Source organism: Rhodococcus sp. P4_F3_2 (genome assembly GCF_056401335.1).
Window position 1 is genome coordinate 57,473 of record NZ_JBFUJN010000002.1, and the last position, 56,693, is coordinate 114,165.

Here is a 56,693-nt window from a genome sequence, read left to right on the forward strand (position 1 = left end):
TTCACGCCGCTCGGGAGTCATCAGTTGTGCGAAGTAGGCACGCAACTCCTCCTGGAGCTGTTGCTGCTCAGGGGTGTAGGTGATGTGCATGGTTACCTCTCCATAGAGATACGAATCAAAGCGCCAACCATTCGATTGACACAGGTTCTATCGATGCGTACATCGGCGACAAGGGACGCTCTCGCCGTCTCCGGCGGATCGTTCGACGTCCGTTCTCGGTACTTTTTCGAATCATTGCACACGACTGAAACAGGTTCTAGTGTTATCGCCAGGAACGGTGTGCGGCACAGCCCTGCGGCACTCGTTTCGTATCCGTGTTCGCGCCAGTAGTAGTGAGTAGAGAAGAGGAATCGCCATGGAGGTCAGGGTTGATCTGGACCGTTGCGAGGCAAACGGTGTGTGTGTAGGGATCGCACCCGATATTTTCGACCTCGACGACAACGAGGAGCTCGTGATCAGTTCCGTGCGTCCGCCGGAGGATCGCTGGGAAGATGTCCGTTCCGCGATCGCTCAATGCCCGCGTGCGGCGCTGACCGAACATCCCTGACGATGGTTGCCCAAAACAAGAACACGTTCTAAAGTTGCGAACTCGTGGGTCACGGCAATCGAGCCGGGTAACTCGACACACGACCGCAGAGAACCGGGAGAGCGCTTCGATGAATGCTGTGAACAGCCCAGAAACCAGTCTCGAGGGCAAGGTCGCCATCGTGACCGGTGCCGGATCGGGGCTCGGAAAGTTCGAGGCCATTGGTCTGGCGAAGGCCGGTGCGTCGTTGGTCGTCAACGATCTGGCCCCGAACGAGGCCGTCGAAGCAACGCTCGAGGAGATCCGCGGTCTCGGCGCCAAAGTCGAATTCGTGGCAGGCAACGTCGGTGAGCGTTCTACCGCCGACGCACTGATGGAAGCAGCGCAGGGGCAGTTCGGCAGTGTCGACATTGTCGTCAACAATGCCGGCGTCGTGCGCGACCGGATGCTGTTCAACATGTCCGACGAAGACTGGGATCTGGTCCTCGAAGTTCATCTTCGCGGCCATTTCCTCCTGTGCCGCAACGCCGCTGCCTACTGGCGAGCGAAATCCAAGGAAGCCGGGGCGCCGGTGTACGGGCGCATCGTCAACACTTCTTCGGAGGCGGGCCTTCTCGGACCGGAAGGGCAGCCCAACTACGGCGCTGCAAAAGCCGGAATCACGGCGCTGACGTTGTCGGCCGCACGTGGGCTCTCGCGCTATGGCGTTCGGGCCAACGCGATCTGCCCGCGGGCACGGACGTCGATGACCGAAGGTGTGTTCGGTGACGCGCCGGCCGACGGCATCGATCCGCTCTCGCCCGAGCATGTGGCATCGCTCGTCTCGTACCTGGCGTCACCGGCGGCCGACGCCGTCAACGGTCAGGTATTCGTGGTGTACGGACCGATGGTTGCGCTGATGGCGGCGCCCGTCGTCGAGCAGCGGTTCGACGCCGAGGGAGATTCCTGGTCGCCGGAAACGCTGTCCGCGGTGATGGGTGACTACTTCGCTGACCGTGACCCGGCAAAGATGTTCTCGGCATCGGCGGCCCTGCGCGCGTTGGGCTGATCGACGGGTCTGATTCTCAGGTGCGCGACACGTAGAACCGTTGTTCACACTTAGACGGTCTACGCGTCCACTTCCTGGTAGAAATAGCGTGTTCACGAGTCGGTGGGCGCGGCACTCTGCCTGCGTTCTGCAACGAGACCAACGGTCTCGAAAAAACTAGACTGTGTTCCAATTTTGCATTCCTGTGAACGATGCGATATTCGATCGACGTGCCCGGTCAAGGCTGGCGCGGTAGCAGGGTCTCGATCCGGCGCCGAGAAGCGCTGATCATTCAAAAGTATTAATTTCCAGGATATTTCGGCGAAATTCGCACCGAAAAGGGATGCTTCCCATGGCCCGAACCTTCGGGTTTCGGATCGTCGCCGTGAGGCTAATTCTTAGAGTTGGACACTTGTTTTTGACAGGTGAACACGTTCTAGTTAATATGACCTGAGTCACAAGCTGTCGGGGGCTGGACTATGAGAACAGACAGTACTGCGGCAACCAAGGACGAGGAGGGCGAATGGTAGACCTCGTCGAGGTGCCATTACGAGCGGTCGGTGGCTTCTTTCAGATGTCCGCCCAAACCTTGAGGGCAGTCTTCTCCCGCCCCTTCCAGCGTCAAGAGTTCATCGATCAGGCCTGGTTCGTGGCGCGAGTCTCGATGGTGCCGACGGTGCTGGTCGCAATCCCGTTCACGGTGCTGGTCAGCTTCACCATCAACATTCTCTTGCGCGAGATCGGTGCAGCCGACCTCAGCGGTGCCGGAGCTGCGCTCGGTACCGTCACACAGGTCGGCCCCATCGTCACCGTGCTGATCGTCGCCGGCGCCGGCGCAACCGCCATCTGCGCGGACCTCTCGGCCAGAACCATTCGCGAAGAGATCGACGCCATGAAGGTGCTCGGTATCAATCCGATCCACCGGTTGGTCGTTCCCCGGGTGCTCGCGTCGACGGGAGTGGCGCTGCTCCTCAACGGACTGGTCTGCACCATCGGCATCCTCGGCGGTTTCGTCTTCTCCGTGTTCATCCAGGACGTGAATCCCGGCGCCTTCGTCAACGGCATCACACTGCTCACCGGATTCGGTGAGCTCATGCTCTCCATGGTCAAAGCAGGACTGTTCGGCATGATCGCCGGCCTGGTTGCGGCCTACCTCGGACTCAACGTCAAGGGCGGCGCCAAGAGCGTCGGTGACGCGGTCAACCAGACCGTCGTGTTCGCGTTCATGGCGCTCTTCGTCGTCAACGTGCTCATCACGACCATCGGTATCAAGTTGACGGCCGGATGAGGCACACGGCAGTCGGAGAGATCGAAGTGGACAGAACGACGAACGACGGACGGGAGGAGATCTGATGGCGTTGGCCGCAGCGGGGCGCTTCCCGCGCACACGTCGACAGATCGGCTCGATCTCTCGCAGTATCGACAGCATCGGTGATCAAGCGCTGTTCTTCGCGAAGGCTCTCGGTCACGCTCCCAAGGCGCTGATGCGTTATCCGCGTGAAACTCTGCGACTGATCGCCGAGATCAGCATGGGCACCGGTGCGCTCGCCGTCATCGGTGGCACCGTCGTGATCGTCGGATTCCTGACGCTGTTCACCGGTGGCACCATCGCCGTTCAGGGCTACAGCTCGCTGGGCAACATCGGTGTCGAAGCACTGACGGGCTTCTTCGCCGCCTTCATCAACGTTCGCATCGCAGCGCCGGTCATCGCCGGAATCGGCCTCGCCGCGACCATCGGCGCCGGCTCCACCGCGCAGCTCGGTGCGATGCGCGTCTCCGAAGAGATCGACGCCCTGGAGACGATGGCGATCCCGTCGATTCCGTATCTGGTCAGCACCCGCGTCATGGCCGGCATGATCGCGATCATCCCGCTGTACTCCCTGGCGGTGATCGCGTCGTTCGTCGCCAGCCGCTTTGCGACGGTGTTCCTCTACAACCAGTCCGGCGGCGTGTACGACCACTACTTCACGACCTTCCTGATACCCACGGACATACTGTGGTCGTTCGCCCAGGCGATAGTCATGGCGCTGGCCGTCATGCTCATCCACACCTACTACGGCTTCAACGCAACCGGTGGCCCGGTCGGCGTCGGTGTCGCGGTGGGTAACGCAGTGCGCGCCTCGTTGATCGCGGTCGTCACGGTCACCCTGCTCATCTCACTCGCCATCTACGGCGGGTCCGGCAACTTCAACCTGTCGGGATAGGCGGGCAAGCGATGACCGTACCCAGATGGCACAAGAAGTTGGCCGCAGCCGGCCTGGTCCTCGGACTCGTGGCGATCGTCGCCGTTGCTCTCACCATGTTCTCGGGTGGGTTCACCAAGAGCACGCCCATCACCGTGACGTCCACGCGTGCCGGCCTGGTCATGGAACCGAATGCCAAGGTGAAGCTGCGCGGAGTGCAGGTCGGCCGCGTCGAATCGATCTCCCTCGTCGGCGACCAGGCAAACCTGAAGTTGGCGATGGATCCGGGCCAGATGTCGAAGATTCCGTCGAACGCCCGGGTGGAAATCAAGACCACCACGGTGTTCGGTGCGAAGTACGTCAACATCGTGATTCCCGACGATCCGTCGACCCAGCCGATCCAGGAGGGTGCTGTCATCGCCTCGGACAGCGTCACCGTCGAGTTCAACAGTGTCTTCGAACATCTTTCGGACGTACTCGCGAAGATCGAACCGGAAAAGCTCAACGCCACACTCGGCGCGATCTCCACTGCACTCAACGGGCGCGGCGAGTCGCTGGGTGAGGTTCTCGAGCTCGGTGACACCTATCTGAAGAAGATGAATCCGGTTCTGCCGCAGCTCCAGGAAGACTTGGTCGGCGCCGCCGATGTCACCAACCTGTACGCCGACGTGGCACCGGATCTGATGCGCATCCTCGACAACGCCACCGCGACAAGCGGATCGATCGTGGCGGAGCAGGCAAACCTCGACCTGCTGTTGCTGAACGTCACCGGCCTCGCGGACACCGGCAACGCGTTGTTGACCGACAACGAGCAGAACCTGACCACCGCCCTCGACACTCTGACCGCGACGACGACCCTGCTCGACAAGTACTCGTCGGGTCTGACGTGCTTCATCGTCGGGTTGAACGACGGCCGGATCAAGTTCGAGCCACTGGCAGGCACCGGGGACAAGGCTGCACTGATGCTGAGTGCGAGCTTCATGTACGGCGCCGAGGCGTACCAGAACCCGCAATCTCTCCCCAAGGTCGCGGCCTCCGGTGGACCCAATTGTTATGGTCTGCCCGAATTCGATCCGAAGGTCGACGGGCATGCCCCGTTCGCAGTCACCAACACCGGCAACGTGCCTTTCGTTCCCAACACCGAACTGCGCGTCACCGTGCCGACCATTTTCCAGTATCTCTTCGGTGACTCCTACGAGCAGGAAGACGGGAAGTGATGAGACCGACCACGGTCAAGCTGCTGATTTTCACCGTCGTCATGGCGGTCATCTTCGCCGGACTGGCGATCGTCTTCAGTCAGGTGCGCTTCAGCAGCAGCAACGGATTTCACGCCACGTTCTCGGACGTCTCGGGACTCAAGTCCGGCGACAAGGTACGTATCGCCGGTGTTCCGGTCGGGTCGGTCACCGGAGTGTCCATCGGTGACTCCAACCAGGCCGAGGTCGAGTTCGACGTCGATACCAAGTACTCACTGATGAAGAGCACCAAAGCGACTGTGCGCTACGAGAACCTGGTGGGCGACCGCTACATGGAACTGCTCGAGGGCGCTGGTTCCACCGAGACGCTTTCGTCAGGTGGATCGATTCCAGTCGACCAGACGTCGCCCGCGCTCGATCTGGATCTGCTGCTCGGCGGATTCAAGCCGCTGCTTCGCTCTCTCGACCCCCAGCAGGTCAACGACCTCTCCGGGGCCCTGCTCCAGGTACTCCAAGGTCAGGGTGGAACATTGGTTTCGCTTCTGGGAAACACCAGTTCGTTCACCAGCACGTTGGCGGACCGAGATCAGCTGATCGGGGACGTCATCACCAACCTCAACGACGTACTCGGCACGATCAACGACAAGGGTGATCAGTTCTCCACCACGATCGATCAGCTCCAGCAGTTGGTCAGTGGATTGGCGAAGGACAGTGGCCCGATCGGTAATTCGATCACCGAGATCGCCGGCGCGACCGGAGATCTCGCATCGCTGCTGCAGGCGACACGTCCGGACATCCAGACCCTGATCGGGGAGACCAACCGAACGATGACGCAGCTGGACCTGGGCAAGGACGACATCAATACCGCGCTCGGTCGTCTGCCGTCCGACTACCGGAAGCTGATCCGAGTGGGCACGTACGGAGCGTTCTTCCAGTTCTATCTGTGCGCCAACACTTTCAAGTTCTCCGGACCTGACGGAACGACGATCATCTTGCCCACTGCAGTGCAGGACACGGGAAGGTGCGCAAAAGTCTCATGACCCCTACCCGTGAACGCAATCCGGTACAGATCGGTGTCATCGGTCTCGTCCTGGCGGTGGCAACAGTGGGTGCCGCGCTTCAATACGATCAACTCCAGTTCATCAACGGCGGCATTCGCTACTCGGCGTACTTCCAGGATGCCGGCGGCCTGGTCACCGGCGACGACGTCACCATGGCCGGCGTGAAGGTCGGCAAGGTCAGCGACGTCGAACTCGACGACCAGAAGGTGCTGGTCACCTTCACCGTTCAGGACGGCGTCGCCCTGGGCGAGCAGACCGCGGCCGACATCAAGACCAACACGGTTCTCGGCCGAAAGTCGTTGGCGGTGCGGCCGGAAGGATCCGGACTGCTGCGCACGGACACGCCGATTCCGGTGGAACGCACCAACTCCCCGTACTCGCTCAACGACGCTCTGGGTGACCTCGGGACAACGGTGTCCGAACTCGACACGGAACAGATCAACGATTCGCTCAACGCGATCTCGGACACCCTGGCCGATACTCCGCCAGAACTTCGCACCGCATTGGACGGAATGACGCGGCTTTCGCAGAGCATCAACTCACGCGACGAGAGCCTGCTCCAATTGCTCTCGCGGGCCGAAGATGTCACCAAGATCCTCTCCGACAGAAGCGGTCAGATCGATTCGTTACTGGTTGACGGAAACAAGCTGTTTGCCGAACTCAGCTTGCGGCGTGACGCGATCAGCGAACTGATCGTCAACACCGGCGCAGTCTCACGTCAACTGTCAGCGCTGGTGCAGGAGAACGAGGCTCAGATGGGGCCGACCCTCGAGAAGCTGAATTCGGTCGCCGAGGTTCTTCAGCAGAACAAGGACAACATCGCCGGGGCGCTCGACGGCCTCGGACCGTACATCACCGCGCTCGGCGAGACCGTGGCCAGCGGCCCGTTCTTCGATGCCTTCATCATCAACATTCTGCCGAGTAACTGGTGGAAGACCTTGGTGGACACCAGCGTCGCACCCGAGCAGGTTCCGGGCGACCTGGAAGACTTCTTCCCCGGCATTCCACCGACGATCAGGGGGCCGGGAGAATGACCGAGACCATGACTTCACAGGATTCACAGGGCTCCACCAACCCACGCAAGAAGTGGGTGCTGATCGGAGCGGGTGTGCTGGTCGCGCTGCTCGTGGCGGGTGCGGCCTACCTCTTCATCCCTGGCCTGGGCAAGACCAAGATCTCCGCGCACTTCGTCTCGACGACAGGTCTCTACGAGGGCGACGTCGTGCGAGTGCTCGGTGTCAACGTCGGCAAGGTGACGAAGATCGAACCGCGTGATCGGGACACGTACGTCGAGATGAAGATCGACTCGAGCGTCGACGTTCCGGCAGATGCCAAGGCGCTCATCGTTGCTCAAAGCCTCGTGTCCGCACGCTTCGTGCAGTTGACTCCGGTGTATTCCGGCGGGGAACAGATGCCCAATGGCGGCGAGATCCCGATCGAGCGCACCGCCGTTCCGGTGGAGTGGGACGAGATCAAGACCGAACTGACCAAACTGTCGGACGCACTCGGACCGGAGGGTCTGGACGATCAGGGTTCCCTCGGCCGATTCATCGACACCGTGGGAACGAACCTCGACGGTAACGGTGAGTCCATTCGGTCGACGTTGCGCGAACTCTCGGCCACGATGCACACGCTGTCCGAAGGCCGGACCGATTTGTTCTCCACCATTCGGAACCTGCAGGCGTTTGTCACTGCGTTGTCCTCGAGCAACGAGCAGATCGTGCAGTTCAGCGGTCACCTCGCTTCGGTGACAAGCGTTCTCGCAAGCAGCTCCGACGAGTTGGGCACCGCCCTCAGCGATCTCGACCTGGCGGTGGGCGACGTTCAGCGGTTCGTCAAGGACAACAGCGAGGGACTGAGCGAATCGGTCGCGCGTCTGGCCGATGCCACCCAGGTACTGACGGACAAGCGCCCGGAGATCGAGCAGGTTCTGCACTCCGGACCGACGTCGCTTGCCAACTTCTATCAGATCTACAAACCGGCTCAGGGCAGCATGACCGGCGCAATTGCACTGAGTAACTTCAAGAATCCAATCCAGTGGATCTGTGGTTCCATCGAAGGCATCGACAGTGGTAACTCCCAGAACAGTGCCGACCTGTGTAAGCAGTACCTCGGGCCGGTGCTCAGCACGATGATCGGCAACTACCCCGGATTCCTGTTCAACCCGGTCGCGGGCGTGCAGGCTTTCCCGGATCAGATCGTCTACACCGAACCGGGATTGGTAGCGGCAAGTCAGAATCAGCCGGAAACCGTCGCAGGACCGATGTCAGGTGCTCCCATGACGAGTGTTCCCAAGGATCTCGCCGAACTCTTCAACATGGGCGGAGGGAACTGATGCGGGTAGCTCGCAAGACCACGGTTGCCGTGTTGGCCACGGCAGTGGCACTCGGCGCCAGCGGTTGTGAATGGAACGGTCTCAACTCTGTGCCGATGCCAGGAACTCAGGGCCGGGGCGAAGGCGCATACGAGGTCCAGATCGAGATGCCGAACGTGACTACCCTGTCGCAGAATTCGCCCGTCCGGGTGGATGACGTTGCAGTGGGAAGCGTTTCGAACATCGAGGTTCAGGGCTGGCACGCTCTGGTGACGGTGTCGCTGAATCCCGAGGTTCAGTTGCCTGCCAACGCGACGGCGAAAATCGGCCAGACCAGCTTGCTCGGCTCTCAGCACATCGAGTTGGCACCGCCGGTTGGAGAAGAGCCCGAGGGCCGACTCGAAGCCGGTGACTTGATTCCCATCGAGCGGGCGGGCGCTTACCCGACGACGGAACAGACGCTGTCGTCTCTGTCGGTTGTTCTCAACGGCGGCGGTCTCGCTCAGGTTCAGGACATCACGAAGGAACTCAACGCCGCTCTCGGTGGGCGTGAAGATTCCGTTCGAGACCTCCTGCCTCAGCTCGATCAGCTGGTCGGAAGTCTGGACAAGCAACGAGGCGACATCGTTTCGGCGATGGAAGGACTCGATCGACTGTCCTCGACCGTCCAGGCACAGCACGACACCTTGAACAAAGCGCTCGAAGGTATTCCGCCGGCACTCGAGGTTCTTGTCGCTCAGCGTCAGGACATCACCAACGCGTTGACCTCCCTCGGTGGTCTCAGCGAGGTGGCGAGCCGTGTCATCCAGGAGAGCGGCGACGATTTCGCGACCAACGTTCGGGCTCTTTCGCCGACTCTGAAGGCCTTGGCGGATTCGGGTAACGCTCTCACTCAAGTTCTCGGAGTCCTCTTGACGTTCCCGTTCCCACAGAACGGAATCGACAACGTCATCCGCGGTGACTACGCCAACCTGGCGATGACCATCGACATCTCGCTGCCCCGACTCGACGCGAACTTCCTCACCGGAACTCCGTTGGCAGGAACACTCTCCGGCCCGGAAGGTGTGTTGGGTAAGCAGGCCGGGCTCGCCGGACAGACAGGCAACCCGTTGAGCGATCCGCTCAAGCCTGCCGCACCACCGGCCCAAGCTCCCGCCGGACAGGCTCCCGCTGCGCAGGCCCCGGCAGCGGATCCGAATACCATTCAGATTCCGGGACTTCCGCCGATCAACATTCCAGGACTTCCTCAGGGGGCACCGGCACCATGATGCTCACAAAGTTCGTCCGTATCCAGCTCACCATCTTCGCCGTCTTGACGGTCGTCGGTTTGATCGTGATGGCCACTCAGTACGTGCGTGTTCCGGCGATGGTCGGTATCGGCCGTTACGACGTCACTGTCGAATTGCCCGCCACCGGTGGGCTGTACAAGAACTCGAACGTCACCTACCGCGGTCAGACCATCGGTGTCGTGAACGCGGTGGAGCTCTCGGAGACGGGTGTGAATGCGCGACTGTCTCTCGAGAGTGGCGTCAAGGTTCCGTCGGACGTCGATGCTGCGGTCAAGAGTGTGTCGGCGATCGGCGAGCAGTTCGTCGATCTGATCCCGCACACCGACAGCTCCGGAGCGATCGTCGTCGACGGGCATCTGGAAAACGGATCGGTGATTCCCGAAGACAGAACCAGCATTCCGCAGGATGTCGGCGCGATGCTCGATCAGGCAGATCTGTTGCTGCAGAGCATTTCCGACACCAAGCTCAAGACCGTCATCGACGAATCCTTCAAGGCGTTCAATGGTGCCGGCCCGGATCTGCAGAAGCTGATCGACTCGGCTCGGCTGTTCGTCGAGGAGGCGAACAACAACTCCGACGCGACCAAGACGCTGATCGAGCAGGCCGGTCCACTCCTGGACACTCAGGTGGTCAGCAGCGACGCCATCCGTTCCTGGACAAGCAATCTGGTGACGTTCACCGACCAGCTCCGAGCCAGCGACCCTGATCTGCGTGCCGTCATCCAGAAGGGTCCGGCCGCAGCGGCGGAGGCGAATGCTCTTCTGCAAGACATGCAGCCGACATTGCCGATTCTTCTGGCGAACCTCGTGTCCGTCGGACAGGTCGGCGTGATCTACAACAACGCGATCGAGCAGATTCTGGTCATCTACCCGCCGCTGGCCGCAGCGCTGGTCACGGTGGCAGGCTCCGGCCCGGCTGCGGATGGTGCACTGGTGGACTTCCACATGGAGGTCAACGACCCGCCGCCGTGCACTACAGGATTCCTGCCCGCAGAGCAGTGGCGCAGTCCGAAGGACGAATCACCGATCGAGACGCCGTCGGATCTCTTCTGCCAGGTTGCCCAGGATTCGCCGATCGCCGTGCGCGGCGCGAGAAACCTTCCCTGCGAGGAGTATCCGGGACGTCGTGCGCCGACGGTCGAACAGTGCCGTTCCGGCTACGTACCGATGGGCACGAACCCGCAATCCGGGCCTCCGGAACCGATTACCGCGACCCCGAGCTCGTACACGTCGACGCCTTCGGTCTCGGCTCGTCGGTACGATCCGATTACAGGCACGTACATCGGGCCGGACGGAAGGACGTACTCGCAACCGAACCTCGGTGGCGGCGACGTCAGTCTCGAACAGTTCATGAAGGGTCAGCAGGGTTGATGACAGACGAAGATCCACAGGCCGGGCAGCGGGTGCGCCGTCGCGCGTCCCGCAGCGCCGGACCCACGGGTGCGGATGCAGACGCTGCCGCGGTAGTAGTGCCCACCGAAAAGAAGTCGGCCGAACAGAAGCCAGCTGAGCAGAAGTCGGCTGAGCAGAAGTCGGCTGAGCAGAAGGCGGCGGCGCCAGTTGCTTTGGGCAAGCCCGATACTCCACCTGAGAAGGTCGTCAGCGGTGATCAGTTCGCGACCAAGACTGAGCCGACCGGCGCCGCCGAAACCCCCGCAGAAACTGCTGTGGACACCCCTGTTCGTTCGAAGCCCAAGGCCGGGCTGGTAGTCGGGATCGCCGTTGCTTCGGTGATCGCTGTTGCTCTTGCGGCCCTGACGGTGTTTCTTCTCGTCGACCGGAACAAGGCGTCCAATGCCGACGAGGACCGAGCCCGCTACGTGGCCGGTGCCCGGACCACCGCACTGAATCTGACGACACTGCACGCGGATACAGCGGCTGCCGACCTCGACAAGTTCCTCGCCGGCACCACCGACGAGTTCAAGTCGCAGTTCGACGGACGCAAGGATTCGTTTGTCAACGTCCTCGGGCAGGCCGGAGTTCAGACCGACGGCGAGGTACTCGAAGCCGGGTTCGAGAAGTCCGACGGCGATTGCGGGACTTCATTGGTCGCGGTGCGTGCGATGCAGAAGAACGGCGACGAAGCGCCCGCTGAACGCAACTACCGACTCCGGATCACCATGTGCGACGTCGACGGGCAGTTGCTTGCCTCGAATGTGGAGTTTGTGCCATGACCCCAGAAGTAATCCCCGAGACGTCCAAGCCCAAGCGCGTCTCACCGCTCGCCATCGTTCTGTGCGTCATCAGTGCAGTGGCCATCGCGTTGGCGGCAGTGTCGGCGTATCTCTACTTCGGTCCGGGTGGAACGCGTGACATTGCGGCGATCGATCAGACCAGAGACGAAGTGGCACAGGCCTCTTCCGATCAGGCGGTTGCGATGTTCCAGTACGACTACAACAACGTCGACCAGCAGTTGCACGCGGCCACAGACGGTTTGACGGGCGATTTCCAGGGCACGTTCACCAACCTGATCGAATCGGTGATCATTCCGGGAGCCAAGGAAAAGTCGCTGACCGTTCAGGTAGTCGTCCAGGGCGCCGCGGTTCTCGACGCCGAGGCAGACAGTGCGACGACGATGCTGTTCCTCAATCAGATCACCACGTCTTCGGAATCACCCGAAGCCGTCGCCAGTGGTAGTCGCGTCAAGATGAGTCTGGAGAAGCAGGACGGGCGTTGGCTCGTGAACAACGTCCAACCCTTCTGATCGATCACCTGAAACAGGCTGGGGTCGATCACCTGAAACAGGCTGGGGTCGATCACCTGAAACAGGCTGGGGCCGCGGAGATTCACTCTCCGCGAGCCTTTGTGCACTGTCCTCAGTGGTCTTGTGCTTCGGCCGGGGCGATCAGCGCCGGACCTGCGGCACCGCCGTGCGCGAGCGCGTCGAGGAACGAGCGTGCCCAGCGGTCGACGTCGTGGGTCAGGACCTGACGACGTAGCGCACGCATGTGGCGTCGGCCGTCCTCTCGCGGTTGATTGAGGGCCTTCTCCATCGAATCCTTGACGTCGTCGAGGTCGTGGGGATTGCACAGGAAAGCCTGGCGGAGTTCTGCTGCAGCGCCGGTGAATTCGCTGAGCAGCAATGCGCCGCCCAGATCACTGCGGCAGGCGACGTACTCCTTGGCGACCAGGTTCATACCGTCACGCAGCGGTGTGACCAGCATGAGGTCGGCAGCGACGAAGAACGCGACCAGTTCGTCGCGGGGGATCGGCCGATGGATGTAGTGGACGACGGGGCGACCGACTTCGCTGAACTCGCCGTTGATCCGGGAGACCTTCTGCTCGATGTCTCCGCGCATCTGTACGTAGCTTTCGACACGTTCGCGGCTCGGGGTCGCCAACTGCACCATGACCGTGTCGGCGGGATCGATGCGCTTCTCCATGAGAAGTTCGTGGAGTGCGGCGAGCCTGACGTCGATGCCCTTGGTGTAGTCGAGGCGGTCCACGCCCAGCATGATGTGCTTGGGGTTTCCGAGTTCTTTGCGAATCTGCTTGGCGCGGTCTCGAATTGCCTTGGTGCGTGATAGCTCGTCGAGCTTGCCGGAGTCGATGGAGATGGGGAATGCACCGACGCGGACGCTACGGAAACCTACTTGCACCACACCGAGTTTGGAGCGGACGCCGACGGTTCCGCGTGAAGTCTGCTGTCCGGCAAGGCGTCTGGCCAGATAGAGGAAGTTCTGTGCGCCACCCGGAAGGTGGAAGCCGATGAGGTCGGCGCCGAGGAGGCCTTCGACGATCTCGGTGCGCCACGGCATCTGCATGAACAGCTCGACCGGGGGAAACGGAATGTGCAGGAAGAATCCGATGGTGAGGTCGGGGCGCAGCATCCGCAGCATCTTCGGTACCAACTGCAGCTGGTAGTCCTGGATCCAGACGGTTGCGCCCTGAGCCGCTGCCTTGGAAGTGGCTTCGGCGAACCGCCGATTCACCTCGACGTAGGCGTTCCACCATTCGCGGTGGTACTCGGGTTTGACGATGACGTCGTGATAGAGCGGCCAGAGGGTGGCGTTGGAGAACCCCTCGTAGTACTCGTTGATCTCCTCGGCGCTCAGCGGCACGGGGTAGAGCTCGAGTCCGTCTTCGACGATGGGGTCGAGATCGGCGTCGGGCACGCCCGCCCAGCCCACCCACGCGCCCTGATTGCTGCGCAGGATCGGCTCGAGAGCGGTGACCAGTCCACCGGGGCTTCGCTTCCAGCGGGTGGTGCCGTCGGGAAGCCGTTCCAAGTCGACGGGCAGGCGGTTCGCTACGACGACGAACTCAGCCTGCCCGGACACGGTGTCACCGGTCGAAGAAGCAAGTGCGCTGTCAGAAAGGGTTGAACTGGTCGAATCCGGACTGACAGGCACGTGGTTCCTTCTCGGTCGGTGAGGGAAAGATTCAGTCGAGCTTGGCGGCGGGAGAGATACCGAGCATCGAGAGCAGCATCCTGCACTCGTCGGCATCCTCCGCGTATGCAGCGACAACGTGCTGCGCCATGCGCGCTGTTTCCTCGGCGACGGTCTCGATTTCCTCGTCCGCGATCTCGGTTTCGACGGTCGTGTTCTCAGCCATCATGTTCCTCTCGTGCTTGCCTGCACGGCGCAAGCAATGTTTCTTACTCGCGACTCTATGAGAACTGGGCGTGTCGACGCTAGTTGCTCATGTATTAGGGTCGACTTACTTATCTCTGTACTCAACTTTATCGCTTCCATCGATGCTTGGAGTTCCATGAGTTCGACCCCCTCGAGTGTGACCGTCGACTCGGACGAGCCCGATAGTGGCAATCACAGCGGTGCTGCGATTTTGCGACGCGTCCTCGTCCGCAACCGTCGCCCGCTCGCTATCGGCACGGTTCTGGTCTGTCTGCACCAACTGACCGAGACGGCGGTGCCGATCTCCATCGGTGTGATCATCGACCGTGCCGTGGAGACTTCGGACACCACGGCCCTGATCGTCTCCATCGTCGGTCTCGCGGCTCTGTTTCTCGTTCTGACGGCCGCGTGGCGCTTCGGTGCCCGCTTCATCGTCACCGCGATGCAGCAGGAGGCTCATCGCCTCCGGCTCGAGGTGGCGCACCGCGTCCTCGATCCGCGTGGGGTGCGCACCGATCTGCGTTCAGGTGAACTGCTGACTGTTTCGACATCGGACGCCGAGCAGACTTCGTGGATCGCGGACATCGTCCCGCGCGCGGCTGCGGCCCTGACGGCTGCGGTCGCGTCGGCCGTGGCGTTGGTGTGGATCGACCTCTGGCTGGGATTGGCCGTTCTGATCGGAACGCCGGTCATTCTCGGTCTGCTGCAATTGGCGGCGCCGCTCATCACGTCGAGGGCCACCGGTCAGCAGGCGTCGATCGCGCGGGCGTCGGCGATGGCTACGGATCTGGTCAGCGGATTGCGTCCACTGCGCGGTATCGGTGGTGAGAAGACCGCGTCGGCACGCTATCGCACAGTCAGCCGTCAGGCGCTTGCGTCGACGATCGGCACGGCCAAGGCGACCGGTATCTACACCGGCGTTGCCGCGACCGTCAGTGCGTTGCTCGCAGTCGGTGTTGCGGGCTTCGCCGGATACTTCGCTTTGCAGGGCCGGATCACGGTCGGTGAACTGATCACCGTGGTGGGGCTTGCGCAGTTCATCATCGAACCGCTCGGATTGCTTGCGTCCATTCCCGGATACTTCGCGGTGGCGCGGGCGTCGTCGGATCGACTCGCATTGGTCTTGGACGCAGAGCCACTGCGGGGCGCGGGGTCGCAGACCGAACTCGAAGGCACCGACCTGACCCTCGACGGCGTCGAGTACAAGTCGCTCAAGGGCATCGACCTGCACCTGCCTGCCGGAGAACTGCTGGGCGTCGTGGCTTACCAGCCGCAGGACGCCGACGCTCTTGTCGCGGTCCTGTCCGGTCAGCTGGCGCAGGACGCGTATCGCGGAGTGGTGAGGGTTGGCGGAATCAGCCTGTCCGACATGGACTTGCGATTGGCGCGTCGGACGGTGTTGGTGGAGCCGCACATCACCGATCTGTTCTCCGGGTCCCTCGCCTCGAACGTCACTGCGGGCGCCGGTGACGCCGCTGCTCTAGACATTCAGAGCGCTCTGGCAGCGTCGGCAGCGGCGGATGTCGTCGACGCACATCCGGACGGTCTCGACCTCGAAGTGACCGATCGAGGCGCCAGTTTGTCGGGAGGTCAGCGACAACGCGTCGCCCTCGCGCGCGCCTTGGTGGCACAGGCACCCGTGATGGTCCTGCACGATCCGACTACGGCAGTGGACGCGGTGACCGAGGCGTCTATCGCCGAAGGAATCGCAGAACTGCGGCACGAGGGTGCCGGTGGCATCCACACGACGGTATTGATCACCAGTAGTCCCGCCTTGTTGGCTGTGACGGATCGAGTGATCGTCTTGAACGACGGAGTGATTGCCTCGATCGGCACACATTCCGAACTCTCTCGCGGCGACGCGAACTACCGAGGAGCGGTGCTGCGGTGACGGCCACGGACATGACAACCGATATGCCGGCCGGGGAGAACGCGGAGAAGGTGACCGAGCGCGAACTGTTGCCGATCGCGGGTGGTCGACAGACCTGGAAGTGGTTGCGAGCAGCGCTGGCCGAACACCGGATGCAGAGCCTGTTGGTCCTGATCGTCGCGGCTTCGGCGTCGGCGATGGCCTTGGTGCCGATTTACGTATTCGGTGTCCTGGTCGACCGGGTCCGGGACAACGCGCCCACGTCGACGATCGTCGGGGTGGTCGTGATCATCGCCGCCGCCGCAATCGTGGGCGGTGTGTTCACCGGTGTGGCCGCCTATCTGATCAAGCGACTCGGCGAGACGATTCTGGCGGACCTGCGCGAGCGAACCGTGGACCGGGCACTGCGCCTGCCGATCCAGACCGTCGAGAAGGTCGGCAAGGGCGATCTGCTCTCACGAGTCGGCGACGACGTGTCGGTGATCGCCAAGGCCGTGTCCGACGTGGTTCCCGGCATGATCGCAGCAGTTCTGCTCGTGGCTCTGAGCATGGTGACCATGCTGGGACTCGACTGGCGCCTCGGCCTCGCCGGAATGGTCGCGCTGCCGATGTACGCGCTGGCGCTCAAGTGGTACCTGCCGCGATCGGCTCCCATTTACGCTGCCGAGCGGGTAGCGATGGGCGCTCGTTCACAAGCGCTCATCAGCAGCCTCCAGGGTGCCAAGACGGTCCGCGCGTACAGCCTCGAGAAGGAACACCTCGGTCAGATAGATGCGGCGTCGGCAAAAGCGCGTGATCTGGCCGTCGGCGTGTTCGGCCTGTTCACGAGGTTCGCCGGTCGCGGTAACCGCGCCGAATTCGTGGGCTTGTCCATGATTCTCGTCGTCGGATTCCTGCTGGTCCGTGAGGACGTCGTGACAGTGGGCCAGACGACGACTGCTGCTCTGCTGTTCCATCGCCTGTTCAACCCGATCGGCTCGCTGCTTTACACCTTCGACGAAGTGCAGTCGGCCGGCGCCAGCCTCGCGCGACTGGTCGGCGTCGTCGAGATCGAGGAAACGGAGCCTTCGACGGATGCAGGTTCCGTTCCGGCCGACGGTTCGCTGCGTCTGGACGACATTCGGCACAGCTACGACGGTGGCCATGAGGTTCTCCACGGAGTGACTCTCACCTTGCGAGCGGGGGAGCGCGTGGCGCTCGTCGGTTCGACCGGAGCCGGAAAAACGACGCTTGCGGCGATCGCTGCCGGTTCGATCACTCCGACGTCGGGGCGGGTGTCGATCGGTGGTGTCCCGCTTGCCGACCTCGACGACCTACGACGCCACATCGCGATCGTGAGTCAGGAGGTCCATGTTTTTGCCGGGCCCCTGATCGAGGATCTGAGGTTGGCCGCTCCCGAATCCTCGGACGAGGACGTAGCCGCGGCGCTGCGGACGGTCGGCGCGTACGAGTGGGTGGAGGCTCTCGACGAGGGAATGCTGACCGTCGTGGGCGAAGGCGGGCACGAGATGACGGCGGCACAGGCGCAGCAGTTGGCTTTGGCGCGACTGGTGTTGGCCGACCCGGCCGTCGCGGTACTGGACGAAGCAACAGCGGAGGCGGGCAGCGCCGGAGCACGGGAACTGGAAGCGACTGCCGAAGCCGCTACGGAGGGCCGCACCACTCTGGTTGTCGCACACAGGCTTACACAGGCCGCGGGCGCCGACCGAGTGATCGTGCTCGAACACGGACAGATCGTAGAAGAAGGCCCGCACCGCGAACTGGTGTCCGCGGGCGGGCGTTACGCACAACTGTGGGCGGCCTGGGAAGGTCGCGACTGAGGGGTTTGTACTGGGGTTTGTACTGAGGGGGTCTGATCAGACGATCAGGTGAGGTACCCGCCGCCGTGGGGGAAGAACTCGGCGGCGGTGTACTCGCTGCCGTCGTCGAGTCGGACGCGCTCGATCCGCAGTCCCTTGTTCTTGCCCGACCATGCGTCGGGGCCCGCGACGATCACCATGCCGTCGTCTTCCTGGATGAACACGCGGCCGGGGGTTCCTCCGTAGTGCCCGCGTGAGACGGACGCCTTCAGGATGCGGATGCGCCGGCCCTTGAACTCCGCGAAAGCGTTGGGATACGGATCGGACTGTGCCCGGACGAAACGCTCGATGACCTCGGCCGGCCAGGACCAGTCGACGTGGCTGTCCTGCGGTGCACGCTTGTGGAAGAACGTGGCCTGCGATCGGTCCTGCGGCGTCCAGTCGGTACGGCCGGACGCGATCAGATCCAGGGCGTCGAGTGTGATGGGGCCGATCATGTCGATCGTGCGGTGGAACAGATCGGTGACGGTGTCGGTCGGGCCGACCGTCGTCGAACGCTGCAGCACGATGTCGCCCGCATCGAGTTCCTCGTCCATCAGGTGCGCCGTGAGGCCGACTTCTTCTTCGCCGTTGATCAGAGCCCAGATGAGCGGGGAGAATCCCGTGTACTTGGGCAGCAGCGAATCGTGGATGTTGAGGGTGCCGTACTTGGGTGCGTCGAAGACCTCCGCAGGCAGCCAGGTACGCCAGTTGTTGGCGACGATGATGTCGGGAGCTGCTTCGGCCAGCGCGGCTTTGAAGGCGTCGTCAGGCTTGTTCGCCACGTGAACGGGTACACCGTTCACGGCCGCCAGATCTGCAACCGAGTCCGCCCACATCTGTTCGTAGACGTGCTCACTCTTCGGGTGTGTGATTGCCAGCACGACCTCGTGATCGGAGTCGATCAAGGCCTGCAGGGTACGGTGGCCCCAGGTTTGGTATCCGAGCGTAGCGACTCTCAACGGGGGTCCTCCTGGACGAGCATGGGCTGGGGTTGCGGTCACACGACCGCCCATCAGCTTAGGCTATCCAACCAAAATTGTTGATCACACGTACGAGGAGGAAGGCTGACATGACGGTCGCCACAATCAACGGAATCCCCATCAATTACCAGGTCAAGGGTGATGGAGATCTGGTGGTGCTCATCATGGGGACCGGCAGCCCCGGCCGCGTCTGGGATCTGCACCAGACCCCGGCGCTGGTGGCCGCCGGCTACCGAGTCTGCACCTTCGACAACCGCGGAATCGCACCGTCCGGCGAGAGCCTCGGCGGCATCACGATGCCCGACATGGTCGCGGACACCGCCGGACTGATCGAGCACCTCGGTGGCGGCCCCGCCCATGTCATCGGAACCTCGATGGGCGCCCGGGTGGCGCAGGAACTGACGCTCGCCAGGCCCGATCTGGTTCGCAAAGCAGTGTTCCTCGCCGGCCACGCCCGGATGGATCATTTCCAGCAGGTCCTGACCGAGGGTGAGCGCCAGTTGTTCGACAGTGGCGTCGCTCTGCCGGCCAAATACCGTGCCGCAGTGACCGCGGTGATGAACCTTTCGCCGGCCACGCTGGCAGACGATCACTCCGCGCGCGACTGGATGGATATCTTCGAGTTCACCGGCGGCGCAACGTCACCGGGTGTTCGCGCGCAGCTCGGTATGGACCGCGCCTTCGATCGACGGGGCGCGTACAAGTCGATCATGCGCCCCTGCCTGTCCGTCGCTTTCGCCGACGACCGCATGATCCCGCCCTACCTCTCCCGCGAGGTGGCGGACTGCATCGCGACGGCGTCGTTCGAAGAGATTCCCGACGCCGGACACTACGGGTACCTCGAGCGTCCGGAGGCCGTGAACAAGGTGCTGATCGACTTCCTGGCGAAGTAGTCTTCCGCATGCGAGAAAGGGCCTGACCTGCTGACTGCAGGTCGCTGTCACCGCTCAGGCATTCACGCAGCCCGGAAGCGACGATCTTGAACCCTGCTCGGTCCAGCGCCTTCGACACGGCTGCGAGCTGCGTGACGACGTCCTTGCAGTCGCGGCCGTTCTCGATCATCGAGATGACCCCGGCAAGTTGGCCGTGAGCACGCCGCAGTCTGTTCAGTACGAGCGCAATGCTCTCTTCGTCGCCGGTCATGGTGGCCCCTTCTCGAGTGTTCGTGCTGCGACCGAGGGTACCCCTGGGGGCATGTCACTGCTTGATTCAGTGTTTGCTCCGGCTGCGGTGTCAGATCAACGAGTCGACGGCTGCCCGCAACTTGACGGCGGCGTCGGCCGCCACGGACTCCAGGCCTGGTTCGCCGGAAACCTGAACCATGAGAGCGGGATTCATCGCTTCGACGAAGAACGAATTCTCGGTAGTCGTATCTTCGCGGACGACAACGTTGCACGGCAGCAGGAGGCCGATCTGACGATCCACCGAAACTGCCCGATGGGCCAACGGCGGGTTACAGGCACCCAGGATCAGGTACTTTTCCATGTCCTCGTCCAGCTTCGCCTTGAGTGTTGCCTGCATGTCGATCTCGGTCAGGATGCCGAAGCCCTGCTCGGCGAGAGCAGCACGAGTTCGGGTGACGACGTCGTCGAAAGTTCCGGTGACCTTGGTTGCGATCGCTATCGGTTCTGTGGGTGTTGTCATTGCCCGCTCCTTGTCGTCGACTTCGGTGCCATTGGCTTCGATGTCGTTGGCTTCGATGTCGTTGGCTTCGATTTCTCTTGTCTCCATCATACCCCTGGGGGTATCAAGAAGACAGTGATGTCGGGTACACGGTCAGCCATGCGAGAAGCTGATGTTCGGCAGGACGCGTCGTAACCATGCCGGCGCCCACCAGGCTGCCCGGCCGCTGAGGCGCAGGAGAACGGGCAGCAGCACCAAGCGGACGAGCACTGCGTCCAGGAGGACAGCTACACCGAGAATGATGCCCATTTCCTTGGGTGGCAAGGGATCTGCGAGCGCAAAAGTGAAGAAGACCGCAACCATCACCGCTGCTGCCGCCGCAATGACCCGACCCGAATGTGCGAGGCCGTCGATGTGTGCGGTCTCGGGGTCACCTGTGCGTTCGTAGTGCTCCTTGGCGCTCGAGAGCAGGAACACGGTGTAGTCCATCGCGATGGCAAAGATCATGGCGAAGAAGAAGACCGGACCCCACCCGTTGAGAAACCCCTGGGGATCGAAGCCGAGCAGGCCGGCTCCGTGGCCGTCCTGGAAAATCAACTTCGCGATTCCGAATGCGGCCCCAGTGGACAGCAGGCTGACCAGCGTGCCGATCAAGGCGATCAAAGGTGCCTGGAGGGCGATCAGCAGCAACAGGAATCCGAGCGTCAGAATCACGACCACCACGAAGGGAAGGTAGTCGTCGAGCGCCTGCTGAAGGTCGAGATTTTCAGCCGGAGCGCCACCGACGAGCGCCGATTCCGGCAGTTGCGACCGAAGGTCGGCAAGGATGGTTTCCATCGCAGGATCTGACGGGTCGACGGTGGGAACTGCTTGCAGCATAACCAGATCGGATCCGTCGGCCGCTTGTTGCGTCGGGGTGATCATTGCGACGCCATCCACGCTCATGGCAAGACGCGAGGTGTCGGCTGCGTCGTCGGCGGACGTGACGATCTGCAGCATTCCGGGTGCCCCGTCACCGAACTGCTGCTGCACCAATTCGTATCCCTGTCGAACCGGGGCGTCCTCGGGAACCACGGCGATGGAGGGCATTGCAACCTTCAGTCCGAAGACCGGAACGACGAGGGCGATAAGGACGATCACGGCGCCGATGCCGAAAGGCCAAGGGTGCTTGTGCAGCAGCGATGCCCAAGCTGCGAACATCGGGGAGCGGTGCTGCTGGCGCTTTGCATACGGTAGTGAACCGCCGTTGACCTTGGCGCCGATCCGGCCGAGCACGGCAGGTAGCAGGGTGAGTGTTGCGGCGAGAACGAAGATCACAGCGAGCATGATTCCGACAGCCATCGTGCGTACGGCCGGGGCTGGAACGATGAGCACCGCAGACAAGCTGACCAGAACTGTGAGGCCGGAGAGGACAACAGCTTTGCCGGCGGTGTCCATCGTTTGAGCCACGGCGGCCCGCGGATCCGGATCGGTTCGCAGTGCTTCTCGGAACCTGGCGACGAGGAAGAGTGCGTAGTCGATGCCGAGTGCGAGAGCGAACATCATCGCGAAGTTCATGGCCCACACGGAAATCGGTGTGATCTCGTTGAGGATCACAAGCCCGCCCGCCGAAGCGACCAGACCTGCGAGTGTCAGAAGCAGTGGGAGTCCTGCGGCAACCAGGGAGCCGAAGGCCAACACCATGATCGCGAGAGTGACGGGCCACGACATCATTTCGGCCTTGATCATCGCTTCGTGATTGGCCTTGTTGAAATCGCTCCACAAAGCCGACGCGCCGGTGGGGTACACCTCGATGGTGTCCGTGGACAATGCAGTGAGTTCCTTGCCGAGTTCGTCTACCGCACTGACCATCTCGTCGGTACTTGCGTTGGCGCCCGCGATCATGATGCCGGTATGTCCGTCCGGGCTGATGGTCATGCCGGTCTGCGGGGCGACCACTTCGCCGAAACGAGGGTCCGCGAAAAAGATTTCCGTTGCCGCCGCCAGCGTTTGCTGCATCGACGGATCGGTGATGGGCACAGAATCCGAGTGAACGACCACCTGCACTGCAGCGGAGGAGTTTCCACCGAAATGCTGCTCGGCCAACTCGCGAACCTGCACTGATTCGGATCCGTTTGCCTGCCAACCTGCGCCGGCCAGGGAGGTGAAGACGCTGGGTGCTGCGGCGCCGAGTGCGACCAACGCGATCAACCAGACGCCGATGACGAGGCGGGTGTGCGCCGCCATCGATCGACCGAGGCGCGCGAGTATGCCGTCGGATTGGGCGGGTGGGTCCGCGGTGACTGTTCTGGTCGCTGACATCTTCGCTCCTGATACGGGTGGGGGTATTCCTGACCGTCACCTGTATACCCCCAGGGGTATGCGTCTGTCACGTTTGAGGGTTCTCTATGCTGCTCGTTGCACCGTCTGATCGGAGACAGTGAAACGAACCGCGATGAAACGAACCACGAGGAGCAGTGATCATGGACGCACACGACTGGGACGAGCGATACCGAGCGGTGACGGAGCCGTGGGGAATCGACCCGGCGGGAACCGTCGCAACACGAATTGCCGACCTGAAGCCGGGCACTGCGATCGATCTGGCCTGCGGCGACGGCCGTCACGCGCGGTGGATGGCCGGGCAAGGGTGGTCGGTGACTGCCGTCGACTACTCGTCGGTGGCGATAGATCTGGCACGGGAGAGTGACTTGGACAAGGCTGTCGACTGGCAGATCGGCGACGCGACCACGTGGCAACCGGAAGGGGTAGTTGACCTGGTGTTGGTCAGCTTTCTTCACCTCGAGGTCGACGAGCTGGCCGACACGCTCAAACGCGTCGGGGAGTGGCTGACGCCAGGCGGGCGCGTCCTCTACTTGGGGCATTCGATCGAGAACTTCCACCGTGGTGTGGGCGGCCCACCCGAACCGACCATTCTGCCCGGTATTTCCGATCTCGCTCGCGCCGCGGAGGGATCGAGGGCCTACGCCCTCGAACATGTCGTTCGGCCGCAGGACGGTAAGACGGCAATCGACGTTTTGCTCGAATTCGGTCCGTGGGAACAGGTCTGACCAGGGCGGGAGCGCACCTTCACGTTCCTGGGTAGCCTACCCTAAACTTGCGAGGGTGTTCGTCGTTCGATGAGCATGAACGACGATGATCGGATTTGTCGATGTCTGACCACTCTCAGGTAGCTCACCCGTCTGTATCGGGCGGTGGCGATCTGGACGCAGCGCTCCCGGCGACGGCCGCTCAGCGTGAGGTGTGGGTTGCTCAGAACGTCGATCCGAGCAGTCCGGTGTACAACATCGGACTTGTCGTCGAGGTCGACGGGACGATCGACGTCGAGCGCGCGGCAGCGGCGATCAAGGCCACAGTCGGACGCGTCGAAGCGCTGTTCGTGCACTTTCGGGCGGATGCTGACAACCAGCTGATCCAGGTGCCGATTCCGGATGCGCGCTGGGACGTGGAAATTCTCGACCTTCGCGCCGAGGCGGATCCCGATTCGACTGCGCAGTCGTGGATGGACACCGATATGGCTCGGGTCTTCGGTGCGGACGATCTGCTGTTCCGCCAGGTGCTTCTGCGAACTGCTGACGACCGAGTCATCTGGTATCAGCGCTATCACCACAGCGTGGTCGACGGGTACGGCATCTCGCTCATCGTCGCCGACGTAGCCGAGCGGTACGACGATCCGAACCTCGAGACTGCGGCGCCGGTGTGGTCGCTCGATGCGGTGGTGGCGGCCGATCTGGAATACCGGAACTCTCCGCGGTTCCTGCTCGACCGTCAGTACTGGGTCGAACGAGTTGAATCAGGACCGGAAGCGACGCGGATTTTGCATGGGCAGGTGGATGATTCGCTGCCGCCGATCGCGGCGATGCTCACGCTCGACGTCGATCGTGCAGCGCAGCTCTATCGCTATGCCGCCGACGCCGGGATTCGGCGAACTCGCCTGCCCATGGCTGCGCTGATCGCGTACATTGCACGAACCACCGGACAGCACGACGTTGTCGTCTCGGTGCCGATGGCCGCTCGGGTGGGTCGCGACATGCGGCGCACTCCCTCGATGGCGTCGACGATTCTGCCGCTCGGTATTCGGGTCGAACGCTCGGAAACCATCGGCCAGTTGGCAACTCGTCTCGACACCGCCTTGATCTCGATACTCAAGCACGGGCGGTACCGGGGAGAAGATCTCGCACGCGACGTGCGAGCAATCGATCCCGACCGCCAGGTCTTCGGTCCTGGCATCAACTCGATGATGTTCGAACACACACTCACCTTCGGCGGCTGCCCGGTGCGCGTGCGTAATTCGGTGACCGGTCGGGTCAGTGACCTGGATCTGAGTGTGCGCGGTGGTCAGGACGGGGAACCGATCGAGATCGACGTCCGCGCCCCGGCCGGATTCGACAGGGAGTTGGCCGATCACACCGCCAGAATCGAACAGTTCCTCGATCGATTCGTGGCCGAGCCGCAGCTTCCGATCTCGGCACTCGACCCCATGTCGTTCGCGGAGCGTGAACTCGTGCTCCGCGGGTGGAACGAGACCGCAGAACCGCAGCCCGTGACGACGGTGCCGGATTTGTTGCGCAGCAGCTTCTCTGCCGATCGGGGCGCGGTCGCCGTGGTCGACGGCGATATCCGGCTGACCTACGGCGAGCTCGAAAGTCGGGTATCGCAGCTCGCCGCGCACTTGATCTCGCGCGGTGTCGCACCCGAAACCGTTGTGGCGATCGGCCTTCCGAGATCCGCCGAGATGGTGGTGGGGTTGTTGGCCGTCATGTGCGCCGGCGGCGCCTTCGTGCCACTGGATCCGTCCTGGCCCGCAGAGCGCCGCGAATCGGTACTCACCGATGCCGGTGCCACATTGGTGCTCACCTCGGACGGCGTAGACGACTCCGTATTGGTCGATCTCTCCGCGTGGGCATACGAGGACGGGCCTTCGGACCTGTCCGAGATAATGACCTCTGGCATTCGTATTCACGGTGCCCAACTCGCGTACGTCATCTTCACGTCCGGTTCGACCGGACGTCCGAAGGGCGCCATGATCCGCCACGAGGCAATCTGCGCAAGGTTGCTGTGGCAGCGGGAGCGGATTCTCGGGTTCGGGTCCGGCGATGCCTCTCTGTTCAAAGCCCCACTCTCGTTCGACATCTCGATCAACGAGATCCTGCTCCCGCTCGTCTCCGGCGGTCGATTGGTGATCGCGAAGCCAGAGGGGGAACGCGACCCGCAATACTTGCTCGACCTGATCGCCGGAGAATCGGTCACTTTTGTCTACTTGGTTTCGTCGATGCTCGACATCCTTCTGGATCTGGCGAACGAGACCGATCAGCTCGATTCGTTGAAGCACGTGTGGTGCGGCGGTGAGGTTCTCACGCCTGAACTCTTCGATCGGTTCCGTGCCCAACTGTCCACGACGCTGTATCACGGCTACGGGCCCGCCGAAGCGACCATCGGTGTCTCCCATGTGATCTACCGCGAGGACGCGGAACGAATCGCCACATCCATCGGCCGACCGAACCCCAACACTCGTTTGTACGTGTTGGACGGTGACCTGCAGCCGGTTCCGGTCGGCACCGGCGGCGAACTCTACGCAGCGGGCTTCTTACTGGGGCGCGGATATGTGGGCGCGTCGGCGTTGACCGCGTCTCGTTTTCTTGCAGATCCCTTTGTTTCCGGTGATTTGGCCGGATCCCGGATGTATCGCACCGGTGACTTGGCTCGATGGACCGCCGACGGCACCCTCGACTTCCTGGGGCGCACGGACAATCAGGTGAAGATTCGTGGCATGCGCCTAGAACTCGAAGACGTCGAAGCCGCCGTGATCTCACACCCCGGAGTGCGCCACGTGGCAGTTCTGGTGCGTCAAGCACCCACAGGTGCAAAGTATCTCGCCGCGTACGTGAGTGCAGCGTCGGGGACGAACCTTGCGGTCGACTCACAGGACATTCGCGAGTGGGCGGCGAGCAAGCTGCCCGACTACATGGTCCCGACCACCGTCACTGTCCTCGACGAGTTTCCGCTCACGGCCAACGGCAAACTCGACCGTCGAGCCCTTCCTGAGCCCGATCTCGCCGAACTGAGTGCACACGTCGCCGCGAGAAACGAAGTCGAACAACAATTCTGCACGTTGATCGCGTCGGCGGTAGGTCTCGAATCGGTTGGCGTGACCGACGATTTCTTTGCACTGGGCGGTGACAGCATCGTCGCGATCTCGCTCGTGACCGCGGCTCGTGCAGCCGGTTTGTCGATCAGTCCACGCGAGGTGTTTCAGCTGCGCACCGCCGAGGCGATGGCGCGCGCCCAATCCGGCCGAACGGCTGAGATCGTCGATCATTCGGACGAACCGATCGGCCACGTAGCCACGACGCCCATCGCTGCCAGGRCCCTCGGGACGCCGGACGTAGCACGAACCTTCCATCAGCGAGCGCTGATTCAGACTCCGTCAGCTTTGACGTCCGAGCATGTCGAGGCGGCGCTCGATGCCCTGGTGGCACGCCACGATGGACTTCGTGCGAAGTTGACTTCCGAAGGATCGCTGCTTGTTCCGGCCACCAACGAATTGGCTGTGGTCTTCGAGACCCGTGCATTACCGGTGCCGCTCGAAGAATGCGGACCGCTGATCGTCGCCGAGACCGAGCGAGCCGTCAGGCGTCTGAACCCGGCAGACGGCACGATGGTCAGTGCTGTTCTTTTCACCACTGCGACCGGTCCCGGAAGACTGTTGCTTGTCATCCACCACGCGGTCGTCGACGGTGTCTCCTGGCGCATCATCCTCGAAGACCTTGCGCGCGCGGGTATCGCAGCGATACAGGGCGACGAACCCTCACTCGCTCCGGTCGGCACGTCGGTGAGAAGGTACGCCGAACTCGTTTCGGAGGCGGTCGGAGCCGGGCGACTGGACTCGGAGATCGAGTTCTGGGACTCGGTGACTTCCGCACAACAGTCACCTCTCGGCCGTCGGGCACTCGACCCGACAGTTGACCTCGCGCGCACCGCCGCGGCGCGATCGATCACCCTGCCTCCGGAATTCGCCGATCGGTTGTTGGGCAGTGTCCCACGGGCATTCGGGGCCGACGTGAGCGAAGTGCTGATCACCGCATTGGCCGTTGCGCTGACCAAGTGGAGCGGTGCCGCATCGGTGACCATCGACTTGGAAGGGCACGGACGCGACGAAGACATCGTTCGCGGTGACGGCGCTGCGCACGTCGACCTGACACGTACTGTCGGATGGTTCACCACGGTATTCCCGGTTGCACTCGAAATCGATACAGCCGCTCCGGATCTCGAAGCGAGCGGTGAGTTGGCGGTGGTTCTCAAGAGCGTCAAGGAGCAACTTCGACGCGTCCCGAACGCAGGCTTCGGGTACGGAGCATTGCGATACCTCGGCAGCTCGGATCAGTTGCGTAGCGTCGCAGCACCCGAGGTGGTGCTCAACTATCTGGGGCGCACTGCAGTTGCAGAGGGGGACTGGTTCCCGGTGTCGATGGACGGCGCTGCCGATCCGTCCATGCCGTTGGGTCACGCGTTGTCTGTCGACGTCGTAGCCGAGGAAGCGGCCGGTGGGCCACGACTGCGGGCCACTCTGACCTGGGCGTCGAATATCTTCCTGCGTAGCGACATCGACAGGTTTGCGCGGTTGTGGCTGGACTCGCTCAAGGCCGTGTCCGGGCTCGCAGCCTTCGGCGGCGCGACACCGTCCGACTACCCTCTGGTGGCGCTCACTCAGGCCGATGCGGACGGGTTGCCGAAGGCAGAAGAGATTCTCCCGCTCACTCCGTTGCAGGAAGGGATCTACTTCCATTCGGCTTTTGCCGATCCGGGGGCTGATCAGTATGTCGTGCAACAGGTCGTGGAGCTGACCGGCGCCGTGGACAGCGCGGCTCTGCGCCGTGCGCTGCAATCCGTCGTGGATCGACACGAGGCGCTGCGCACCGGATTCTCGGTCCTGGGCGACGGCCGGGTCGTGCAGGTGGTGCACCCGAGCGTCGTCGTGGAGATGGCAGTAGTCACGGATGCCGGCGCCGATGTGGATGAACTGCTTTCCGCCGAGCGTGCGCGTGGGTTCGACCTCGCGCAACCGCCGCTCGTCCGTTACACACTGCTCCGTGCTTCTTCGGAGAAGTACCTTCTGCTGCAGTCGATTCACCATGCGGTTGCAGACGGATGGTCGGTCCCGGTGATGCTGCGGGAGCTGATGGCGTCGTACAGCGTTGGCGATTCCGGCGTGGTGCTCCCGAGTCCGGCGCCGTACCGCAGCTACCTCGAATGGTTGGCCGGCCACGATCACGAGGCTTCGGCAGCGGTGTGGAGAAAAGCACTGAACTCTCCCGGGCCCGCGGTCGAACTTCCCGCGCCGAGCGCGAGCAGCAGCGGAATCCATGCTACCCGAGTCGAGCTGTCCGACAGTGATACTCGCGCGCTGTCGACCACCGGACGCTCCCACGGTTTGACGCTGAGCACGCTCGTGCACGGCGCCTGGGGACTGGTGCTCGGCCGAATGACCGGCCGATCAGACGTGCTGTTCGGATCAACCGTATCGGGACGCGGTGGAGACCTGCCCGGCATCGAGTCCATGGTGGGCTTGTTCATCAACACTGTGCCGGCTCGGTTGCGGTTCGATCCGGCAGAGACAGCTGCGCAAGCACTTTCTCGTTGGCAGAGGGAACAATCGGAACTACTCGACCATCAGTACCTGGGGCTACCGGAACTGCGGCGGACTGGCGGACTGGAGCAGAACTTCGAATCACTGGTCGTGTTCGAGAACTATCCACTCGGTGACACGGCAATCGCTGATCCGACGAACTCGGTGCGACTGACGGGAATTCGATTCGACGAGCGACCGGCCTACCCGCTGACCCTGATCGTCGTCCCCGGCGATCAATTGGCGTTGGAATTGAAGTACGACGCTGCTCAGGTGGACGGCGATGCCGCTGCGTCGCTGGCCGAAGCTCTCGCAGTCGTACTCACCGAGCTCTCTCGCGATCTCGACCAGGTCATCGGCCGGATCGCGCTGGCACCCGCACAGCCGGGTAGCATCGGCACGGCCTTGGATCGGCCGCGCACAACGCTGACCGAGCTGCTGCAGGATCAAGCCGGGCGTACGCCCGAAGCCACCGCAGTGATCTTCCGTGAAGAGTCGTTGACCTACGCCGAACTTCACTCTCGCGCTGATCGTTTTGCGCATCTGCTGCACGAACGTGGCGTCGGACGCGAATCATTGGTGGCGGTTGCCTTGCCGCGCTCGGTCGATCTGATGGTTGCGATACTCGGCATCGGGAAGGCCGGGGGAGCATACGTTCCGCTCGACACCGGCTATCCGGCGGAGCGGCTGACGTACATGCTGGACGACGCCGATCCGGTGTGCGTCGTGGTGTCGGAAGATTCTTCACTCGATTCGGGTTCGGTTCCGCGGGTGACGGTATCGGAGTCGGCGCAGTTCCCAGCCGAACCGCTGAGCGTCCCAGGATCGCCCGCGGATGCCGCGTACATGATCTACACCTCGGGTTCGACCGGTCGTCCCAAAGGCGTTGTGGTCACCAACGAGGGTGTGGTCAACCGATTGCTCTGGGCACAGCAGATACGTCCGCTGGACTTCTCCGACCGGATGCTGCAGAAGACCCCGTCGAGTTTCGACGTCTCCGTCCCCGAATTCTTCTGGCCGTTCCTGGTGGGGGCAACTCTGGTGATGGCCGAGCCGGACGGGCACAAGGATCCGGGCTATCTGGCCGACGTCATCGTCGAACATTCCGTGACCCGAGTGCATTTTGTTCCGTCGATGCTCGAAGTGTTTCTTGCGGAGCCGAAAGCAGCACGGTGCTCTTCCCTCGAGATCGTCAACTGCAGCGGTGAGGCACTGCCCGTTCACGTTGCACGCAAGGTTGCCGAGATCCTGCCGAACGTTCTGGTGGACAACCTCTACGGCCCCACCGAGGCAGCCGTCGACGTCAGTTGGCAGCCGTCGGTGCAGGACACTCCGGCAGACGCCGTCAGTGTCCCGATCGGCGCACCCGCCGCCAATACCGGCCTGTTCGTTCTCGATCCGTATCTGCAGAACGTTCCGGCCGGTGTCACCGGTGAGCTGTATCTGGCTGGACCACAACTGGCGCGTGGTTACCACGGACGTGGGGGATTGACCTCCGAGAGATTTGTGGCGAATCCGTACAGCGACGGCGGCTCGCGGATGTACCGGACCGGTGACATCGTGCGGTGGAATGCCGACGGCGTTCTCGAGTACCTCGGCCGTGTCGACGAGCAGGTGAAGGTTCGTGGATTCCGCATCGAGCTCGGTGAAATCGAAGCGCAGTTGGCATTGTGCCCCGGAGTCTCGGCAAGTGCCGTGATCGTCCGAACCGACGGTCCGAGTAACCGCGCACAGGTGGTCGCCTATCTGGTCGGAGATGCTGATGACGCTGCGGTTCGAGGGCAGTTGTTGTCGGTGCTGCCGGAGTTCATGGTGCCAAGCGCGTTGGTGCGGCTCGAGTCGTTGCCGCTGAGTCCGAGTGGCAAGCTCGACCGAAAAGCCCTACCGGCACCGGATTTCGCGGCACAGGTGGGCGAAACGACGGGAGTAGTGTCCTCGGGCGTTGCCGACCTCCTCGCCAGGCATTTCGCGACAGTTCTCGGCCTGCCACGCGTCGGGGCACGCGACGACTTCTTCACTCTCGGCGGCGATAGTATCCTGGCGATCCGACTGGTCAACCTGGCTCGTCGTGATTCGGTAGTACTGACCCCGCGTCAGATCTTCGAATTGCGCACTCCCGCTGCGATCGCCGCAGCGGTGGGTGATGTCGCCACGTCGGTTGCCACCGTCACGGCCGACATCGGCGTGGGTGAGCTGGTTCCGCTGCCGGTGGTGCACCGCTTGTCCGAATGGACGGGTGGTACCGATCGCTTCAACCAGGCAGTTCTGATCCACTCTCCGGCAACATCTCTCGATTCGATCACCGGCGCATTGCAGGCCGTGCTCGATCACCACGACGGACTTCGCCAAACCTTGATCCGACATGACCGCGGAATGTGGTCGGCGCGGATCGAGGAACCCGGCAGTATCCGGGCAGCGAACCTTGTCGAACGCGTTGATGCTCGGGGACTGGATGACACCGAGTTGCGGACGCTCATCACCGAACGTTCCGAGTGTGCGACCAGTCGTTTGGATCCGTCTGCAGGACGGATGGTCTCGGTGGTCTGGTTCGATTGTGGCGCTGATAATCTGGGCCGACTCGCGATAGTCGCGCACCACCTGGTCGTGGACGGGGTTTCGTGGGGAACCCTGCTCGAGGATCTCGCGATGGCCTGGGTGGCCGTCGAGGCCGGAGAGCCCGCCGCATTGGATGCCGTCGGAACTTCGCTGCGTACCTTCTCCCGCACGGTGGCCGAACACGCATACAGTGCTCATCGATTTGCCGAACTCGATCACTGGTTGACCGTGACCGCTCCGGGCGCGGAGTTGATCCCCGGTACCGCGAGCTATGCCGTCGTATCCGGAGGCTCGAGGCGCACGGTCACGGTGGACGGAGCAATCTCCGAGGCGGCACTCGGAACGGTTGCGGCCATGCTGGGTGCCGAGGGAACGGATGTTCTGTTGGCTGCGTTGGCGATGTCGGTCGATCGCTGGCGTCGTTCCACCGGTCGCAGTGAGCGCGAACTGCTGGTCGATCTCGAAAGGCACGGCCGCGAGGAATTGGTACCCGGGACCGATCTGTCGCGAACGGTCGGCTGGTTCACCACGATTGCCCCGATGCGACTGCTCGGCGGAACCGACCCGGTGGACACGCTGCGCGAGGTGAAGGAGAGCCTGCGGGCGGCTCCGGACGGCGGTATCGGCTACGGGATGTTGCGGTACGTGAATGCACGTACGGCATCGAGATTGGCGGGGCGCTCCGAATCTCAGATCCTGTTCAATTATCTCGGACGTACGACGACAGCTGGATCGACAGCATGGTCCCTGGCAGCGGAATCCGAAGCCATGTCCACCGATCCCGACGCAGACATGGGAGGTCCGTATCGGCTGATCGTGAATGTCGTCAGCGTGGATTCGGAACTCCGTGCCGACTTCGCCTGGGCAAGTGAAGATTTGTCCGAGGAGGACGCGCAGTCACTCTCCGACGGCTGGGTCTCGGCGCTCGGCGATCTGGCGGCTGCGGCCGCGGAGCATGACGGGCCTCCCATCCTGACCCCGTCCGATGTGCCGTTGCTCGACCTGAGTCAGGCCGAGATCGACGCGATAGCCGACGCGAGCCCGGCGGGTGTCAGCAGCATCCTCCCACTCTCACCGTTGCAGGAAGGCCTGTACTTCCAAGCCGGCTACGCAGGCAGCAGCGACAGCAGTAGTGGTGGAGACATCTACACGGCACAGTTCTCGATGGACTTCGGGCACACCCTCGATGTCGACAGGTTGGCTGCGGCCGCCCGGACACTTCAACGACGAAATCCCACGTTGCGAGCGGGATTCGTGAGCGAAGGACTGAACGAGCCCGTGCAGTTCTTCAGTGCGGGACTCGATGTTCCCGTAGCCGTCCACGATCTCCGTGAACTCGACGACTCGGCTGCTCGTGAGCGCGCCGAGGCCGTCGCCGCCCACGACAGAGTGACTCCATTCGACCTGACCGCGCCGCCGCTGTGGCGTATGAGCGTGCTGCATCTGCCCGGCGGACATGATCGACTGGTGATCAACAGGCAGTTCCTGTTGTGGGACGGCTGGTCCAACGGCCTTGTCGTCAGCCAGCTTCTGGCGCTGTACGACACCGGCGGGGACGACAGCGCATTCGGCGAACCCGAGGGGTCGTTCGAGGCCTACCTCGCCTGGTTGGCCGACCGCGACGGTGCAACCGCCGACGCGGGGTGGCGCGGAGCGCTCGCAGGACTCGAGGAGCCGACGCTTGTTGCCGAGCCTGCGCCCGGCGTCGAAACTCAGCTTCCGGATCGCCGCGATGCGGTTCTGTCGGAACCGCTTTCGCGTGCATTGCGTGAGCGCGCTGCCGCATCCGGCGTCACGTTCAACACGGTACTCAACGCAGCGCTGGCTATGGTGCTGGCGTCGGCCACCGGTCGACAGGACGTCGTCTTCGGCTCCACGGTTGCCGGAAGGCCACCGGAGGTACCGGGAATCGACACCGTGGTGGGCATGTTCCTCAACACCGTTCCCGTTCGGCTGCAACTGGATCCGAACGAGAGCGTCGAGGAACTTCTTCGCCGAACGCAGGCGGATCGTCTTTCGCTGATGCCATTCGACTACCTCGGATTGGCCTCGATCCAACGTATTTCCGAGCATCGTCAACTGTTCGACGTGCTGATGGTCCTGCAGAACTTCGTGGACGAGAAGCAGGTCGACGCACTCAATGCCGCACACGACGTGAGCGGCAGCGACAGTATCGATCACACGCACTATCCGCTGACCGTGGTTGTCACCCCGGGTACCACCGTCAACGTCAAGTTCGAGTTCCATCCGCATCTGGTGACCGCGCGCCGAGCCGAGGACCTGCTCGGTCACTTCGTCGACCTGCTCCAGAGTTGGTCGCAGGATATGACAGGTTCGGTCGTTGCGACGCCGATTCCCGCGGTAGCGCAGCAGACGCAGATCCGAGAGTTGCCGGAGCGCACCATTGCCGACCTGTTCGAAGAGGTGGCGTCGGCGCAACCGAACGACACGGCACTCGTGTTCGGGAAGCGTCGGATGACCTACGCCGATCTCGACGGCGAGGTCAATCGGATGGCGCGGTTGCTGATCAACTACGGCGCCGGGCCGGAAAAGATCGTGGCTCTTGGTCTGCCGCGCTCGGTGGACATGGTCGTCGCGCTCTTCGCCGTATTGCGCACGGGCGCTGCCTACCTACCCCTCGAACTCGACCATCCGGCCGAACGGTTGGCCGTGATGATCGACGACGCAGATCCGGTCGTGTTGCTGACGACTGTCGCCGCCGCACCGAAATTCGAAGGCGCGGACGTCCGCACCGCGGACATTCGGACCATCGTGCTCGACGAGCCGGACACTGCGGCAAGGCGACTGACGATCTCGGCGCGGGCACTCTCCGCGGCGGAACTCGGAGCATTCGCCCCGGGAGCACCGCATCGGCTCGACCACCCCGCGTACGTCATCTACACCTCCGGATCGACCGGCAAGCCCAAGGGCGTGGTCACCGGTTACCGCGGCTTGACGAACATGCAGTTCAACCACCGCGAGGCGATCTTCGAACCGGTGATCGCCGCGACGGGCCGGCGCCTGCGGATCGCGCACACCGTGTCCTTCGCCTTCGACATGTCGTGGGAGGAACTTCTGTGGCTCGTGGAAGGTCACGAGGTGCACATCTGTGACGAGGATCTGCGTCGTGATGCCGAGGCGCTCGTTGCATACTGCGACGCACAGGAAATCGACGTCGTCAACGTGACACCGACCTACGCGACGCACCTGATCGACAGCGGGTTGCTCGACGACGGTGTGGGACAACACCGTCCTCCGCTGGTCCTGCTCGGCGGTGAAGCCGTTCCGGATTCGGTGTGGAACAGGCTGCGCGAGACCGAGGGAACCGTGGGCTACAACCTCTACGGTCCGACGGAATACACGATCAACACTCTCGGCGGCGGAACGGCCGACAGTGACACCCCGACGGTCGGCAAGCCGATCTGGAACACCGCCGCGCACATTCTCGACGGCTGGCTACGCCCGGTCCCCGACGGGGTTGCCGGCGAACTGTACATTGCCGGAGCCGGTTTGGCCCGCGGCTACCTCGGACGCTTTGCGCTCACGTCCGAGCGCTTTGTCGCAGATCCAGCCGGGACCGGAGAACGTATGTACCGCACCGGGGATCTGGTGCGGCGACGCGCTGACGGCAACCTGGACTTCCTGGGCCGCACCGACGACCAGGTGAAGATCAGAGGTCACCGGATCGAGCCGAGCGAAATCGTCTCCGTTCTCGAATCCGACGAGCACGTGCGGCAAGCAGCGGTCGTGGTCGACGTCGGGGCGGGTGGAGTCAAGAGGCTCGTCGGCTACGTGACGCCCGTGCAGCTCGGCGCCGCGCACGACTACCGCGCGCAGGCGCGAGTTCGCCTACCCGACTACATGGTTCCGGCCGTGGTGATCGAGGTGGAGTCACTACCGATGACCGTCAACGGCAAGCTCGACGTCAAGGCACTGCCCACGGCCGATTCGGTGCTGGGGGAGCGGAGTAGGGAGTCGATTGCACCGCGGAACCACACGGAAGAGGTTCTCTGTGAGCTCTTCTCCGACGTACTCGATGTGGACGACATCGGTGTCGACGACAACTTCTTCGACCTCGGTGGGCACTCGCTTCTGGCCACCAAACTGATCAGTCGAGCTCGGATCGCCATTCCGAACAGTCTGACCATGCGTGATCTCTTCGAAGCGCCCACCGTCGCGGAACTCGCGGAACGCATTGTGGCCGAACAGGGATCGATGCGACCGATGCTGGTAGCGAAGCCGCGGCCGGACCACCTTCCACTTTCTGCCGCTCAACAGCGTTTGTGGCTGATCGGACAGATGGAAGAGAACTCCGCGGCCTACAACTTCCCGATCGTGCTCCGCTTGGACAGTGCATTGGACGCGGACGTCTTCGCCGCGGCGCTGGGTGACGTCGTTGGACGACACGAATCCTTGCGTACGGTGTTCCGGTTGGTGGACGGAACACCGGAACAGATAATTCTCGAATCGGCGAAGGTTCCGGTCGAGACAGTTCATTCACGGGAATCCGGTGTCGCCGGCGAAGTTGCAGTGGCAGTGGGCCGTCCGTTCGACCTTTCGAACGAGATTCCGATTCGCGCCCGTCTGATCCGAGTAGACGGTGCCGTAATCGTCGTGATCGTCCTGCATCACATCACAACGGACGAATGGTCCGATCGGCCGTTCCTGCGCGATCTGATGTCTGCCTACTCCTCTCGGATTCAGGGCGAGGAGCCAGCTTTCGAACCGCTACCGGTTCAGTACGCGGACTACACCCTGTGGCAACGGGAATTGCTCGGCAGCGCCGACGATCCGTCGAGTGTCCTGAGCACGCAGTTGGACTTCTGGGCGAAGAGTTTGGACGGAGCCCCCGAAGAACTGCTGCTTCCCACCGACCGGAGCCGACCGGCCAGACCGAGTTTCTCCGGTGGCGCAGTGGTAACACGGTTGGGTGTGGACACAACTGCCGCACTGCGAGACCTGGCGCGCGGGAGCCAGAGTTCGATGTTCATGGTCCTGCACGCGGCGTCGGCGGCGTTGCTGACTGCGCTCGGAGCGGGTGAGGACCTTCCCCTCGGCGCTCCCGTAGCCGGACGTAGTGAACAGGGGCTCGACGACTTGGTCGGCTTCTTCGTCAATACGATTGTGCTGCGCACGGATACGTCAGGTAACCCGACGTTCCGAGAGTTGGTGGATCGCGTTCGCGAGGGAGACCTCGAGGCCTTCGCCAACGCCGATGTTCCCTTCGAAACTGTGGTGGAACGCCTCAATCCGTCGCGAACCTTGGCACGCAACCCGCTGTTCCAGGTCATGGTCGGCTATCACAGCCGCGAGGAGATGGGCGGGGATCCGTTCGAACTCGAGGAGTACACAGCCAAGTTCGATCTGGTGTTCAACTTCACCGAGTACCTCGGCGGCGAAGGCTGCATCGACGTCCGACTCGAATACGGCAGCGACCTCTTCGATCGCGAAACAGCACAGCGAATTTCGAACCGATTGGAATCGGTGATCGCGGCCGTCGTGGAATCGGCCGACATTGAGATCGGCGACATCGACATCTTCTTGCCCGGCGAACTCGAGCAAGTTGTCACCTCGTTCAACGACACCGCCGTCGACGTGCCGGAGGAAACGTTCTACGACGCCTTCGCGCGTGGGGTCGCTGATACACCCGAGGCGATTGCGGTGCGCGACGAGGCGGGGCAGGCCACGTACCGCGAGCTCTCCGAGCAATGTGATCGGATAGCCGGCGTGCTGTATCGGCGCGGGGTCTCGGTCGAAGACGTGGTGGGACTTGCCGTCCCGCGTTCGGTGGAGATGGTCGCGTCGGTCCTCGCCGTGCTCAAGCTGGGGGCAGCGTATCTACCCCTGGATCTGAGCCACCCGAGCGAGCGCATCGCCTACATGCTCACCGATTCTCGCACCTCGGTACTGCTGTCCACCTCGGAGGAAAGCTCGCGGATCGAGGATGTGGCCGGTGTCGAGCGAATCCTCTTGGACGATCCGCTGATACGTGCGGAACTGGACGAGGCAGTGATCGTCGAAACTCCCAGGCCACCAGTTGGCGTCAACCACGCGGCCTATGTCATCTACACTTCGGGATCGACCGGCAAGCCGAAGGGCGCCGTCCTTTCCCACGACGGTATTCCGAGTCTTGTTGCGACAGCCGAGGTTCGGATGCGACTGGTACCGGGTTCGGTGGTGATGCAGTTCGCTTCGGTCGGCTTCGACGTTGCGGTATTCGAATTGGCGATGGCTCTGTGCACGAGCAGCACCCTGGTGATCGTGCCGCAGAGCGCACGAGTGGCCGGCCCGGCGTTGACCGATTTCATGACGAGCAATCGCGTGACTCATGCAATCATCCCTCCCTCGTTGCTGGCCGCCCTGCCGGCGGGATGTGAAGTACCGCAGGGCTGCACGGTGTTGGTCGGAACCGAGACGGTTCCGCCCGAGCTGATCGGGCGATGGGCGGAGCGGCTGAATTTGCTTGCCGCGTACGGACTCACCGAAGCCACGGTGAACAACACACTGTGGCAGGCGGAACCCGGTTGGAACGGTGCTGTGCCCATCGGAGTCCCAGACCCCAACGAACAGGCGTACGTGCTCGACGATCAACTGCGTCCGGTTCCGCCGGGAGTATCCGGCGAGCTGTACATCGCGGGACGCGGCCTGGCGAGAGGCTACCTGGGCCGATTCGATCTGACGGCACAGAGATTCATCGCCGATCCCTTCACCGCGGGCGATCGCATGTATCGCACCGGCGACCGAGCGCGGTGGCGCTCGGACGGGAACATCGACTTCCTCGGCCGCGTGGACGATCAGGTCAAGATTCGCGGTTTCCGAATCGAATTGGGTGAAATCATCGGAGCTCTCAGTGCCCATCCTTCGGTGAAGCAGGCAACGGTCGTCGCGGATCGGCAGGGCGAAATCACGCGCCTGGTCGGTTACGTGTCACCCGAACCCGGTGCTGTGGTGGACACGACGGCAGTGCGAAATCTCGCTGCAATGTCGTTGCCCGACTACATGGTTCCGACCATGGTTGTCGCTCTCGATGGTCCGCTCCCGTTGACGCCCAACGGAAAGCTCGACCGCAAGGCGTTGCCCGCTCCGGACTGGTCGGAGTTGGCGGGTGATGTTGCTCCTCGCACTGCCGTGGAGTCCACGGTTGCAGCTGCCTTCGCGGAGATATTGCAACTCCCGAGTGTCGGAGTCCACGACAGTTTCTTCGAACTCGGTGGACATTCGATGGCTTCGATGAAACTGGTCGGTCGCATTCGTGAAGCGTTCGGCGTGGACGTCAGTATTCGAGACGTGTTCGACGCACCGAGCGTTGCGGAGTTGGCGGCAGTCGTTGCGCGTTCGGAGGGTGGACGCCCGGTCCTGGCGCCGGCGGCGAGGCGTCCGGAGACCATGGGTCTGTCTGCGCCGCAACGTCGTCAGTGGGAGTTGTTCCGCGCAGCCGGTGCGAACCCGCAAGCGAGCCACGCTCTGGCACTGACCCTGAAATCGAAGATCGATCCGGAGATTCTCGGGCACGCCTTGGACGATGTGACGTCGCGCCACGAACCCCTGCGGACCACCTTCGTCGAGGTCGACGGCATCGTCGTGGCAAGAGAATCGGTGCGGCCGACTGTCGATGTGGTCGATGTCGGCGCCGGCGATGTGGGTCGAGTGGTGTTCGAGCTGGCTCAACTTCCGATGGATCTGCGTGAGCAATCGCCGTTGCGGGTCCATCTGGTGCTCGGTGAAGACGGCTCTCGGACACTGCTTCTCGTCATGCACTACATCGCCGTCGACGAGTGGTCCGTAGTGCCGCTGCTGGGAGATCTGGTCTCTGCTTATGCAGCCAGGTCGCAGGGAGATCAACCGATCTGGGACGAGCTTGCGTTGACCTACGCCGACTACACCGTGTGGTCGGACGAGCTGTTGGGTGACCCCCTGGACGTCGACAGCCGTGCCTCGAAGCAGCTTGCGTACTGGCAGGATGCGCTCGACGGAATACCGACCAGTGTGAATCTTCCGTTGCCGGAAGATGACTCGGAACCTCGGGGTGACGTGGTCTCTGTCGACATCGACGCGGATCTGCACGCCAGAATCGACGCGCTGGCTGCGCGCACCGGGACGAGCATGTTCATGGTCCTTCAGGCTGCGCTGGCCGCCGTTCTCACGAAGGCTGGGGCGGGTACCGATCTTCCGATCGGTTCATTGGTTGCGGGCAGGTCGGATCCCCGTCTCGAACCGATGATCGGATCCTTCTTCAATGTTGTTCTCCTGCGCACGGATACGTCCGGTAGTCCGACGTTCGCAGAATTGCTCGGTCGGGTGAGGGAAGGCAACCTGGAAGCGCTGAGCAATCAGGACGTCTCGTATGTGTATGTCGAGCAGGCTCTGGGTAATCCGGCGTCCATGAGACCTCAGGTGATGGTGATCCATCACCAGCAGGCGGATTTGGACGGGCTCGGCGACTTCGGTTCTCTCGTACCGATTCCGGTGGGAGTGCCCGATGCGGATTTGACGTTGAGTTTTTACGAGCCGGTGGGCGAAGGGCCTGTTTTTGCAACTCTCGGGTTCCGTGCCGACCGCGTCGATGCGGGCGCGGTCCGTGAATGGGCAGGTCAGCTGGTCGACGTGATCGAGGCTGCGGCCATCGCCGAAGGGGATGACGTGAGTGAAGGGGCGAAACTATGACATACGTCGCATCGCTCCGCGGGGTCGACCGCTATACGGGGGCTCACAGTATTGATACCCTCACCTCATTAAGGGTAGCCTTTGCTACTTACTTCGGGACATCGATTGGCGACCTTATCAGGTCGTCCCGTCGGGGATGGACTACCTGTAATGAGTGAATCACCGAGAGACTCCAGCGCCGAACCCGCCGTGGTCGACATCGTCGGCGTCGGGTTCGGTCCGGCCAACCTCGCGTTGGCCATCGCTGTCGAAGAACACAATGCAAATTGTGCAGCCGTTGATCGGGTGAATGCGCGGTTCTTCGAAAAGCAGTCTCAGTTCGCGTGGCATCCCGGGATGCTGCTCGACGGTGCCACGATGCAGATCGCGTTTCCGAAGGACCTGGTGACGTTCCGTAACCCACAGAGCGGATACAGCTTCTTCTCGTATCTGTTCGAGCAGGGGCGGCTGGTCGACTTCGTCAACCACCAGACCTTCTTTCCCACGCGCCACGAGTTCAACGACTACCTGTGCTGGGCAGCTCGACGAGTCGACGCGGATGTGCAGTTCGGTACAACCGTCGACGGGGTCGAGGGCATCAAGAACTCCGACGGCGTTGTCGATCGCTTTGCGGTCCGCACAGCCGACGGTGAAACGGTGATCGCGCGCAACATCGTCGTCGGAGCCGGACTGAAAGAGCGGATCCCGGAATGGGCAACGCCGTCGTCCCGGTGCTTCCACAACCACCAGTTCCTCTTCCACCTCGAAGCAATGCCTGAGCCCGTGCACAACAGGTTCGTTGTTCTCGGTGCCGGTCAGAGTGCCGCGGAGATCGTCGACTACCTGCACGCGAACTACCCGAACGCCGAAGTCCACAGTGTTTTTGCCCGCTACGGCTACAGCCCCGCAGACGACAGCCCATACGCAAATCGCATCTTCGATCCCGAAGCCGTCGATCAACTGCACGGCGCCGACGCCGCGGAACGACGTCGACTTCTCGATCTGCACCGCAGTACCAATTACTCGGTCGTCGACATCGAACTGATCAACAAGCTCTATGCCACCGAATATCAGGAGATGGTTCGCGGGCCGAGGCGACTGTTCATGCGTCGGGCCTCGGAGATCACGAGTGCCGTGGAGACCGAATCCGGCATCGAACTGGCCGTCCGCAGCAACCTCGACGGCTTGACCGACACGCTGTCGTGCGACGCACTCATTCTGGCCACGGGTTTCACCCCGGCGCCGCTGGACAATTTGTTGGGTGAACTCGTGCCGGATTCGTCCGTTCCGCGTAACGTCAGTCGGGATTATCGACTGGCTGTAACGGAGGACGTGACAGGCGGTATCTATCTGCAGGGTGGGACAGAACAGACTCACGGATTGACGTCGTCGCTGCTGTCGAACGTGGCAGTGCGGGCGGGGGAGATTCTGGCGTCGGTTCTGAGCCACCAGAACCGAACTGGTGCGCTTGCTAGTCTGGGCGCACAAGACACGTACGTAACAAGTGAGGCGAGATGAGCACTAATCCTTTCGATGACGAAGACGGCCGCTTCTACGTGCTGGTGAACGACGAGGACCAGCACTCGCTGTGGCCCACGTTTTCCGAGGTCCCCGCCGGCTGGCGCGTGGTGTTCGGTGAAGACAGCCGCAAGGCGTGCCTCGAATACGTCGAGGCGAACTGGACCGACATGCGTCCGAAGAGCCTGCGAGAGGCCATGGAAGCCGATCAGGCTGCCGGCGGAAAGCACGCAGTCGAGAGCTGATTCTCTCGCTGCTCGGAAACCCCTGAGTGAACCGAAAGAGCTGGGCCCCGGGAGGTGGCCCGCCAGAGTTCGCGCTCCCCATTCGCCGAGCGTCACGCCAGCAGCCAGGGCGCAGCCGATACCGAATGCCGACAGCAAGGCAGTCAGACCGATCAGTACCTGGTCGTTGAGCAGCGCGTACAGGCCTCGGTACAGCGACAGACCGGGGAGCAGGGGAGTGATGCCTGCGACCGCGACGACCAGCGGAGGCGTCAGGGCGCGGCGAGCCATCAGACCACCGGCAAGACCGACGACGGTCGCCGCGATCGCTGCGGCGATCACGGGGCCGACGTCGAGTGTTTGCACGAAGATCGACACACCGCTGCCGGCCGCGCCGCCCAGGAATGCCGCGGTGAGTGCACGCCGCTCGGCGTAGCAGGCAAGAGCGTAGAAGACCGACGCACACGCGCCGGAGAGCATCAGGATCGGCAACTGCGTGATGGTCGATACTTCCACGTTGATCGGTGGAAGCGTCGAACCCAACATTCCGGTCATTCGCAGTGAGATCGCGACACCCGCGATGATGCCGCCCGTCATCATCACCACTTCGAAGAATCGCGCTACAGCCGTGATCGGAGCGCCCATGATCGCGTCCTGGACCGAGCCCACCAGCGACAGCCCGGACAGCAGAACGACCACTCCGGCCGCGATCACCAGCGACGGCCGGATACTGATCCCCAGCTGATCCTGAAAGGTATAGAGCGTCGCGGCGGGCGCAGCCGCGATGAGACCACCGACAACCTGCTGGAAGAAGAACGGCAACCCGAACCGGTTCAGTACGCGGTTGACCCGATCGATAACCATCGTCGTCAGAAACGCGACTGTGGCAACAAGGAACCCGCCGCCGAGCAGGACGGAGACCGAAGCCGCCATCGCTGCCCAGGCCATGGTTGCGGTCCATCGGTTGTACGGGTGCGGCGCCGTCGTGATGGCTGTGAGTGCGTCGTGCGCTTGGTCCGGTGTGATCGCCTCACGGCGGATACGACGCGTCAGACGGTCGACAGCCGCCAGTCGCGTGAAGTCCATCGAGCGGTAGTGGACGATGCGCATCGTGCTCGCCGGCGGTCGCGTCGGGCCGCGATAGGCAGAGAGCACAATCGAGTTGTAAGTGACGTCGACGTCACACTGAGCAAGGCCGTAGGTGGCGGCGATGAACTGCACCTGCTCCGCCGTGTCCATGGCTGCGGTCCCGGAGGCGAGGAGGACTTCGCCGACCCGAACCGCCAGGTCCAGAACTTCTGCGACGACGGCGTCGTCGGTGAGGTCGATCGGTTGTAGCGGCGCGGGAGCCGACGTGACCGTGTCGACGGTGGCTTGGCGGTTTCCCGTCAGGCGTGTGAGTGCTTCGGTGAATTTCGCCATCAGGGGGCGGAGTGGGAGTTGCGCATGGGGCCCACGCTATCTAACGTGACCCGGGCGCGGCCACCGTGACGGCTTGGATATGATGGCTCCGCAAAGTCAGTCGCGGCAACGCGTCGGTCTTCGCCTCCTTAGCTCAGTGGTAGAGCACTCGCCTTGTAAGCGAAAGGTCGTCGGTTCAATCCCGACAGGAGGCTCCATCGAATAGGGCATCTACCAGCGCGAGCATGGTGGGTGCCCTTTTTCGTGCGGTCAGAGAGAGCCGAAATTGTCACGGATTGTCACAAGTGACTGCAAACTCGCGGCGGCAGCCTTTAGCGCATCGTCCTGCGAATGCATGTAGGTGCGCATGGTGAATGCCGAGTCGGCGTGCCCAAGCCATGCTGAGATGACGGCGATCGGGACCCCTTGCAGGTGCATGAGTGTCCCGCACGTGTGGCGTGCGTCGTGTAGTCGAATCGCCGAGACTTTGGCCGACTTGCAGATGGTTCGCCAGTACGTCGAAATCGTGTCCGGGTGATACGGATTCCCGGCTTCGTCGCATACGACGTGGGTCCCAGCGCCGTAGGCTTCGCCAAGTGCGAGGCGCTCAATTGCTTGCCGTTTTCTGGCCGCTTTCAGTGATGTCTCGAGCGCAGGCGTCAGAGGAAGGGTGCGGGCGGACTTGTCAGTCTTCGGATCTCCCTCAACTGCCTTTCCGTTCACTGAGACTCGGTTGTGAGCAACAGTCAACGTCTTGTCTCTGAAATTGACGTCCGGCCATCGGAGGCCTGCCACCTCTCCACGTCGAAGTCCAGACAAAGCGAGATGCCAAGCGTGGCCAATCCGGTCGGACTCGGCCTTCGCCAGCAAGGTTCGCACTTCGTGTTCGGTGAAGGTCTTCATCTCTTTCTTCGGCCGGGGGAGTCGGTCGACCAGCCGTGCAACATCACGTACGAGTAGGCCCTGCTTCATCAGTCCTGTAAGCACGGCAGAGACCAGATTCAACATCGGATTGATGCTGTTGGCGGTCCACTTTCGGGCTGGTTCGCCGTCCGACTTCTTGAACTCGCCGGTGGTTAGGTCGGTGACAAGATCGTCGAGGTCGCGCTTCGTGAGCTTCTGAACCGATAGGCCTCCGTGTCGATCCCTAAGTGGCTGTAGGGCATGCGTGTATGCACTCAGGGTTGTGGGCTTCACTCGTCGGCCGGCAAGCCAGTCAGCACAAGCCTTCTCGACGGTGAGGCTTGATGCGTGCACATGAACATCGCGGACAACGTCGCTTTGAATAGTCGCGAGCATGTCGCGCGCTTCCGCCTCGGTGGCGTATCGCTTCTTGAATTGCTTCCGACGTCCAGTCTCAGGATTAATTCCGGTATCGACCGTCAACTGATATCGAACGACAGGCTTCCCTCGCTCCTTCTTCTCAAGCTCAATCTTCTTGATTTGAGGTGGAAGCTGTTGTCTCGCCATGGTGTTCCTATCTCACGCGTGGGTTGTTTCGCCTTTGCATCGACTGCCAGGCGTAAATCATTGGAGCGGTAACACCCAGCTGTACTGCGAGTGTGGGTACGTGCGGTCCATACATTCGCTCGGTCACTTCGTAGTCGTACGAATTTATGAGGAGCCTCGCCGCAAATTCATCGGCCTTGCGTTCCTGGCGGAGTCCGATTACTGAGCCGGGGTTTTCATCGTGCTCATGTCCATAATGCGCGTGTCCGAGTTCATGGCCGAATGTGTGCGCTTTCTGGCGAGAATGAAGCCGAGTGTTGAGCACGATTGACTTTTTGGAATGCACGTACCGTCCACGTTGCTGCCCCGGCAGGAAACGCTCCACCACGGTCACACCCATGTTTCTTGCGACCTCGTACAGGTGGTCCACGTTTCCCCTTATATGTCGTACCGCGACTCGTCGTCATCCTCATCTATGTCTTCGTCAGGCTCATGGGCAACATAGGGAAGGTCGAGAATGTCGACCTCGTCGTCAACCTCCAGAGGTTTATTTCGCAGAGTCAACTCGTGGACGTTGTCAGAGGTTCTTGGAATGTTGAGTGGGTCGTCCAAAACCCGGTCATGTGCCGACTCGAGTCGACGCAAGATCTCGTCTGCCAACTGTTGGTCGGTGGCGAGCCGCAGTGTCGAGGATGGCCGTGTTACGCCGGCTTCCTCTGCGGTGACATGCCCGGATGCCACAAGCGCATCGATCACATCGAGCCCCAGTCCGCGTGCAATGCGAATAACCATGTCTGAGCGAATCTCGCCTGCTTTGATCTGACGGCTGAGGGTGCTGTTGTCGACGCCAGCGCGTGTGGCGACACTGCGAACGGAATCGCCCTGCTGTACCAGTTCTAGCCAAGTTACCGATGCGTTCATGTGTTGCATACTGCCTCACTTCTGATACAAGCGCAAGTGGCTCTAGCTGCAATGTTGCCAAACGCAACGCAAATTCGCTGAATCACCCTGTTGCAATTAGACGCACCTAGTGGCACTCTTCATCACATCGCCACATGGTGTGGATAAATGCAACAAAGATTGGGAGGTGACGGTATGCCCGCCACTCTGCGAGTCAAACCGGGACTGCTCAAGCGAGTTCGTGAAATGCACCGAATTCCCTCGGATGACGCGCTAGCTCAAGCAATCGGCGTAAGCCGCGCGACTCTGGTTCGCGTGGACAAGGAAGAGATTCCGCCTAGCCCCGCATTCATGGCCGGGCTCGTTGGCTTCACCGGGTTGGGCCTGGGGGAAGCATTCGAGATCGCCCAGGCTCGATCGACTCGGCTGAAGGCCGCGGTATGAGCACGCGATCGCTGGTGACACCAACCAGGTTGTTGACTGCGGTCCAAGCTGGCGAACTTCTCGGAATTCACGCCATCACGGTTCGCGAACTCTGGAACAACGGAGAACTTAAATGTGTGCGAATCGGCCGGGGTCGCAAGGTCTCTGACGCTGAGATCTCGCGGTACATCGAAGAGCATGAACAGTTCAACCAGACCGCATGAAAAAGCCGCCATCTGCGGGAACAGATGACGGCCAATCGATCACCCTCACGAAAAGGAATCTAATGACTGAGACTACCTCAACTTTGCGACAGTCGACTCAACACGCTGTGGCCCTTGGGCACCTGATGGGTGTCTCACTTGAGGCGCCAGATCAGATGACGCGAATGGTCGCTCGCCTAATTGCCAGAGTCGCGCCTGCCGGCAGCCTCTATCTGGCCGACGGCGCCCAAGAGCCCCGTGAGTGCAACGTGAATGACATCGGGGTCAGGCTCACCGCGGGCGATCATTTCGTTCAAATGCCGCACGAGAGCACGGGTGACACTGCCCTCTTCGGGGATGTAGTGCTGAAACGGCTCCACAATTCTTCTCCTTCTGTTGATGATGCTGGCGCTCACAGCGTAGGAGACGGACCCGGCGCCGGGGATGCTTCGGCTACCCCGGCGACCGAGGTCACCGAGGATTCACTTCACACGAGGCTCACCTTCATTCAGATCGACGAAGGCAAAGCTGAGGAGATCTACCTCGCCGCGCAGGCCAACCTTGCTGACGCCGCCGAAAACCTGGCGCACGCCAGGAATGAGACCCGCGATGCCGAGACCGCTTACAACGACTTCATCAACGGGGGTGCCAAGTGAGTGAACTCAATCTGTTCAACTATGGGTCGACCGAGATTCGCACCGTCGATATTGTCGGTCGCCGCTGGGCAGTAGCGGCCGACATCTGCAACGCACTCGACATCGGCAATGCCGCTATGGCGGTAAGCCGACTCGACGAGGCTGATGTCAGTACTGCTGATATCAGGTCAGGCGGGCAGACGCGCCGGATGAATGTCGTCTCTGAGAACGGCGCAACCGATCTCGTCCTCGACTCCCGCAAGCCCGAAGCTCGCCGCTTCCGCCGCTTCCTCACTCACGAGGTTTGGCCAGCAATTCGGGACACCGGCACCTACTCCACGACGCCGGCCCTCACCGACGACGAACTGATCCACCAGGCCCTCTCGATTTCAGCCACTCGCGTGGCTGCACTTACCGAGCGCGTGGCCGAGCTCGAGCCCAAGGCGGAACTCGCGGAGAACTACCTCACCGCATCAGCCGGCAGTCGACTCGTCGGCGAGGCTGCGAAGATCCTCGGCATGAAGGAGAAGCAGCTCCGAGCTTTCCTGCTCGCCGAGAAGCTGATCTTCGTGAAGCATGCGACCTGCGGCAATGTTCTGTACGACCACTACTCCGACTTCGCGCCGCACTTCGAGGCGCGCGAGACGGTCGTCAATCACACCTGGGGCTCGTGCAATCACTACACGCTTCGCATCACTCCTCGCGGAATCGACCTGATTCGCAAGCGACTTCGCGACCAGGAGGCAGCAGCATGATCGCCACCACCGCAATGCAGCGTCAGCTCGCCGAGTCCGCGGTCCGGTCACTGTTCGACGCCGAGGATGCCCGACTTGCAGCGCAACACAATCTCGATTGCCCGACCGGTCCGCGTACCGACGAGGAGGAGACGGTCGCGATGCTCGCACTGATCGAAGCGGACAGTGACTTCATCTCCGCGCTCGGCGCCCTCCGAGCCGCTATCCCGATGTAGCCCAATGACTCCGGTGGCGTCACCACTGTAGGACCGTGCCGGTCCAGATGGCCGGCAACCCGACGCCACCGGCCCAAACTTCTCACACTCCCATTTCTCCTGCGAAGGACATTTCGTGATGACGCATACCCAAAACACCCCGCCAGACAACGCAACTGACTCGAAGATCGCCGACTTCTGGGAGCTTCGGCCGCAGCGCGCCGAGCCGCAGTATGTCGGCAAGCATCGCGCCGAGCAGACGATCATCGAGGCCCCGGAGGTCGCGTGGTGGGTCTACGTGGTCTGCATCGTGGGTGCCGCCGCGTTCACGGTCGCGATGGTCTGGCTCTACTCGATCGCACCTATCGGCGGTGCGGCATGAGCGAGCACATCCACACCACCGAGTGCACGAAATCCGGTCAGCCCTGCAATGGCCGCGGCGTCCCGTGCCGCCAGTCGCACGGAACGCGAACAGATCTCACCTGCGCCAAGCTCGCCGGCCACGTCGGCAACCACGAGGGCTGGGGCAACGCAATGAAGCGCATCGAATGGACCACGGAGGCAACAGCATGAGCACCACATTTGAAATCACTCGCGGCGATCTCGCGAAGGCTCTCACGATCGGACTCAAGTTCGCCGGCAAGGACTCGACCCTGCCGATGCTGTGCGGGATCGACCTGTCGATCACCAAGCGTCAGTTCGTCGTTGCCGGTACGGACCGATTCCGGTTCGGCCTGCTGCGCCTGGACGTCAAGGATCTCGAAGGCATTGACGGGCGGCTCGGATTCCTCGAACGCAGCACCGCGACGTTTCTTCTGAAGATGCTGAACGGCGGCCGCTCCCGGTCCAAGCTGGAGCCGCTCAAGGTCAAGGTCGAGGGCTCGTCACTCACCATCGCAGGATACGGGCGGAGCGTGACCGTTGATCTGGTCAGCGAGGAATTCCCCGACGTCACACGCATTCTCACTGATCAGATGAAGGCTTCGGTAGACGTCGACAACTGGGCGGTCAACACGGACTACTTCGCTGATTTCAAGGGCGCAGCATGGAACCCGGGCGATAGCGCGAGAATACGTGCGACGTCACCGTCGAGGGCCGTTGTCGTCATGGTGGGTGAGCACTTCATCGGGATCATCATGCCCGTTCGATCGATGACTCCATACGAGGAGAAGTCTGCAGAGTGGGCCGAATTCCTCGCCCCGACGCCCGAATCCGAACCTGAGAAGCCGAAGCGCGCACCGCGAAAGAAGGCTCCGACTAAGGCTGTGGCGGCGGCGCCTGCGAAACGTGCACCGACGAAGCGTATTGCAGCGAAGAAGGCTCCCGCCAAGCGTGCACCCAAGGCAGCGAAGTGACTGACCCGCTGCAGGATCCGGTCAACAGCCCGAGTTGGTACGACCAGGAAATCGGCGAGCAGGTCGATCACGCTTACGACCGCCTCGTCGCGGACTGTGTCGAACACTTCCCGGAGCGTGCGCCGGCCGAACCGGTGAAGCACTACATCACATGGAAGTGCGAGACCTGCAGCAAATTGCGGTCCGCTCCCTGTGCCCCCAGTTGCGTGTTCGGAGGCCAGGCAGACGCTGCCACTTTCAAGCTCGCTCGCATCGAATCCGAACGTCGCGAGGCGTTCGGCTCGGCAAGGGACGGAGAGCCGGAATGAAGCTCAACGAAGCCATCGTATGCATCGGCAAGCCGGTGATCTACACGCACCCAGCAACTCTCGAAACCGAGCCCGGCATTATCCGCAGCGTCGACAGGGAAGGCCGGCAACTCGTGAACGTCCAGTACGGCGCCAACATCTGGGCCACTCACCCTGACAACCTCATGATCGATTGGAGCCGACGATGAACGTCACCCTATTTTCGAAGCCCGATTGCAAGCAGTGCGATTTCACCAAGCGTGAGTTCGACAAGCACGGAATCGATTACGTCATCGTCGACGTCACTGCCGATGACTCCGGCCGACAGAAGTGCATCGATCTCGGCTACTCGTCAATGCCTGTGGTCCTCGTCGAGTCGGGACAGGAAGTTGCGCACTGGTCGGGCTTCCGGATGGACGAGATCAAGGCGCTGGCTTACCTGGAAGGGGCGCCGCAGTGACCTCACATCTCGATCCGGACGTGGATCCGTTCTCCGAGGAATGTCTGCCCGCCGATCCTGATCCCTTCCATGAGCACGACCCCCGAGACGACGCACCGGAGTGGCAACGATGAGTGAGCATACCGATGGATTCAACCGAATCGTTACGACCTGTGAAGGCAACAAGATTCGCGTCGATTGTTACCAACTCACCGTCGACGTTCTCAATTCAAAGGATGTCTGGCAGCACGTCTATGGCGGACTGCACCCCATCGAGGCTCTGACAGGAGTGAATCAGTGACCGCACCAACCTTGATCGAACTCCCTGACATCGAGCAGGGCACGGACGAGTGGCATGACCAGCGCCGCGGGATTGTGACGGCATCTGTCGTCGGCAACCTCATCACCACACGATCACTGACGGCGATCGACTATGCCTGCCCGGCGTGTGATGCACCGGCGAACGATGCCTGCCGCAGCAAGGTGAAGGCCGGCACGACAATCAAGACGCTGCACTCGGAGCGTGCCGAGGTCGCACGCCGCAGTACCTCGAGCATCGTGTTCGAGACCGCAAGGAATGACACATCGCGCAGTGTCACAGCCCTTCTCGTCGCCGAACGGATCACCAACTGGACTGATCCGACGTACATCAGCGACGACATGCTGCGCGGTATCGAAGACGAACCGAGGGCGCGCGACAAGTACGCCGAGTGGATGGACGTGCCAGTTCGCGAGACCGGGTTCATGATCCGCGAGCACAACGGCGTCAGGCTCGGCTACTCACCAGACGGGGTAGTCGGCGACGAGGGACTGATCGAGGTCAAGTCTCGTCGACAGAAGAAGCAGGTTGAAACCGTGATCGCCGGTCACCCGCCGGCCGAGAACATGGCTCAACTGCAGTGCGGGCTACTGGTGTCCGGCCGCAAGTGGATCGACTACATCAGCTACTCCGGCGGCATGCACCTGTGGGTCAAGCGCGTCTTCCCGGATCAGCGTTGGTTCGACGCAATCACCGCTGCAGTCGACGCCTTCGAAGCGAACGCTGCCGAAATGATCCGCACCTACGAAGAGTCGGTCGACGGATTTCCCCTGACTGAACGAGTCATCGAAATGGAAATGGTGATCTGACCATGGATCTCACAGAATCAATCGCGCCGCGATCTGACCAGCTCAACGCAGAAGACCTCCTCGCCGGCCCGCGCATAGTCACGGTGGAGAAGGTCACCAAGGGTTCATCTGAGCAGCCGGTCAACATCCACCTTGTGGAGTTCCCTGGCCGTCCGTTCCGACCCAGCAAAACCGTTCGACGAATCCTCGTTGCAGCTTGGGGCGCAGAGGCTTCTGCATACGCCGGCAGAAGGATGTCGCTGTACCGCGATCCTGCCGTCAGGTTCGGCGGTCAGGATGTCGGCGGCATTCGCGTCAGTCATATGTCGCACATCAGCAAGCGACTCACGCTGGCACTCACCGTCACCCGGGGCAAGCGCGCGCCGTACAACGTGGACCCGCTGCCTGACGGTCCACCGGTGATTACGACTGAGCAGGCCGACGACATCGCGGCACTCATCGCTAACGCAGCTGACAAGTCCGAACTCGACGCGATCAGCGCACAGCTCAAGACATTCGATCTGGCCGACCATCGTGGTCGTCTGCTCGAGCTCTGGACAGCGCGGCTCGCCGAGATTGGCACCGAAGGTCAGATCCCGCTGACACCCGACTCCTGAAAGGACTTGGCATGGAGACCGAGAAATGCCCGGTCTGCTGGCGATGGATCGCGGTCAGCAGCTCGTGGCGCATGAGGCAGCACGACGACACGGCAGGCAATCCGTGCCTGATGTCGGGACATGAAACCCCACCCGAGATGAGTAGGTCGGCGTAAATGGAGTGGTTCGCACTGTCGTCGAAGTACTACATCGACCTCGACGACGAAGGTGTTTCCGAGAAGGCGCAGACCCTTCTCACGCGGATCTGCGGGTACATCGCCGACAACGAAACGTCCGGATATATCGCAAAAAGTGCGCTGAAAAAGCTCGGTTTGTCGTCCGTTTCTCGGCGAACTGATGAGCTGATTCGTGAACGAATCATCGTCGAAACTGAGGACGGTTTGGGGTACGACGTACCGGCCTGGTTCAAGTGGAATGAGGCACTGGAACGCCTGGTCAGGAAGAGAAAGGCGGATCGGGATCGGATCGCGGACAAGCGTCGACAGACCCAAAATGTCGCGCGACTGTCGCAAAATGTCGCAGAACCACATAGACAGTTACATAAAGAGATAACTGAAGTTGTAGAGGTATCTCACCTAAGTAGCACGCGAGAAATCGACGCTCCCTCGATCGAATCTTCGGAGTTGGGGCCGCGGTGCGAACGGCATCTCACCGACCCGAATCCGCCTCCGTGCCGCGGCTGCGCCGACGCCAGACGAACCCTCGAAGCCACTGCAGCGCAGGAGGCGGCCGACTGGCAGCGCATCAAGTCCGAAGCCGCGCGACGGCGAGCGGAACTCATTCAGGAATCCATCGACGAATGCGGAATGTGCGACGACCGCGGCTACTTCGGGACCACCGTCTGCAACCACGATCCGAACATCGTCGACACAGCCAAGCGCGGCATGGCTCAAGTCCGCGCAGTCCTCGCCAAGAACGCGAAACAAGCAGCAGGCAAGCAAGCCCCCTAACCCCACCCTGTTCGTGCGCCACCGTTGCGCACGGCCCCAGCAATCAAGGACTGGATATGGCTAACGAACCCGAACTGTTCACCAAACTTTCGATCTGCAACGCATGCGGCGCGATCGTCGTCAACGAAAACCACCACAAGGCATTCCACGAACAGATCGTCAAGGCATTCGAGGACCACGCCGAGGCCATCAAGAAGGTGGCGAAGAGCCGATGACGAACACAGCCACACTTCACCTCCCGTACACAAAACCGCCGCTGTCCATGAACGACGGCGGAATCACCAAAGGCGCCCGATTCGCAAAAGCGCGAGTGATCAAGCAACTTCGCTCCGACATCGTGAAACTCGCAGTCGCAGCACAACTCCCGAAAGACGTCGCACACCTCACCGCGACCCTGCACTACCAACCACGAGACAACCGAGCACGCGACACCGGAAACCTCATGGCAACCGTCAAAGCCCTCGTCGACGGACTCACACCCCACCGAGTCGTAGAAACCAAGCGCGGCACCAAAGTCCACGTCGGCTACGGCATGGTCGCCGACGACTCGAGCCGCATTGTCTCGACACCCGAACCAGTCATCCACGACGCAGTCAAAGGCCAACCACCCGCACTCTGGCTCGAAATCGAATGGAGCACGAAATGACCATCGTCAAAATCGTCGTCGTCTCACCGATGGGTGACGTCGAAGTCGAGCAAAGAGACCCCGTCCAACAATTCGGCACCGACACCGACTTCAACCGAGCGAAGGTCGCGAAGACACTCGCCAAAGCAATCGCCCAAATCCACGCCGCATACGGAATCGAGGAGAGCTCATGACCGACATCAAGATCACTCCGAGTCCATACGGAACTTGGGAGTACATCCCTGCCGGCGGTATGGCACTCACCGCCGAACAGGTGGAAGACGTGAAGATCGTGCTTGGTCAGTTGGAGCGCGGCGGACCAGCGTTTGAGGCTGCACACGAACGTCTCCGCGCCCTGTTCCCGGCAACTGAACCCGCAGAGGAGCGTTGCCAGTCCGTGAGCATCTTCCGCGAGCGCTGCGCCCTGGTGCCCGGACATGACGGCCGGCATGCGGCGAACGGCTGCGCCTGGGGCTACCCACCCGCCCCTGCCGAACCCGCCGAGGAGGAGACGAAAGCGGAGGGGCCGTGCACGGGCGGTGGGGACATGCATCCGTGCGTGCTCCCCGCTGGACATGCCGGCGTCCACGCCGACAGCAGAGGTCTCAGGTGGCAGAATCCCGCTTCCTCGCCGGTTGTCCCTGCCCCCACCGAAACCGGACCGTGGCAGACATGCGGGCATGTACCAATCGGGATCGTATTCCGCAGCAAAGACCGACACCCAGCCTTCACCTGGGTTAACGAGGGCGGCTCGTTGTTGAGCGTTCGAAACGAATGTGAGGACGGGCATTTCAGCGACGGAGAGCATTGCCTCCCGTCGATGGTGGACGAGAACTTCGCCCCGTTCGTTGCGGCCGAGGAGGGGTGAGCATGAGTGTGGACATACTTGATCCGGCGAGTCATTGCTACCGGGAAGACGGCTGCGCCGAACATCAAACGATTCTGACCGATGAGAATTGCTGCTGCTGCGGATTGCCCGCGAGCGACCACACCGGTTGCGACTGCGAGGAATTGGTGTCCTCGTGACTGGGGTGGATGTTGAGCACACGAAAGCGCAACTGGCGGATGTGCGTGTGGTTCTCGCGCCGAGCCGTGTAAGCCTTGCGGTCCCGACGGCAAGTCCGATGGATGCAGCACGGCAGGCGCTCAACATCGCCACCGCCCTGGTTGCGGCTGTCGAGCGAGTCCAAGCACTGCACACGCCATACCCGTCGCCCTCGGACCAGACCTACTGCCGTGAGTGCGCCGAAATAATGCCCTGCCCCACCCGACAAGCATTGGAGACACCGTCATGAGTCGTCCAGGTTGGGAGAAGAGATTCTGGTCGAAGGTAGAAAAGACTGCGACATGCTGGAACTGGACCGCGTACATATCCGAACGAGGGTATGGAAGGTTCAAGCATGAAGGTCGCATGTGGCCGTCACACCGACTGGCCTACCGAATTGCCAACGGCAGCATTCCAAACGGCATGTACATCGATCACGAATGCCACAACAGGACATGCGTCAACCCAAGTCACCTCCGGGCGGTCACGCCCAAGGGGAACGCCGAAAACCGATCTGGAGCACAGGCCAACAGTAGGTCCGGCATTCGCGGCGTCTATTGGGACGAACGCCTCGGCCTTTGGCTCGCTCAAGTCAGACATCACGGCCTTGCTATCCGAGTTGGCGAATACAAGACAGCCCAAGAAGCGGACGCCGCCGTTACCGCGAAGCGCAACGAACTGTTCACCTGTAACGACAGCGATAGGAAAACAGCATGAGCGAGAACGATCGTCAAGAGTTGGTCGAATATCCCCGAGAGGTGCGCGACGCCTGCCCGTTCTGTGCCAGACGCCGGGCCGTCGAATTCACACCTTCCGAATTTGACCATGCGGTGATGCAGTTCGAACCGCTCAACCCTGTGACGCTGGGACACATGTTGTTCGTCCCGAGCAACCATGTCGAGCACCGCAACGGGGACTGCTACACCAACGCCCACGCTCGCCGAGCTATATGGGCCGCGCACGCGTACGCCATCGGTCGAGACGAAGACTTCAATCTGATTACCTCGTCGGGAAGTGCGGCGACACAAACGGTCGATCACGTTCACATTCACTACGTTCCGCGTAGGGCTGGCGACGGTCTGCATTTGCCGTGGACTGGGCAGGTGTCGTCGTGACCGGATGCACGCTGATTGGCTGCACGGATCCGAGGTCGGTGCATGACCACCACTACTCACGCGGCCATCTCGACATCGCTGCGTGCCACTGCGCTGCCCAAACTGGTGGACCGGGAGTGTCGTCGTGACCGCGCCTGATCCGGGGAAGCCCAGCATCCAGGCTTGCGACATCTGCGAAATCAGATGGCACGCCGACTCGCTGACCGACGGCACATGCCCACGCTGTATCGCCGAAGACGCAATCTGCACCGAGGGGGACCGATGACTGACGCGCCTGACCCGGGGTTGACCGACCTCATCGCAGCGCACTGGCGGAGCCTGGACCTGCTGAAAATGAAGTACATCTGCTCGTGCGGTGACTGGGAATACCGAGACGACGACCGCGAGCGAGCATGCGCGTCATGGTGCGGGCATGTGGCGTTGGTGGTGGAGCAGCACACCAACAGGCGGATAGCGGAGCTCGAGGCTCGGATCGCCAATGCGCAGTCCCTCTGCCATGACACCGGGCGCTACAACGCGGCACGGCAAAAGTATTGGAACATCAGAGTCTTCGCGTGTGACGTACTCGCAGCATTGAAGGGCCGCGCAGCTTTGGAAGGGGAACAGCAATGAGCGACCGCGACACAGGTGGCAAGTCCAAGTGTGTCCACTGCGGCAAGCGAATCTTCGAGCGGATCGGCGGCAGGTATGGGCAAAAGCACTGGCAGCACGCAAACGGTGACCTTCACTGCACCGCCTTGAGCTTGAGCTGCAAGTACGCAACACCCTCGGAGGTATCCAAGTGACTGGCACCGACAACGAAAAGGCAGTTCCTGAACGGATTTTGCGCGCCCACGGTTTGAAATCCATGAACGTCCCGCCGACGCCCTCGAAGCTGCGAGAGATGGCAGCGGCTTTCATCGCGGCAGCCGACGAAACGGAGGAGTCGTTGTGAGTGAGCAGTTGAAGCAGGCCATGATCGCCGCACTGGACCGGCGGGCGCAGAACGGACGCCACCTGCACCACAAGGACTGCATCCACAACCTGGCGCCCGAAGAACAGATCGCGGTGCGCGGCAGATCTGTCGAGTGGTGGATGGCGCTCCACGGATCAATGCCCGAGCAGATCACACCCGACCAGTGGGAGGAGTCGTTGTGAGTGAGA

At 62.1% G+C, this 56,693-nt stretch carries 55 protein-coding genes, 1 tRNA gene and 2 pseudogenes (2 of these 58 running past the window's edge); 47 read left to right on the forward strand and 11 right to left on the reverse strand.

The genetic code is table 11. The features are described from left to right. On the reverse strand, nt 1–90 hold the beginning of the coding sequence (locus AC1DWA_RS02885; protein ID WP_259117495.1) for an acyl-CoA dehydrogenase family protein. 1,092 nt of this gene lie to the left of the window's left edge; only the first 90 of its 1,182 coding nucleotides appear in the window; it begins with the start codon at nt 88–90; its stop codon lies beyond the left edge, outside the window. A gap of 265 nt (nt 91–355) precedes the next feature. Here AC1DWA_RS02885 and AC1DWA_RS02890 point away from each other — a divergent pair, with 265 nt between their 5' ends. From AC1DWA_RS02890 to AC1DWA_RS02945, 12 genes are all read left to right on the forward strand, one after another. After that, nucleotides 356–547 carry a ferredoxin gene (locus AC1DWA_RS02890; protein WP_007734330.1) on the forward strand — a complete coding sequence of 64 codons (192 nt, stop codon included), beginning with the start codon at nt 356–358 and terminating at the stop codon, nt 545–547. A 109-nt stretch (nt 548–656) separates the two neighbouring features. Continuing rightward, nucleotides 657–1,574 (forward strand): 3-oxoacyl-ACP reductase, encoded by a 918-nt coding sequence (locus tag AC1DWA_RS02895; protein WP_007734334.1) that lies wholly within the window; start codon nt 657–659, stop codon nt 1,572–1,574. Between the two features lie 502 nt (nt 1,575–2,076). Continuing rightward, on the forward strand, nt 2,077–2,841 hold the full coding sequence (locus AC1DWA_RS02900) for an MlaE family ABC transporter permease (RefSeq protein ID WP_003945687.1): 765 nt from the start codon (nt 2,077–2,079) through the stop codon (nt 2,839–2,841). 64 nt (nt 2,842–2,905) lie between these two features. Further along, nucleotides 2,906–3,757 (forward strand): MlaE family ABC transporter permease, encoded by an 852-nt coding sequence (locus tag AC1DWA_RS02905; protein WP_003945759.1) that lies wholly within the window; start codon nt 2,906–2,908, stop codon nt 3,755–3,757. Between the two features lie 11 nt (nt 3,758–3,768). After that, entirely contained in the window at nt 3,769–4,953 is a 1,185-nt protein-coding gene (locus AC1DWA_RS02910; RefSeq protein WP_003945815.1) for an MCE family protein, read from the forward strand. Further along, on the forward strand, nt 4,953–5,972 hold the full coding sequence (locus AC1DWA_RS02915; protein WP_019746999.1) for an MCE family protein: 1,020 nt from the start codon (nt 4,953–4,955) through the stop codon (nt 5,970–5,972). Before AC1DWA_RS02910 ends, AC1DWA_RS02915 begins: the two co-directional genes overlap by 1 nt. Continuing rightward, complete coding sequence (locus tag AC1DWA_RS02920; protein WP_003945728.1) at nt 5,969–7,027, forward strand: MCE family protein; 1,059 nt, start codon at nt 5,969–5,971, stop codon at nt 7,025–7,027. Before AC1DWA_RS02915 ends, AC1DWA_RS02920 begins: the two co-directional genes overlap by 4 nt. Next, nucleotides 7,024–8,328: an MCE family protein gene (locus AC1DWA_RS02925; protein ID WP_477846343.1), complete on the forward strand. Its 1,305-nt coding sequence runs from the start codon at nt 7,024–7,026 to the stop codon at nt 8,326–8,328. Before AC1DWA_RS02920 ends, AC1DWA_RS02925 begins: the two co-directional genes overlap by 4 nt. Then, nucleotides 8,328–9,575 (forward strand): MCE family protein, encoded by a 1,248-nt coding sequence (locus AC1DWA_RS02930; RefSeq protein ID WP_020968506.1) that lies wholly within the window; start codon nt 8,328–8,330, stop codon nt 9,573–9,575. Before AC1DWA_RS02925 ends, AC1DWA_RS02930 begins: the two co-directional genes overlap by 1 nt. Then, nucleotides 9,572–10,966, forward strand: coding sequence for an MCE family protein (locus AC1DWA_RS02935; protein ID WP_019747002.1), 1,395 nt, complete (start codon nt 9,572–9,574; stop codon nt 10,964–10,966). The genes AC1DWA_RS02930 and AC1DWA_RS02935 overlap by 4 nt, the downstream gene beginning before the upstream one ends. Next, nucleotides 10,966–11,769, forward strand: coding sequence for a hypothetical protein (locus AC1DWA_RS02940; protein WP_477846342.1), 804 nt, complete (start codon nt 10,966–10,968; stop codon nt 11,767–11,769). The genes AC1DWA_RS02935 and AC1DWA_RS02940 overlap by 1 nt, the downstream gene beginning before the upstream one ends. Further along, nucleotides 11,766–12,299 carry a twin-arginine translocation pathway signal gene (locus AC1DWA_RS02945; RefSeq protein ID WP_019747004.1) on the forward strand — a complete coding sequence of 178 codons (534 nt, stop codon included), beginning with the start codon at nt 11,766–11,768 and terminating at the stop codon, nt 12,297–12,299. Before AC1DWA_RS02940 ends, AC1DWA_RS02945 begins: the two co-directional genes overlap by 4 nt. A 112-nt stretch (nt 12,300–12,411) precedes the next feature. Here the strand turns inward: AC1DWA_RS02945 and AC1DWA_RS02950 are convergent, their stop codons facing one another. After that, complete coding sequence (locus tag AC1DWA_RS02950; protein ID WP_020906320.1) at nt 12,412–13,875, reverse strand: alpha,alpha-trehalose-phosphate synthase (UDP-forming); 1,464 nt, start codon at nt 13,873–13,875, stop codon at nt 12,412–12,414. Between the two features lie 103 nt (nt 13,876–13,978). Then, complete coding sequence (locus AC1DWA_RS02955; RefSeq protein WP_020968508.1) at nt 13,979–14,152, reverse strand: hypothetical protein; 174 nt, start codon at nt 14,150–14,152, stop codon at nt 13,979–13,981. Nucleotides 14,153–14,308: 156 nt separating this feature from the next. Here AC1DWA_RS02955 and AC1DWA_RS02960 point away from each other — a divergent pair, with 156 nt between their 5' ends. Beyond that, entirely contained in the window at nt 14,309–16,063 is a 1,755-nt protein-coding gene (locus AC1DWA_RS02960; protein WP_020968509.1) for an ABC transporter ATP-binding protein, read from the forward strand. Between the two features lie 11 nt (nt 16,064–16,074). Further along, a complete protein-coding gene (locus tag AC1DWA_RS02965) occupies nt 16,075–17,862 on the forward strand; it encodes an ABC transporter ATP-binding protein (protein WP_372588540.1) in 1,788 nt (595 codons plus the stop codon). Nucleotides 17,863–17,906: 44 nt separating this feature from the next. Here the strand turns inward: AC1DWA_RS02965 and AC1DWA_RS02970 are convergent, their stop codons facing one another. Beyond that, nucleotides 17,907–18,842 (reverse strand): methionyl-tRNA formyltransferase, encoded by a 936-nt coding sequence (locus tag AC1DWA_RS02970; protein WP_477846340.1) that lies wholly within the window; start codon nt 18,840–18,842, stop codon nt 17,907–17,909. 110 nt (nt 18,843–18,952) lie between these two features. Here AC1DWA_RS02970 and AC1DWA_RS02975 point away from each other — a divergent pair, with 110 nt between their 5' ends. Then, a complete protein-coding gene (locus AC1DWA_RS02975; protein ID WP_020906324.1) occupies nt 18,953–19,756 on the forward strand; it encodes an alpha/beta fold hydrolase in 804 nt (267 codons plus the stop codon). Between the two features lies 1 nt (nt 19,757). On the opposite strand, the pseudogene AC1DWA_RS02980 reads toward AC1DWA_RS02975, so the two are convergent. The 3 genes and pseudogenes from AC1DWA_RS02980 to AC1DWA_RS02990 form a co-directional block, all read right to left on the reverse strand. Further along, nucleotides 19,758–20,006 (reverse strand): annotated as a pseudogene (locus AC1DWA_RS02980) (metal-sensitive transcriptional regulator); the annotation flags it as partial. A gap of 90 nt (nt 20,007–20,096) precedes the next feature. Next, a complete protein-coding gene (locus AC1DWA_RS02985; RefSeq protein ID WP_020968512.1) occupies nt 20,097–20,507 on the reverse strand; it encodes a DUF302 domain-containing protein in 411 nt (136 codons plus the stop codon). 132 nt (nt 20,508–20,639) lie between these two features. Beyond that, entirely contained in the window at nt 20,640–22,787 is a 2,148-nt protein-coding gene (locus tag AC1DWA_RS02990; protein WP_477846339.1) for an MMPL family transporter, read from the reverse strand. A 161-nt stretch (nt 22,788–22,948) separates the two neighbouring features. Between AC1DWA_RS02990 and AC1DWA_RS02995 the strand changes: the two genes are divergently transcribed. The 4 genes from AC1DWA_RS02995 to AC1DWA_RS03010 all read left to right on the forward strand — a co-directional run bounded on the left by AC1DWA_RS02995 (nt 22,949) and on the right by AC1DWA_RS03010 (nt 42,071). Continuing rightward, nucleotides 22,949–23,533 carry a class I SAM-dependent methyltransferase gene (locus AC1DWA_RS02995; RefSeq protein WP_477846338.1) on the forward strand — a complete coding sequence of 195 codons (585 nt, stop codon included), beginning with the start codon at nt 22,949–22,951 and terminating at the stop codon, nt 23,531–23,533. A 101-nt stretch (nt 23,534–23,634) separates the two neighbouring features. After that, nucleotides 23,635–40,329 carry an amino acid adenylation domain-containing protein gene (locus tag AC1DWA_RS03000; RefSeq protein ID WP_477916464.1) on the forward strand — a complete coding sequence of 5,565 codons (16,695 nt, stop codon included), beginning with the start codon at nt 23,635–23,637 and terminating at the stop codon, nt 40,327–40,329. 150 nt (nt 40,330–40,479) lie between these two features. Beyond that, complete coding sequence (locus tag AC1DWA_RS03005) at nt 40,480–41,826, forward strand: lysine N(6)-hydroxylase/L-ornithine N(5)-oxygenase family protein (protein ID WP_019747015.1); 1,347 nt, start codon at nt 40,480–40,482, stop codon at nt 41,824–41,826. Continuing rightward, nucleotides 41,823–42,071, forward strand: coding sequence for an MbtH family protein (locus tag AC1DWA_RS03010; RefSeq protein ID WP_003945538.1), 249 nt, complete (start codon nt 41,823–41,825; stop codon nt 42,069–42,071). The genes AC1DWA_RS03005 and AC1DWA_RS03010 overlap by 4 nt, the downstream gene beginning before the upstream one ends. Before the next feature lie 63 nt (nt 42,072–42,134). Here AC1DWA_RS03010 and AC1DWA_RS03015 read toward each other — a convergent pair. After that, nucleotides 42,135–43,472: pseudogene (locus tag AC1DWA_RS03015) on the reverse strand (threonine/serine exporter family protein); the annotation flags it as partial. Between the two features lie 122 nt (nt 43,473–43,594). Between AC1DWA_RS03015 and AC1DWA_RS03020 the strand changes: the two are divergent. After that, a tRNA-Thr gene (locus tag AC1DWA_RS03020) sits at nt 43,595–43,669 on the forward strand. Between the two features lie 52 nt (nt 43,670–43,721). Here AC1DWA_RS03020 and AC1DWA_RS03025 read toward each other — a convergent pair. Genes AC1DWA_RS03025 through AC1DWA_RS03035 form a run of 3 tightly spaced genes read right to left on the reverse strand, consistent with a single transcriptional unit; the run spans nt 43,722 to nt 45,821 of the window. Continuing rightward, a complete protein-coding gene (locus AC1DWA_RS03025) occupies nt 43,722–44,921 on the reverse strand; it encodes a tyrosine-type recombinase/integrase (RefSeq protein WP_477684728.1) in 1,200 nt (399 codons plus the stop codon). A 7-nt stretch (nt 44,922–44,928) separates the two neighbouring features. Continuing rightward, entirely contained in the window at nt 44,929–45,300 is a 372-nt protein-coding gene (locus tag AC1DWA_RS03030) for an ImmA/IrrE family metallo-endopeptidase (RefSeq protein WP_477846423.1), read from the reverse strand. A 38-nt stretch (nt 45,301–45,338) separates the two neighbouring features. Next, nucleotides 45,339–45,821 (reverse strand): hypothetical protein, encoded by a 483-nt coding sequence (locus AC1DWA_RS03035; protein WP_477846336.1) that lies wholly within the window; start codon nt 45,819–45,821, stop codon nt 45,339–45,341. Between the two features lie 174 nt (nt 45,822–45,995). Between AC1DWA_RS03035 and AC1DWA_RS03040 the strand changes: the two genes are divergently transcribed. The 27 genes from AC1DWA_RS03040 to AC1DWA_RS03170 form a co-directional block, all read left to right on the forward strand. Next, on the forward strand, nt 45,996–46,244 hold the full coding sequence (locus AC1DWA_RS03040) for a hypothetical protein (RefSeq protein ID WP_477684725.1): 249 nt from the start codon (nt 45,996–45,998) through the stop codon (nt 46,242–46,244). Next, a complete protein-coding gene (locus AC1DWA_RS03045) occupies nt 46,241–46,447 on the forward strand; it encodes a helix-turn-helix domain-containing protein (RefSeq protein WP_477684724.1) in 207 nt (68 codons plus the stop codon). Before AC1DWA_RS03040 ends, AC1DWA_RS03045 begins: the two co-directional genes overlap by 4 nt. Nucleotides 46,448–46,611: 164 nt before the next feature. Beyond that, a complete protein-coding gene (locus tag AC1DWA_RS03050) occupies nt 46,612–47,082 on the forward strand; it encodes a hypothetical protein (RefSeq protein ID WP_477684723.1) in 471 nt (156 codons plus the stop codon). After that, nucleotides 47,079–47,816, forward strand: coding sequence for a phage antirepressor (locus AC1DWA_RS03055; RefSeq protein WP_477684722.1), 738 nt, complete (start codon nt 47,079–47,081; stop codon nt 47,814–47,816). Before AC1DWA_RS03050 ends, AC1DWA_RS03055 begins: the two co-directional genes overlap by 4 nt. After that, on the forward strand, nt 47,813–48,031 hold the full coding sequence (locus AC1DWA_RS03060; protein WP_446836902.1) for a hypothetical protein: 219 nt from the start codon (nt 47,813–47,815) through the stop codon (nt 48,029–48,031). The genes AC1DWA_RS03055 and AC1DWA_RS03060 overlap by 4 nt, the downstream gene beginning before the upstream one ends. Before the next feature lie 118 nt (nt 48,032–48,149). Next, nucleotides 48,150–48,392, forward strand: a complete 243-nt coding sequence (locus tag AC1DWA_RS03065; protein WP_477684721.1) for a hypothetical protein — start codon at nt 48,150–48,152, stop codon at nt 48,390–48,392. Then, nucleotides 48,389–48,583 carry a hypothetical protein gene (locus AC1DWA_RS03070; RefSeq protein ID WP_378540059.1) on the forward strand — a complete coding sequence of 65 codons (195 nt, stop codon included), beginning with the start codon at nt 48,389–48,391 and terminating at the stop codon, nt 48,581–48,583. Before AC1DWA_RS03065 ends, AC1DWA_RS03070 begins: the two co-directional genes overlap by 4 nt. Beyond that, nucleotides 48,580–49,365 (forward strand): hypothetical protein, encoded by a 786-nt coding sequence (locus AC1DWA_RS03075; protein WP_477684720.1) that lies wholly within the window; start codon nt 48,580–48,582, stop codon nt 49,363–49,365. The genes AC1DWA_RS03070 and AC1DWA_RS03075 overlap by 4 nt, the downstream gene beginning before the upstream one ends. Next, the gene (locus AC1DWA_RS03080; RefSeq protein WP_477684719.1) at nt 49,362–49,673 is read left to right on the forward strand and encodes a hypothetical protein; all 312 of its coding nucleotides are present in this window, start codon (nt 49,362–49,364) and stop codon (nt 49,671–49,673) included. Before AC1DWA_RS03075 ends, AC1DWA_RS03080 begins: the two co-directional genes overlap by 4 nt. Beyond that, the gene (locus AC1DWA_RS03085; protein ID WP_477846334.1) at nt 49,670–49,861 is read left to right on the forward strand and encodes a hypothetical protein; all 192 of its coding nucleotides are present in this window, start codon (nt 49,670–49,672) and stop codon (nt 49,859–49,861) included. Before AC1DWA_RS03080 ends, AC1DWA_RS03085 begins: the two co-directional genes overlap by 4 nt. Further along, on the forward strand, nt 49,858–50,112 hold the full coding sequence (locus AC1DWA_RS03090) for a glutaredoxin domain-containing protein (RefSeq protein WP_477684717.1): 255 nt from the start codon (nt 49,858–49,860) through the stop codon (nt 50,110–50,112). Before AC1DWA_RS03085 ends, AC1DWA_RS03090 begins: the two co-directional genes overlap by 4 nt. 109 nt (nt 50,113–50,221) lie before the next feature. Next, on the forward strand, nt 50,222–50,392 hold the full coding sequence (locus tag AC1DWA_RS03095; protein WP_477684716.1) for a hypothetical protein: 171 nt from the start codon (nt 50,222–50,224) through the stop codon (nt 50,390–50,392). Next, nucleotides 50,389–51,219, forward strand: coding sequence for a lambda exonuclease family protein (locus tag AC1DWA_RS03100; RefSeq protein ID WP_477684715.1), 831 nt, complete (start codon nt 50,389–50,391; stop codon nt 51,217–51,219). The genes AC1DWA_RS03095 and AC1DWA_RS03100 overlap by 4 nt, the downstream gene beginning before the upstream one ends. Before the next feature lie 2 nt (nt 51,220–51,221). Next, complete coding sequence (locus AC1DWA_RS03105; protein WP_477684714.1) at nt 51,222–51,815, forward strand: hypothetical protein; 594 nt, start codon at nt 51,222–51,224, stop codon at nt 51,813–51,815. A 155-nt stretch (nt 51,816–51,970) separates the two neighbouring features. Further along, entirely contained in the window at nt 51,971–52,765 is a 795-nt protein-coding gene (locus AC1DWA_RS03110; protein ID WP_477684713.1) for a hypothetical protein, read from the forward strand. Between the two features lie 56 nt (nt 52,766–52,821). After that, nucleotides 52,822–52,980 carry a hypothetical protein gene (locus tag AC1DWA_RS03115; protein ID WP_477684712.1) on the forward strand — a complete coding sequence of 53 codons (159 nt, stop codon included), beginning with the start codon at nt 52,822–52,824 and terminating at the stop codon, nt 52,978–52,980. Continuing rightward, nucleotides 52,977–53,411 carry a hypothetical protein gene (locus AC1DWA_RS03120; RefSeq protein WP_397508080.1) on the forward strand — a complete coding sequence of 145 codons (435 nt, stop codon included), beginning with the start codon at nt 52,977–52,979 and terminating at the stop codon, nt 53,409–53,411. The genes AC1DWA_RS03115 and AC1DWA_RS03120 overlap by 4 nt, the downstream gene beginning before the upstream one ends. Further along, the gene (locus AC1DWA_RS03125) at nt 53,408–53,584 is read left to right on the forward strand and encodes a hypothetical protein (RefSeq protein ID WP_477684710.1); all 177 of its coding nucleotides are present in this window, start codon (nt 53,408–53,410) and stop codon (nt 53,582–53,584) included. The genes AC1DWA_RS03120 and AC1DWA_RS03125 overlap by 4 nt, the downstream gene beginning before the upstream one ends. Continuing rightward, a complete protein-coding gene (locus AC1DWA_RS03130; protein ID WP_477684709.1) occupies nt 53,581–54,258 on the forward strand; it encodes a hypothetical protein in 678 nt (225 codons plus the stop codon). The genes AC1DWA_RS03125 and AC1DWA_RS03130 overlap by 4 nt, the downstream gene beginning before the upstream one ends. A gap of 154 nt (nt 54,259–54,412) precedes the next feature. After that, nucleotides 54,413–54,685: a hypothetical protein gene (locus AC1DWA_RS03135; protein ID WP_477916465.1), complete on the forward strand. Its 273-nt coding sequence runs from the start codon at nt 54,413–54,415 to the stop codon at nt 54,683–54,685. 116 nt (nt 54,686–54,801) lie between these two features. Further along, nucleotides 54,802–55,152, forward strand: coding sequence for an HNH endonuclease signature motif containing protein (locus AC1DWA_RS03140; protein WP_477916481.1), 351 nt, complete (start codon nt 54,802–54,804; stop codon nt 55,150–55,152). After that, nucleotides 55,149–55,550 (forward strand): HIT domain-containing protein, encoded by a 402-nt coding sequence (locus tag AC1DWA_RS03145; RefSeq protein ID WP_477684706.1) that lies wholly within the window; start codon nt 55,149–55,151, stop codon nt 55,548–55,550. Before AC1DWA_RS03140 ends, AC1DWA_RS03145 begins: the two co-directional genes overlap by 4 nt. Before the next feature lie 261 nt (nt 55,551–55,811). Continuing rightward, complete coding sequence (locus AC1DWA_RS03150) at nt 55,812–56,162, forward strand: hypothetical protein (RefSeq protein ID WP_477684885.1); 351 nt, start codon at nt 55,812–55,814, stop codon at nt 56,160–56,162. After that, nucleotides 56,159–56,335, forward strand: a complete 177-nt coding sequence (locus AC1DWA_RS03155) for a hypothetical protein (protein ID WP_477846333.1) — start codon at nt 56,159–56,161, stop codon at nt 56,333–56,335. Before AC1DWA_RS03150 ends, AC1DWA_RS03155 begins: the two co-directional genes overlap by 4 nt. Then, nucleotides 56,332–56,484: a hypothetical protein gene (locus tag AC1DWA_RS03160; RefSeq protein WP_477684884.1), complete on the forward strand. Its 153-nt coding sequence runs from the start codon at nt 56,332–56,334 to the stop codon at nt 56,482–56,484. Before AC1DWA_RS03155 ends, AC1DWA_RS03160 begins: the two co-directional genes overlap by 4 nt. Next, nucleotides 56,481–56,687, forward strand: a complete 207-nt coding sequence (locus AC1DWA_RS03165; protein ID WP_477684883.1) for a hypothetical protein — start codon at nt 56,481–56,483, stop codon at nt 56,685–56,687. Before AC1DWA_RS03160 ends, AC1DWA_RS03165 begins: the two co-directional genes overlap by 4 nt. Further along, nucleotides 56,684–56,693: the 5' end (the start) of a hypothetical protein gene (locus AC1DWA_RS03170; RefSeq protein WP_477684882.1), read on the forward strand. The gene runs 425 nt beyond the window's last position; only the first 10 of its 435 coding nucleotides appear in the window; the start codon lies at nt 56,684–56,686; its stop codon lies off the right edge, out of view. Before AC1DWA_RS03165 ends, AC1DWA_RS03170 begins: the two co-directional genes overlap by 4 nt.

What these genes read in the sequence shown, in the direction of transcription:
- AC1DWA_RS03150 (WP_477684885.1), top strand. Translation starts at nt 55,812, where the DNA reads ATGACTGACGCGCCTGACCCGGGGTTGACCGACCTCATCGCAGCGCAC.
- AC1DWA_RS02930 (WP_020968506.1), top strand. Translation starts at nt 8,328, where the DNA reads ATGCGGGTAGCTCGCAAGACCACGGTTGCCGTGTTGGCCACGGCAGTG.
- AC1DWA_RS03075 (WP_477684720.1), top strand. Translation starts at nt 48,580, where the DNA reads ATGAGCACCACATTTGAAATCACTCGCGGCGATCTCGCGAAGGCTCTC.
- AC1DWA_RS02955 (WP_020968508.1), bottom strand. Translation starts at nt 14,152, where the DNA reads ATGGCTGAGAACACGACCGTCGAAACCGAGATCGCGGACGAGGAAATC.
- AC1DWA_RS03125 (WP_477684710.1), top strand. Translation starts at nt 53,408, where the DNA reads ATGACCATCGTCAAAATCGTCGTCGTCTCACCGATGGGTGACGTCGAA.
- AC1DWA_RS03105 (WP_477684714.1), top strand. Translation starts at nt 51,222, where the DNA reads ATGGATCTCACAGAATCAATCGCGCCGCGATCTGACCAGCTCAACGCA.
- AC1DWA_RS03090 (WP_477684717.1), top strand. Translation starts at nt 49,858, where the DNA reads ATGAACGTCACCCTATTTTCGAAGCCCGATTGCAAGCAGTGCGATTTC.
- AC1DWA_RS02940 (WP_477846342.1), top strand. Translation starts at nt 10,966, where the DNA reads ATGACAGACGAAGATCCACAGGCCGGGCAGCGGGTGCGCCGTCGCGCG.
- AC1DWA_RS03060 (WP_446836902.1), top strand. Translation starts at nt 47,813, where the DNA reads ATGATCGCCACCACCGCAATGCAGCGTCAGCTCGCCGAGTCCGCGGTC.
- AC1DWA_RS03030 (WP_477846423.1), bottom strand. Translation starts at nt 45,300, where the DNA reads ATGGGTGTGACCGTGGTGGAGCGTTTCCTGCCGGGGCAGCAACGTGGA.
- AC1DWA_RS03130 (WP_477684709.1), top strand. Translation starts at nt 53,581, where the DNA reads ATGACCGACATCAAGATCACTCCGAGTCCATACGGAACTTGGGAGTAC.
- AC1DWA_RS03070 (WP_378540059.1), top strand. Translation starts at nt 48,389, where the DNA reads ATGAGCGAGCACATCCACACCACCGAGTGCACGAAATCCGGTCAGCCC.
- AC1DWA_RS02975 (WP_020906324.1), top strand. Translation starts at nt 18,953, where the DNA reads ATGACGGTCGCCACAATCAACGGAATCCCCATCAATTACCAGGTCAAG.
- AC1DWA_RS03050 (WP_477684723.1), top strand. Translation starts at nt 46,612, where the DNA reads ATGGTCGCTCGCCTAATTGCCAGAGTCGCGCCTGCCGGCAGCCTCTAT.
- AC1DWA_RS02925 (WP_477846343.1), top strand. Translation starts at nt 7,024, where the DNA reads ATGACCGAGACCATGACTTCACAGGATTCACAGGGCTCCACCAACCCA.
- AC1DWA_RS03035 (WP_477846336.1), bottom strand. Translation starts at nt 45,821, where the DNA reads ATGAACGCATCGGTAACTTGGCTAGAACTGGTACAGCAGGGCGATTCC.
- AC1DWA_RS03025 (WP_477684728.1), bottom strand. Translation starts at nt 44,921, where the DNA reads ATGGCGAGACAACAGCTTCCACCTCAAATCAAGAAGATTGAGCTTGAG.
- AC1DWA_RS03010 (WP_003945538.1), top strand. Translation starts at nt 41,823, where the DNA reads ATGAGCACTAATCCTTTCGATGACGAAGACGGCCGCTTCTACGTGCTG.
- AC1DWA_RS03110 (WP_477684713.1), top strand. Translation starts at nt 51,971, where the DNA reads ATGGAGTGGTTCGCACTGTCGTCGAAGTACTACATCGACCTCGACGAC.
- AC1DWA_RS03065 (WP_477684721.1), top strand. Translation starts at nt 48,150, where the DNA reads ATGACGCATACCCAAAACACCCCGCCAGACAACGCAACTGACTCGAAG.
- AC1DWA_RS02935 (WP_019747002.1), top strand. Translation starts at nt 9,572, where the DNA reads ATGATGCTCACAAAGTTCGTCCGTATCCAGCTCACCATCTTCGCCGTC.
- AC1DWA_RS02905 (WP_003945759.1), top strand. Translation starts at nt 2,906, where the DNA reads ATGGCGTTGGCCGCAGCGGGGCGCTTCCCGCGCACACGTCGACAGATC.
- AC1DWA_RS03005 (WP_019747015.1), top strand. Translation starts at nt 40,480, where the DNA reads ATGAGTGAATCACCGAGAGACTCCAGCGCCGAACCCGCCGTGGTCGAC.
- AC1DWA_RS02895 (WP_007734334.1), top strand. Translation starts at nt 657, where the DNA reads ATGAATGCTGTGAACAGCCCAGAAACCAGTCTCGAGGGCAAGGTCGCC.
- AC1DWA_RS02915 (WP_019746999.1), top strand. Translation starts at nt 4,953, where the DNA reads ATGAGACCGACCACGGTCAAGCTGCTGATTTTCACCGTCGTCATGGCG.
- AC1DWA_RS02900 (WP_003945687.1), top strand. Translation starts at nt 2,077, where the DNA reads ATGGTAGACCTCGTCGAGGTGCCATTACGAGCGGTCGGTGGCTTCTTT.
- AC1DWA_RS03120 (WP_397508080.1), top strand. Translation starts at nt 52,977, where the DNA reads ATGACGAACACAGCCACACTTCACCTCCCGTACACAAAACCGCCGCTG.
- AC1DWA_RS02910 (WP_003945815.1), top strand. Translation starts at nt 3,769, where the DNA reads ATGACCGTACCCAGATGGCACAAGAAGTTGGCCGCAGCCGGCCTGGTC.
- AC1DWA_RS03115 (WP_477684712.1), top strand. Translation starts at nt 52,822, where the DNA reads ATGGCTAACGAACCCGAACTGTTCACCAAACTTTCGATCTGCAACGCA.
- AC1DWA_RS03145 (WP_477684706.1), top strand. Translation starts at nt 55,149, where the DNA reads ATGAGCGAGAACGATCGTCAAGAGTTGGTCGAATATCCCCGAGAGGTG.
- AC1DWA_RS02960 (WP_020968509.1), top strand. Translation starts at nt 14,309, where the DNA reads ATGAGTTCGACCCCCTCGAGTGTGACCGTCGACTCGGACGAGCCCGAT.
- AC1DWA_RS03085 (WP_477846334.1), top strand. Translation starts at nt 49,670, where the DNA reads ATGAAGCTCAACGAAGCCATCGTATGCATCGGCAAGCCGGTGATCTAC.
- AC1DWA_RS03045 (WP_477684724.1), top strand. Translation starts at nt 46,241, where the DNA reads ATGAGCACGCGATCGCTGGTGACACCAACCAGGTTGTTGACTGCGGTC.
- AC1DWA_RS02890 (WP_007734330.1), top strand. Translation starts at nt 356, where the DNA reads ATGGAGGTCAGGGTTGATCTGGACCGTTGCGAGGCAAACGGTGTGTGT.
- AC1DWA_RS02990 (WP_477846339.1), bottom strand. Translation starts at nt 22,787, where the DNA reads ATGTCAGCGACCAGAACAGTCACCGCGGACCCACCCGCCCAATCCGAC.
- AC1DWA_RS02945 (WP_019747004.1), top strand. Translation starts at nt 11,766, where the DNA reads ATGACCCCAGAAGTAATCCCCGAGACGTCCAAGCCCAAGCGCGTCTCA.
- AC1DWA_RS02965 (WP_372588540.1), top strand. Translation starts at nt 16,075, where the DNA reads ATGACAACCGATATGCCGGCCGGGGAGAACGCGGAGAAGGTGACCGAG.
- AC1DWA_RS03095 (WP_477684716.1), top strand. Translation starts at nt 50,222, where the DNA reads ATGAGTGAGCATACCGATGGATTCAACCGAATCGTTACGACCTGTGAA.
- AC1DWA_RS02995 (WP_477846338.1), top strand. Translation starts at nt 22,949, where the DNA reads ATGGACGCACACGACTGGGACGAGCGATACCGAGCGGTGACGGAGCCG.
- AC1DWA_RS03140 (WP_477916481.1), top strand. Translation starts at nt 54,802, where the DNA reads ATGTGGCCGTCACACCGACTGGCCTACCGAATTGCCAACGGCAGCATT.
- AC1DWA_RS02985 (WP_020968512.1), bottom strand. Translation starts at nt 20,507, where the DNA reads ATGACAACACCCACAGAACCGATAGCGATCGCAACCAAGGTCACCGGA.
- AC1DWA_RS03040 (WP_477684725.1), top strand. Translation starts at nt 45,996, where the DNA reads ATGCCCGCCACTCTGCGAGTCAAACCGGGACTGCTCAAGCGAGTTCGT.
- AC1DWA_RS02920 (WP_003945728.1), top strand. Translation starts at nt 5,969, where the DNA reads ATGACCCCTACCCGTGAACGCAATCCGGTACAGATCGGTGTCATCGGT.
- AC1DWA_RS03155 (WP_477846333.1), top strand. Translation starts at nt 56,159, where the DNA reads ATGAGCGACCGCGACACAGGTGGCAAGTCCAAGTGTGTCCACTGCGGC.